50 protein-coding genes, 1 pseudogene and 1 riboswitch (1 of these 52 cut by a window edge) are annotated in these 56,940 nt (G+C 71.0%); of the genes and pseudogenes, 27 read left to right on the top strand and 24 right to left on the bottom strand.

Annotated features, from left to right (window positions below; translation table 11 throughout):
- Positions 1–833, bottom strand: partial view of a Pup--protein ligase gene (gene pafA, locus AB0A63_RS09105; protein WP_089955448.1) — the 5' portion only. It extends 526 nt beyond the left edge of the window; the window shows 833 of its 1,359 coding nt (coding positions 1–833); the start codon lies at positions 831–833; the stop codon falls past the left edge of the window.
- 116 nt (positions 834–949) lie between these two features.
- On the opposite strand from pafA, the gene AB0A63_RS09100 reads away from it, so the two are divergent.
- Genes AB0A63_RS09100 through AB0A63_RS09085 form a run of 4 tightly spaced genes read left to right on the top strand, consistent with a single transcriptional unit; the run spans position 950 to position 6,146 of the window.
- Positions 950–2,314, top strand: a complete 1,365-nt coding sequence (locus tag AB0A63_RS09100; protein WP_360388359.1) for a phosphatase PAP2 family protein — start codon at positions 950–952, stop codon at positions 2,312–2,314.
- Positions 2,315–2,354: 40 nt separating this feature from the next.
- Positions 2,355–3,110, top strand: a complete 756-nt coding sequence (locus AB0A63_RS09095) for an IclR family transcriptional regulator (RefSeq protein ID WP_360387339.1) — start codon at positions 2,355–2,357, stop codon at positions 3,108–3,110.
- Between the two features lie 53 nt (positions 3,111–3,163).
- Positions 3,164–4,633, top strand: a complete 1,470-nt coding sequence (glpK, locus tag AB0A63_RS09090; protein ID WP_360387337.1) for a glycerol kinase GlpK — start codon at positions 3,164–3,166, stop codon at positions 4,631–4,633.
- On the top strand, positions 4,626–6,146 hold the full coding sequence (locus AB0A63_RS09085) for a glycerol-3-phosphate dehydrogenase/oxidase (protein WP_360387334.1): 1,521 nt from the start codon (positions 4,626–4,628) through the stop codon (positions 6,144–6,146). The genes glpK and AB0A63_RS09085 overlap by 8 nt, the downstream gene beginning before the upstream one ends.
- 55 nt (positions 6,147–6,201) lie before the next feature.
- Here the strand turns inward: AB0A63_RS09085 and AB0A63_RS09080 are convergent, their stop codons facing one another.
- Positions 6,202–6,744: a GNAT family N-acetyltransferase gene (locus AB0A63_RS09080; protein ID WP_360387331.1), complete on the bottom strand. Its 543-nt coding sequence runs from the start codon at positions 6,742–6,744 to the stop codon at positions 6,202–6,204.
- A gap of 137 nt (positions 6,745–6,881) precedes the next feature.
- On the opposite strand from AB0A63_RS09080, the gene AB0A63_RS09075 reads away from it, so the two are divergent.
- Together AB0A63_RS09075 and AB0A63_RS09070 are read left to right on the top strand one after the other, a co-directional pair.
- The gene (locus AB0A63_RS09075) at positions 6,882–7,427 is read left to right on the top strand and encodes a PadR family transcriptional regulator (RefSeq protein ID WP_360387328.1); all 546 of its coding nucleotides are present in this window, start codon (positions 6,882–6,884) and stop codon (positions 7,425–7,427) included.
- Positions 7,424–7,582 carry a hypothetical protein gene (locus tag AB0A63_RS09070; RefSeq protein WP_360387326.1) on the top strand — a complete coding sequence of 53 codons (159 nt, stop codon included), beginning with the start codon at positions 7,424–7,426 and terminating at the stop codon, positions 7,580–7,582. Before AB0A63_RS09075 ends, AB0A63_RS09070 begins: the two co-directional genes overlap by 4 nt.
- A gap of 228 nt (positions 7,583–7,810) precedes the next feature.
- Here AB0A63_RS09070 and prcA read toward each other — a convergent pair whose 3' ends face one another.
- The 5 genes from prcA to AB0A63_RS09045 form a co-directional block, all read right to left on the bottom strand.
- On the bottom strand, positions 7,811–8,578 hold the full coding sequence (gene prcA, locus AB0A63_RS09065; protein ID WP_360387324.1) for a proteasome subunit alpha: 768 nt from the start codon (positions 8,576–8,578) through the stop codon (positions 7,811–7,813).
- A 34-nt stretch (positions 8,579–8,612) separates the two neighbouring features.
- Entirely contained in the window at positions 8,613–9,461 is an 849-nt protein-coding gene (gene prcB / locus AB0A63_RS09060; RefSeq protein WP_360387321.1) for a proteasome subunit beta, read from the bottom strand.
- Positions 9,462–9,509: 48 nt separating this feature from the next.
- On the bottom strand, positions 9,510–9,704 hold the full coding sequence (locus tag AB0A63_RS09055; protein ID WP_360387319.1) for a ubiquitin-like protein Pup: 195 nt from the start codon (positions 9,702–9,704) through the stop codon (positions 9,510–9,512).
- 79 nt (positions 9,705–9,783) lie between these two features.
- Positions 9,784–11,277, bottom strand: a complete 1,494-nt coding sequence (gene dop / locus AB0A63_RS09050; RefSeq protein ID WP_360387317.1) for a depupylase/deamidase Dop — start codon at positions 11,275–11,277, stop codon at positions 9,784–9,786.
- Positions 11,278–11,350: 73 nt separating this feature from the next.
- Entirely contained in the window at positions 11,351–13,756 is a 2,406-nt protein-coding gene (locus AB0A63_RS09045) for an FtsX-like permease family protein (RefSeq protein ID WP_360387314.1), read from the bottom strand.
- Positions 13,757–13,863: 107 nt separating this feature from the next.
- On the opposite strand from AB0A63_RS09045, the gene AB0A63_RS09040 reads away from it, so the two are divergent.
- Complete coding sequence (locus AB0A63_RS09040) at positions 13,864–14,370, top strand: NUDIX domain-containing protein (protein WP_360387311.1); 507 nt, start codon at positions 13,864–13,866, stop codon at positions 14,368–14,370.
- Here the strand turns inward: AB0A63_RS09040 and AB0A63_RS09035 are convergent.
- The 4 genes and pseudogenes from AB0A63_RS09035 to AB0A63_RS09020 all read right to left on the bottom strand — a co-directional run.
- Complete coding sequence (locus tag AB0A63_RS09035; protein WP_360387309.1) at positions 14,350–15,228, bottom strand: aldo/keto reductase; 879 nt, start codon at positions 15,226–15,228, stop codon at positions 14,350–14,352. The genes AB0A63_RS09040 and AB0A63_RS09035 overlap by 21 nt on opposite strands.
- Before the next feature lie 94 nt (positions 15,229–15,322).
- A complete protein-coding gene (locus AB0A63_RS09030; RefSeq protein WP_360387307.1) occupies positions 15,323–16,366 on the bottom strand; it encodes a glycoside hydrolase family 5 protein in 1,044 nt (347 codons plus the stop codon).
- A 93-nt stretch (positions 16,367–16,459) separates the two neighbouring features.
- Positions 16,460–17,215 (bottom strand): ABC transporter permease, encoded by a 756-nt coding sequence (locus tag AB0A63_RS09025; RefSeq protein ID WP_360387305.1) that lies wholly within the window; start codon positions 17,213–17,215, stop codon positions 16,460–16,462.
- Between the two features lie 65 nt (positions 17,216–17,280).
- Positions 17,281–17,913, bottom strand: a pseudogene (locus AB0A63_RS09020) (ATP-binding cassette domain-containing protein); the annotation flags it as partial.
- 114 nt (positions 17,914–18,027) lie between these two features.
- Here AB0A63_RS09020 and AB0A63_RS09015 point away from each other — a divergent pair.
- Complete coding sequence (locus AB0A63_RS09015; RefSeq protein WP_360388356.1) at positions 18,028–19,095, top strand: histidine kinase; 1,068 nt, start codon at positions 18,028–18,030, stop codon at positions 19,093–19,095.
- On the top strand, positions 19,092–19,721 hold the full coding sequence (locus AB0A63_RS09010) for a response regulator transcription factor (RefSeq protein WP_360387302.1): 630 nt from the start codon (positions 19,092–19,094) through the stop codon (positions 19,719–19,721). Before AB0A63_RS09015 ends, AB0A63_RS09010 begins: the two co-directional genes overlap by 4 nt.
- A 180-nt stretch (positions 19,722–19,901) precedes the next feature.
- Here the strand turns inward: AB0A63_RS09010 and arc are convergent, their stop codons facing one another.
- A complete protein-coding gene (gene arc, locus AB0A63_RS09005; protein WP_360387299.1) occupies positions 19,902–21,698 on the bottom strand; it encodes a proteasome ATPase in 1,797 nt (598 codons plus the stop codon).
- A gap of 611 nt (positions 21,699–22,309) precedes the next feature.
- Here arc and AB0A63_RS09000 point away from each other — a divergent pair.
- Positions 22,310–22,582 carry a hypothetical protein gene (locus AB0A63_RS09000; protein ID WP_360387296.1) on the top strand — a complete coding sequence of 91 codons (273 nt, stop codon included), beginning with the start codon at positions 22,310–22,312 and terminating at the stop codon, positions 22,580–22,582.
- A gap of 58 nt (positions 22,583–22,640) precedes the next feature.
- Positions 22,641–23,486, top strand: a complete 846-nt coding sequence (locus AB0A63_RS08995) for a hypothetical protein (protein WP_360387294.1) — start codon at positions 22,641–22,643, stop codon at positions 23,484–23,486.
- A gap of 54 nt (positions 23,487–23,540) precedes the next feature.
- On the opposite strand, the gene AB0A63_RS08990 is transcribed toward AB0A63_RS08995, so the two are convergent.
- The gene (locus tag AB0A63_RS08990; RefSeq protein WP_360387292.1) at positions 23,541–24,368 is read right to left on the bottom strand and encodes a tRNA (adenine-N1)-methyltransferase; all 828 of its coding nucleotides are present in this window, start codon (positions 24,366–24,368) and stop codon (positions 23,541–23,543) included.
- 12 nt (positions 24,369–24,380) lie between these two features.
- Positions 24,381–25,499: a site-2 protease family protein gene (locus tag AB0A63_RS08985; protein WP_360387289.1), complete on the bottom strand. Its 1,119-nt coding sequence runs from the start codon at positions 25,497–25,499 to the stop codon at positions 24,381–24,383.
- Between the two features lie 106 nt (positions 25,500–25,605).
- Here AB0A63_RS08985 and AB0A63_RS08980 point away from each other — a divergent pair, with 106 nt between their 5' ends.
- The 3 genes from AB0A63_RS08980 (at position 25,606) to AB0A63_RS08970 (ending at position 28,102) form a co-directional block, all read left to right on the top strand.
- Positions 25,606–26,451: a PD-(D/E)XK nuclease family protein gene (locus tag AB0A63_RS08980; RefSeq protein ID WP_360387286.1), complete on the top strand. Its 846-nt coding sequence runs from the start codon at positions 25,606–25,608 to the stop codon at positions 26,449–26,451.
- Positions 26,448–27,212, top strand: coding sequence for a thioesterase family protein (locus AB0A63_RS08975; protein WP_360388354.1), 765 nt, complete (start codon positions 26,448–26,450; stop codon positions 27,210–27,212). The genes AB0A63_RS08980 and AB0A63_RS08975 overlap by 4 nt, the downstream gene beginning before the upstream one ends.
- A 260-nt stretch (positions 27,213–27,472) precedes the next feature.
- A complete protein-coding gene (locus AB0A63_RS08970) occupies positions 27,473–28,102 on the top strand; it encodes a phosphoribosyltransferase family protein (protein WP_360387283.1) in 630 nt (209 codons plus the stop codon).
- Here AB0A63_RS08970 and AB0A63_RS08965 read toward each other — a convergent pair.
- Genes AB0A63_RS08965 through AB0A63_RS08955 form a run of 3 tightly spaced genes read right to left on the bottom strand, consistent with a single transcriptional unit; the run spans position 28,058 to position 29,486 of the window.
- Complete coding sequence (locus AB0A63_RS08965; RefSeq protein WP_360387281.1) at positions 28,058–28,351, bottom strand: antibiotic biosynthesis monooxygenase; 294 nt, start codon at positions 28,349–28,351, stop codon at positions 28,058–28,060. The genes AB0A63_RS08970 and AB0A63_RS08965 overlap by 45 nt on opposite strands.
- Positions 28,348–29,208: an ATP phosphoribosyltransferase gene (gene hisG, locus AB0A63_RS08960; RefSeq protein ID WP_360387278.1), complete on the bottom strand. Its 861-nt coding sequence runs from the start codon at positions 29,206–29,208 to the stop codon at positions 28,348–28,350. Before hisG ends, AB0A63_RS08965 begins: the two co-directional genes overlap by 4 nt.
- Before the next feature lie 14 nt (positions 29,209–29,222).
- A complete protein-coding gene (locus AB0A63_RS08955) occupies positions 29,223–29,486 on the bottom strand; it encodes a phosphoribosyl-ATP diphosphatase (RefSeq protein ID WP_065920430.1) in 264 nt (87 codons plus the stop codon).
- A gap of 106 nt (positions 29,487–29,592) precedes the next feature.
- Here AB0A63_RS08955 and AB0A63_RS08950 point away from each other — a divergent pair, with 106 nt between their 5' ends.
- From AB0A63_RS08950 to AB0A63_RS08940, 3 genes are all read left to right on the top strand, one after another.
- On the top strand, positions 29,593–30,243 hold the full coding sequence (locus AB0A63_RS08950) for a (2Fe-2S)-binding protein (RefSeq protein ID WP_360387276.1): 651 nt from the start codon (positions 29,593–29,595) through the stop codon (positions 30,241–30,243).
- 34 nt (positions 30,244–30,277) lie between these two features.
- Positions 30,278–30,467, top strand: a riboswitch (cobalamin riboswitch).
- A gap of 31 nt (positions 30,468–30,498) precedes the next feature.
- Positions 30,499–30,687 carry a CbtB-domain containing protein gene (locus AB0A63_RS08945; RefSeq protein ID WP_089955709.1) on the top strand — a complete coding sequence of 63 codons (189 nt, stop codon included), beginning with the start codon at positions 30,499–30,501 and terminating at the stop codon, positions 30,685–30,687.
- A gap of 16 nt (positions 30,688–30,703) precedes the next feature.
- The gene (locus tag AB0A63_RS08940) at positions 30,704–31,450 is read left to right on the top strand and encodes a CbtA family protein (RefSeq protein ID WP_360387272.1); all 747 of its coding nucleotides are present in this window, start codon (positions 30,704–30,706) and stop codon (positions 31,448–31,450) included.
- Here AB0A63_RS08940 and AB0A63_RS08935 read toward each other — a convergent pair.
- Positions 31,447–32,103: an HAD family phosphatase gene (locus AB0A63_RS08935; RefSeq protein WP_360387270.1), complete on the bottom strand. Its 657-nt coding sequence runs from the start codon at positions 32,101–32,103 to the stop codon at positions 31,447–31,449. The genes AB0A63_RS08940 and AB0A63_RS08935 overlap by 4 nt on opposite strands.
- Complete coding sequence (metH, locus tag AB0A63_RS08930; protein WP_360387267.1) at positions 32,096–35,635, bottom strand: methionine synthase; 3,540 nt, start codon at positions 35,633–35,635, stop codon at positions 32,096–32,098. Before metH ends, AB0A63_RS08935 begins: the two co-directional genes overlap by 8 nt.
- A gap of 48 nt (positions 35,636–35,683) precedes the next feature.
- On the opposite strand from metH, the gene AB0A63_RS08925 reads away from it, so the two are divergent.
- Both AB0A63_RS08925 and AB0A63_RS08920 read left to right on the top strand, forming a co-directional pair.
- Positions 35,684–36,583: a PAC2 family protein gene (locus tag AB0A63_RS08925; RefSeq protein ID WP_360387265.1), complete on the top strand. Its 900-nt coding sequence runs from the start codon at positions 35,684–35,686 to the stop codon at positions 36,581–36,583.
- A 139-nt stretch (positions 36,584–36,722) separates the two neighbouring features.
- Positions 36,723–37,883, top strand: a complete 1,161-nt coding sequence (locus AB0A63_RS08920; protein WP_360387262.1) for an MFS transporter — start codon at positions 36,723–36,725, stop codon at positions 37,881–37,883.
- On the opposite strand, the gene AB0A63_RS08915 is transcribed toward AB0A63_RS08920, so the two are convergent.
- The gene (locus AB0A63_RS08915; RefSeq protein WP_360387260.1) at positions 37,813–39,396 is read right to left on the bottom strand and encodes an ABC transporter permease; all 1,584 of its coding nucleotides are present in this window, start codon (positions 39,394–39,396) and stop codon (positions 37,813–37,815) included. The genes AB0A63_RS08920 and AB0A63_RS08915 overlap by 71 nt on opposite strands.
- Positions 39,393–40,280 (bottom strand): ABC transporter ATP-binding protein, encoded by an 888-nt coding sequence (locus AB0A63_RS08910; protein WP_360387258.1) that lies wholly within the window; start codon positions 40,278–40,280, stop codon positions 39,393–39,395. The genes AB0A63_RS08915 and AB0A63_RS08910 overlap by 4 nt, the downstream gene beginning before the upstream one ends.
- 92 nt (positions 40,281–40,372) lie before the next feature.
- On the opposite strand from AB0A63_RS08910, the gene AB0A63_RS08905 reads away from it, so the two are divergent.
- A complete protein-coding gene (locus tag AB0A63_RS08905) occupies positions 40,373–40,861 on the top strand; it encodes a MarR family transcriptional regulator (RefSeq protein WP_360387255.1) in 489 nt (162 codons plus the stop codon).
- 57 nt (positions 40,862–40,918) lie between these two features.
- Here the strand turns inward: AB0A63_RS08905 and AB0A63_RS08900 are convergent, their stop codons facing one another.
- Entirely contained in the window at positions 40,919–42,019 is a 1,101-nt protein-coding gene (locus AB0A63_RS08900; protein ID WP_360387252.1) for a S1 family peptidase, read from the bottom strand.
- Between the two features lie 413 nt (positions 42,020–42,432).
- Here AB0A63_RS08900 and AB0A63_RS08895 point away from each other — a divergent pair, with 413 nt between their 5' ends.
- From AB0A63_RS08895 to AB0A63_RS08885, 3 genes are all read left to right on the top strand, one after another.
- A complete protein-coding gene (locus tag AB0A63_RS08895) occupies positions 42,433–44,229 on the top strand; it encodes a S8 family serine peptidase (protein ID WP_360387249.1) in 1,797 nt (598 codons plus the stop codon).
- Between the two features lie 602 nt (positions 44,230–44,831).
- Positions 44,832–44,972 carry a hypothetical protein gene (locus AB0A63_RS08890; RefSeq protein WP_360387246.1) on the top strand — a complete coding sequence of 47 codons (141 nt, stop codon included), beginning with the start codon at positions 44,832–44,834 and terminating at the stop codon, positions 44,970–44,972.
- A complete protein-coding gene (locus tag AB0A63_RS08885) occupies positions 44,973–46,523 on the top strand; it encodes a helix-turn-helix transcriptional regulator (protein WP_360387244.1) in 1,551 nt (516 codons plus the stop codon).
- Positions 46,524–46,610: 87 nt separating this feature from the next.
- Here the strand turns inward: AB0A63_RS08885 and mshC are convergent, their stop codons facing one another.
- On the bottom strand, positions 46,611–47,849 hold the full coding sequence (gene mshC / locus AB0A63_RS08880) for a cysteine--1-D-myo-inosityl 2-amino-2-deoxy-alpha-D-glucopyranoside ligase (RefSeq protein WP_360387242.1): 1,239 nt from the start codon (positions 47,847–47,849) through the stop codon (positions 46,611–46,613).
- A gap of 163 nt (positions 47,850–48,012) precedes the next feature.
- Here mshC and AB0A63_RS08875 point away from each other — a divergent pair, with 163 nt between their 5' ends.
- Genes AB0A63_RS08875 through ctaD form a run of 4 tightly spaced genes read left to right on the top strand, consistent with a single transcriptional unit; the run spans position 48,013 to position 55,890 of the window.
- Positions 48,013–48,795, top strand: a complete 783-nt coding sequence (locus AB0A63_RS08875; RefSeq protein ID WP_360387239.1) for a slipin family protein — start codon at positions 48,013–48,015, stop codon at positions 48,793–48,795.
- Between the two features lie 58 nt (positions 48,796–48,853).
- A complete protein-coding gene (locus AB0A63_RS08870) occupies positions 48,854–52,768 on the top strand; it encodes a tetratricopeptide repeat protein (RefSeq protein ID WP_360387237.1) in 3,915 nt (1,304 codons plus the stop codon).
- Positions 52,765–54,090, top strand: coding sequence for a hypothetical protein (locus tag AB0A63_RS08865; RefSeq protein WP_360387235.1), 1,326 nt, complete (start codon positions 52,765–52,767; stop codon positions 54,088–54,090). Before AB0A63_RS08870 ends, AB0A63_RS08865 begins: the two co-directional genes overlap by 4 nt.
- 36 nt (positions 54,091–54,126) lie before the next feature.
- Positions 54,127–55,890: a cytochrome c oxidase subunit I gene (gene ctaD, locus AB0A63_RS08860; RefSeq protein ID WP_360387233.1), complete on the top strand. Its 1,764-nt coding sequence runs from the start codon at positions 54,127–54,129 to the stop codon at positions 55,888–55,890.
- On the opposite strand, the gene AB0A63_RS08855 is transcribed toward ctaD, so the two are convergent.
- On the bottom strand, positions 55,891–56,703 hold the full coding sequence (locus tag AB0A63_RS08855; RefSeq protein ID WP_360387230.1) for a hypothetical protein: 813 nt from the start codon (positions 56,701–56,703) through the stop codon (positions 55,891–55,893).
- Positions 56,704–56,940 lie beyond the last annotated feature (237 nt).

The following is a 56,940-nucleotide window of genomic DNA, read 5'->3' as shown; positions in this document are numbered from 1 at the left end:
ATGTCGAGCGCGGAGGCCTCCTTGCCGCCGGCCAGGCGGACGGTGCGGCGGCCGGTCAGGTCGTGGGAGATCTCGCGGATGGCGCGGATCGGGTTGTCCAGGGAGAAGTCGCGGAACTGGACGCCCTGCTCGATCATCTCCAGCACCAGGTTGGCGCTGCCGACCTTGAGCAGCGTGGTGACCTCGGACATGTTCGAGTCGCCGACGATGACGTGCAGGCGCCGGTAGCGCTCGGCGTCGGCGTGCGGCTCGTCGCGGGTGTTGATGATCGGGCGGGACCGCGTGGTCGCGGACGACACGCCCTCCCAGATGTGCTCGGCGCGCTGCGAGAGGCAGTACACGGCGCCGCGCGGGGTCTGCAGGACCTTGCCGGCGCCGCAGATCAGCTGGCGGGTGACCAGGAACGGCAGCAGCACGTCCGCGATGCGGGAGAACTCGCCGGCCCGTGCGACCAGGTAGTTCTCGTGGCAGCCGTAGGAGTTGCCCGCCGAGTCGGTGTTGTTCTTGAACAGGAAGATGTCGCCGCCGATGCCCTCGTCGGCGAGCCTGCGCTCGGCGTCGACGAGCAGGTCCTCGAGGATCCGCTCCCCCGCCTTGTCGTGCGTGACGAGCTGGGCCAGGTCGTCGCACTCGGCCGTGGCGTACTCGGGGTGCGAGCCGACGTCGAGGTAGAGCCGGGAGCCGTTGCGCAGGAAGACGTTGGACGAACGCCCCCAGGACACGACCCGGCGGAACAAGTACCGCGCGACCTCGTCCGGGGACAGTCGACGCTGCCCGTGGAAGGTGCAGGTCACCCCGAACTCTGTCTCAATGCCGAAGATCCGCCGCTGCATCCCTCAACAGTAGGCGACGCGCAGGCGGAGGTGGGTGATCCGTTCGGGCGGCACGCCGGTTGCGGTTTAGTGTCAACAGCGTGTGGAAACGGGTCAGCGCTCTCGACAAGAAGCTCATGAGCTCCTCGGCCGGACTGCCTCCGAGCAGGCTCGACAGGGGTTTGAAGAGGCTTTCCAAAGCCGCGAACCACAGCCTGCTGTGGTTCGTCGTCGCGGGGATCCTGGCCACGGGCAAAGGGCCGCTCCGGCGTGGCGCGTTGCGCGGTCTCGCGGCCATCGCCGGCGCCTCTGCCAGCGCGAACTTGGTCGGGAAGTCACTTTTTCCGCGTCGCAGGCCCGCCGCTGACCTGATCTCGTTCGAACGCCGCCTGGCCAAACGGCCGACGTCGTCGTCCTTTCCTTCCGGGCACTCCGCGTCGGCGGCCGCTTTCGCCACCGCGGTGGCCCTGGAATCGCCCAAAGCAGGCGCGGTGGTGGCTCCGATCGCGGCGGCCGTGGCCTATTCACGCGTCCACACCGGCGTGCATTGGCCGACCGACGTCGTGGCCGGTGCGGCGGTCGGCGTGGGGGCCGCGTACCTGACGCGCCGCTGGTGGCCGCTCGGGATGAACGAGCCCGCGTCGGCCTACGAGCACGCCGACCTGACGTCGTTGCAGGAGGGCGACGGGCTGGTCGTCGTGGTCAACCCGCACTCGGGGGTCGGCCCCGACCCGACGCCGCAGATCACGGAGGAGTGGCCGAAGGCGCGGATCGTGGCGGTCGAGGAGCTCGACGACCTGCCGGACGCCAAGGCGCTGGGCGTGGCCGGGGGCGACGGGACGGTGGCCGCCGTGGCCGCGGTCGCCGCCGAGCGCGACCTGCCGATGGTGCTCATCCCCTCCGGCACGCTCAACCACTTCGCCCGCGACGTGGGCATCACCGGGCTGCACGACACGGCGCAGGCGGTGGCCGACGGCGTGGGCGTGCGGGTCGACCTGGCGCAGGTCAACGGCCAGTGGTTCGTGAACACGGCCTCGCTGGGTGGCTACCCGGACATGGTGCGGATCCGCGAGAAGACGGAGAGGCGCTGGGGCAAGTGGCCCGCGGCGGGCATGGCGCTGTTCCGCGTGCTGCAACGGGCCAAGCCGCTCGACATCACCATCAACGGCGAGGACCACCTCGTCTGGCTGCTGTTCGTGGGCAACGGCCCGTACCGGCCGAAGGGCTTCGCGCCCACGATGCGCCCGCGGCTGGACGACGGGCTGCTCGACGTCCGCTACGTCCGCGCGGACCGGAAGTACTCGCGGACCAGGTTCTTCCTGGGCGCCCTGCTCGGGGCGTTGGAGCACTCGCGCGTGTACAAGCACTTCGAGGTGGCGTCGTTGACCGTCGAGGTGCACGGCGCGCCCATCTCGATCGCGACGGACGGCGAGGTGCGCGAGCGGGCCAACCACTTCGAGTTCCGCTCACGTCCGGCCGCACTGGGCATCTACCGCCCCTGATGTTCGACATTGTCGAACGCCCGCAGGTAGAGTGGGGTGCGTGCCCGGACCCATCCAGTCCATCCAGCGCGCGGCGGAGGTCCTCAAGCTGCTCGCCCACGGCGGCGCGCACCAGCTGAGCGTCGCCGAGATCTCGCGCGCGCTGGACCTCGCGAAACCGACGGTGCACGGCATCCTGCGGACGTTGCACGAGGTCGGGTTCGTCGAGCAGGAGGTCGAGGGCGGCAAGTACCGCCTGGGGGCCGCGCTGTTCCAGATCGGCACCTCCTACCTCGACGGCAACGAGCTGCGCGCCAAGGCGCTGAACTGGTCGGACACGCTGGCGATGCGAGCGCGCGAGGCGGTGCGCATCGGCGTGCCGCACGGCAGGCACGTGCTGGTCGTGCACCACGTGTTCCGCCCGGACAACAGCCGGCAGGCGCTCGACACCGGTGCGTTGCTGCCGTGGCACGCGACGGCGCTGGGCAAGGCGCTGGTGGCCTTCGGCGAGCGGCCGGAGGGCGAGCTGCAGCGGTTCACCCGGCACACGCTGGACGAGGAGGCGCTGTCCGCGGCCCTGGAGCTGGTCCGCGACCGCGACTGGGCCTACGACCTGCACGAACTGGTCGAGGGCGAGGCGTCCGTGGCGGCCCCGATCCGCGACCGGCGCGGGGTGGTCGTCGGCGCGATCGGCGTGTCGGGACCGGTGGAGCGGCTGTGCGAGTCGCCTGACCAGCCACCCCGCCTGGAGCTCGTGTCCTACGTACGTGAGGCAGCTCGCAGCGTGTCCAGGGAGCTGGGTGGCCTCTCCTGGTAGTACTGTGGAAGCGTTCGACAATGTCGAATGGTTCACACAGAGGAGTGTGCAACGTGGCTCACATCGCGGCGATCGACCAGGGCACGACGTCGTCCCGGTGCATCGTGTTCGACCAGTCCGGCGGGATCGTGTCGGTCGCCCAGCGCGAGCACCGGCAGATCTTCCCCAGGCCGGGCTGGGTGGAGCACGACGCGGCCGAGATCTGGGCGAACGTGCAGGCCGTCGTCCGCGACGCCCTCGCGCAGGCCTCCCTCACGCACTCCGACATCGTCGCCTTCGGCATCACGAACCAGCGCGAGACCACGGTCGTCTGGGACAGGGCGACCGGCGAGCCCGTGCACAACGCCGTCGTCTGGCAGGACACCCGCACGGACGCGCTGGTCAAGCGCCTCGGCGACCACGACCGGTTCCGCGAGCGCTCCGGTCTGCCGCCGGCCACCTACTTCTCCGGGCCGAAGCTGCGCTGGCTGCTCGACAACGTCGACGGCCTGCGCGGGAGGGCCGAGCGGGGCGAGGTCCTGTTCGGCACCATGGACACCTGGCTGATCTGGAACCTGACCGGCCACCACGTCACCGACGTGACGAACGCGTCGCGCACCATGCTGATGAACCTGGAGACCCTCGACTGGGACCCGGAGCTCGTCGCCGCGATGGACGTCCCGCGCGCGATGCTCCCGGAGATCCGGTCCTCCTCCGAGGTCTACGGCACCTACGAGGGCGTGCCCGTCGCGTCCGCGCTCGGCGACCAGCAGGCGGCGTTGTTCGGCCAGACCTGCTTCGCGCCCGGCGAGGGCAAGTGCACGTACGGCACGGGCGCGTTCCTGCTGCTCAACACCGGTGACGAGCCGGTGCGCAGCCAGAACGGCCTGCTGACCACGGTCGGCTACAAGATCGGCGCCGAACCGGCCGTGTACGCGCTGGAGGGCGCGGTCGCGGTGACCGGCGCGCTGGTGCAGTGGTTCCGCGACAAGGTCGGGCTGATCTCGTCGGCGGCGGAGATCGAGACGCTGGCGCGCACGGTGGACGACAACGGCGGCGCGTACTTCGTGCCCGCGTTCTCCGGGCTGTTCGCGCCGCACTGGCGTTCCGACGCGCGCGGTGTCATCGCCGGGCTGACGGGCTACATCTCGCGCGGGCACCTCGCACGCGCCGTGCTCGAAGCCTCGGCGTGGCAGACCCGCGAGGTCGTGGACGCGATGAACGCCGACTCCGGCGTGGACCTCACGACGTTGCGGGTCGACGGCGGCATGACGGCGAACAACCTGCTCATGCAGTTCCTCTCGGACGTGCTCGACGTGCCGGTGGTGCGCCCGATCGTCGCGGAGACGACGTGCCTGGGCGCGGCGTACGCGGCCGGTCTGGCCGTCGGCTACTGGAACAGCACCGACGAGCTGAGGGCCAACTGGCACAAGGCGGCCGAATGGGAGCCGTCGATGGAACCGGCGGCGCGGGACCGCGGCTACCGGAAGTGGAAGAAGGCGGTCGAGCGGACCGTCGGGTGGATGGACGAGGACGATGACTGACTCAACACAGCGGGCACGCGCCCGCGAAGAGCTGCAGCACGGCAAGTTCGACGTCGTCGTGATCGGCGGCGGCATCCTGGGCATCGCCACGACGTGGGCCGCGGCCCGCTCCGGCCTGCGCGTCGCCCTGGTGGAGAGCGGCGACTTCGCCGGCGCCACCTCGTCGGCTTCCTCCAAGCTCGTGCACGGCGGCCTGCGCTACCTCGCGATGGGCCCGTCGGCCGTGCCGATGGTGCACGAGAACCACAGGGAACGGCGTGCGCTGGGCGACCACCTCGCCCCGCACCTGGTGCGCCCGCTGCCGTTCCTCGTCCCCGTCTACAAGGGCGGCCCGCACAGCCGGTTCGTGCTGGGTGCGGGCGTCACGCTGTACTCCGCGCTGTCGGGCTTCGGCGACGGCATGGGGAAGGTGCTGTCGGCGCGCAGGGCAGCTGAGTGGGTGCCTGACCTGCGCGCCGACGGTCTGCGCGGCGCGGCGATGTACTACGACCACCAGATGAACGACAGCCGCGTGGCGATCACCGCCGCGCGCGCCGCCGCCGAGGCCGGTGCCGTGCTGCTCAACCACATCTCGGTCGTGGGCCTGCGCAAGACCGGCGCGAAGGTCACCGGTGTGGACCTGCGCGACCCGCTCGGTGAGTTCGGGGTGGACGCGAAGGTCGTCGTGAACGCGACCGGCCCGTGGCTCGACGTGCTGCGGCGCATGGAGGACCCCTCCGCCGACCCGTCGATCCGCCTGTCCAAGGGCTCGCACCTGGTGCTGAGGCAGACGTCGGAGTGGAAGGCCGCGCTGACGATCCCGGTCGACGACGTGCGCGTGTCGTTCGCGATCCCGTGGGAGGGCCACCTCCTGCTCGGCACGACCGACGAGGCCTACGAGGGCGACCCGGCGGCGGTCGCGTGCACCGACGCCGACGTCGACCAGATCCTCGGCGAGGCGGGCACCGCGGTCACGGGCCTGGACCGCTCGCGGATCGCGTACACGTTCGCGGGCCTGCGGGTCCTGCCCGGCGGTCCGGGCGACACCTCGCACGCCAAGCGCGAGACCGTGATCACCGCGGGGTCCGGCGGCATGATCAGCGTGGCCGGCGGCAAGTGGACGACGTTCCGCAAGATCGGCGCGACGGTCCTGGCCCGCGTGAACTCCGAGCTGGGCCGCACCTTCGACGGCCCGCTGGACGGCGTGGCGCTGCCCGGTTCGGCATCACCGGAGACCGTCGGCTCGGTGCTGAACCACGCGTTCGACGCACTGCCCGACGACGTGGTCCGCCACCTCGCCACGCACTACGGCACGACGTCGCACGAGGTCGTCGCGCTCGGCTTGGAGAACCCGGCGCTGCTGGAGCGCGTGCACCCGGACGGCCCGGACATCTGGGCCCAGGTCGAGCACGCCCGCCGCACCGAGTGGGCGACCGAGGTCGACGACGTGCTGCGCCGCCGCACCACCGTGATGGTCCGCGGGCTCGACTCGCCGGAGGTCCGCACGCGGGTGTCGGAGCTGCTCGCCTCCTGAAGTCGCCACGGCGCGTTCCACCCGGCCGTTCGAGTGCCGGGTGGAACGGCCGGCATCACGGCTTGAGCGCGCGCACCACTCTGCGGCAGACGTGGACGCGCTCGAACCGCTGCCGCAGCTCGGCCTCCCGTTCGATCCGGGCGTGCAGGAACGCCCCGGCCGGCACCAGGCCGTGCCGCGCGGTCACCACCGTGCCGACCTCGTCCGCCGACACGTGCACGTGCAGGTACCGGCTCGTCTCGGTGAAACCGTTGCGCGCGAACCACCTCAGCGCGGGTTCGTCCGACCGCGTCCACGCGTCCACCTCGGTGGCACCGCAGCGCACCAGCCGGCGCACCGCCTCGTCGAGCAGCGCGGTCGCGATGCCGCGGCCCCGGTGGTCCGGGTGCACCACGACCAGGTCGATCGTCGCCTCCGCGCCCTGCACCGACACGTCCAGCGCGCCGATGACGACGTTGTCGGAGCACACGACGAGCTCCAGGTCGGCACGTCTGCGCGCCGGCCACACGTCGTCGTAGTAGCTCGTGTCCAGCAGCCCCAGCACACGGCAGCGCAACCACGACGCCTCATCGGCGGGCTCGTAGTCCCGAACGCGCACACCTGGCTTAGTCGCGGGCTTGATAGGCGCCCCCAGCAACCTCACCGCCCCAGGATTCCGGATGCGCGACCCGCGCGCACGTGAGTTTCGAGGTCACCGTTTGCCAGGGACATACCCGGTATGCACACTCGGTACGCATGTCGGTGAAACACGGTCTGCTGGCGTTGCTCGAACGCGGGCCCATGTACGGCTACCAGCTCCGGGCGGCGTTCGACTCCGCCACCGGTGGCACGTGGCCCCTGAACATCGGGCAGGTCTACACGACGTTGTCCCGCCTGGAACGCGACGACCTGGTCGCCGCGCTGCCCGAGAACGACGGCCAGCGGCCGTACGAGCTCACCGCACAGGGCCGCGACGAGGTGCGGCGGTGGTTCAGCGCGCCGGTGCGGCGGGGTGACCGGCCGCGCGACGAGATGGCGATCAAGCTCGCGCTCGCGATCACCACGCCCGGCGTCGACGTGGCCGCGGTCGTCACGACCCAGCGCACCGCGACCACGCGCACGCTGCAGGAGTACACGCGGCTCAAGACGGGGCCGGGCGAGCTGCCGTGGCTGCTGGTGCTCGACGCGATGATCTTCCAGGCCGAAGCGGAGCTGCGCTGGCTCGACCACTGCGAGGCGAGCCTGCTCCGCTACCGGCCCCGGCCCGTGGCCGAGCCGGCGGACGTCGAGGTGCCACGATGAGCGTCCTCGAACTGCGTGACGTCCACCGCGTCCACGGCAGCGGCGAGGCGGCCGTGAACGCGCTCCAGGGCGTGTCGCTCACCGTCGGGCCCGGCGAGCTGGTCGCCGTGACGGGGCCCTCCGGCTCGGGTTGGCCGGGTTGCTGGTGGAGCTGAGCGAGGCTTCGACCGCCTGACAACGAGGGTGTCGGCGACGCAACGCTCGGCTCCAACCCTCGGTAGCACCGCGACGAGCAACGCACGCACCCCGATCTGGGCGCCGTCGCCACTGCACCGCCAGCAGGCGCCACCGCCACCGTCAACCGCGCCCGCACACCCCGCCACACAGCGAGAAGGCCCCCGGCGTCACCGCCGGAGGCCTTCCACACCAAGCGAACCGCGGGGCTACTTCGGCTCGTCGTCCGACGAGGGCAGCTCCACGTCCGTCACGTCCTTGCCGTCCTTGGTCGGCGCCGGCATCAGCTGGTCCAGGGCCGGGCCCGCGATGCGGCGGAAGGCGCGGCGGGGGCGGGCGCGTTCCAGCACCGCCACCTCCAGCTTGGCCGCGGGGAGGACCTCGGCGGCGCCGTTGCCGGTGGACGAGGAGCCCGCCGACAGGGCCTTCACCGCCACGGGGACGGCTTCGGCCAGGGTCAGGCCGTCGGCGAACGACTCCTTCAGCGCCGTGTTGGCGGCGTCGACCGTGCCGCCCATCACGATGTACTGCGGCTCGTCCACGATCGAACCGTCGTAGGTCAACCGGTACAGCGTGTCGGAGTCGGCGGAGTCGCCCACCTCCGCCACGCAGATCTCCACCTCGAAGGGCTTGATCTGCTCGGTGAAGTAGGTGCCGAGGGTCGTCGCGTAGACGTTCGCGAGGGACCGGGACGTCACGTCCCGCGGGTCGTTCTGGTACCCGCGCACGTCAGCGAACCGGATGCCCGCCTGGCGGAGGTTCTCGAACTCGCTGTACCGCCCGACGGCCGCGAAACCGATGCGGTCGTAGATCTCCGAGACCTTGTGCAGCGTGCTGGAGGGGTTCTCCGCGACGAACAGAATGCCGTCCGCGTACTTCAGCACGATGACGCTGCGACCCCTGGCGATGCCCTTGCGGGCGTACTCGGAGCGGTCGCGCATCACCTGCTCTGCCGATGCGTACAGCGGCATCGTCATGGGTGGTGCTCCTGACGTCGAACCTGATGGGGACTCAGCCTGCTGGGCGGGACCGGCGGCCTTCGACGACCGCGTCGGCGATCGTCTGGACCTGCGACTCCGGCACCTCGACGGCACCGTCGACACCGTTGATCGTGACCACGACCGGGTAGAGGCGGCGGACCGGGTCGGGGCCGCCGGTGGCCGAGTCGTCGTCGGCCGCGTCGTAGAGCGCCTCGATGACCACGCGGACAGCGCCGTCGACGTCCGCGTCCGGGTCGTAGAGCTTCTTCAGCGACGACTTCGCGAACAGCGAGCCGGAACCGACCGCCTGGTAGCCCTGCGACTCCTCGTAGCGGCCGCCGGTGACGTCGTAGGACACGATCCGGCCCGCGCGGTCGAGGTCGGTCGACGAGGTGTCGTACCCGGCGAACAGGGGCACCACGGCGAGGCCGGCCATGGCCGCGTCGAGGTTGCCCCTGATCATCGCCGAGAGGCGGTTCGCCTTGCCGTCGAGCGACAGCGGAACGCCTTCGATCTTCTCGTAGTGCCGCAGCTCGACCGTGTACAGCCGCACGATCTCGATCGCGATGCCCGCCGTGCCGGCGATGCCGACGGCGGAGTGGTCGTCGGTGACGAAGACCTTCTTCATGTCGCGCTGGGCGATCACGTTGCCCATCGTCGCGCGCCGGTCACCGGCGATCACGACGCCACCCTTGTAGGTGACGGCGACGATCGTCGTCCCGTGCGGGGCCTGGACGGTCCCCTCCGGGAGCTTCCTGGCGGAAGGCAGCATGTCCGGTGCCTGCGCCCGCAGGAAGTCCGTGAACGACGACGAGCCCGGCGTCAGGTACGCCGAAGGCAGCGCCGCGGCCGGGTAACGCCCGGTCGAGCTGTGGTCCATGTGTTGGTTGTTCTCCCGTCCCCGAGGTGGTCAACAGGCCACGACGGCCTACTGACCGCCCTTCTGCACGTATGCGCGGACGAAGTCCTCCGCGTTCTCCTCCAGCACGTCGTCGATCTCGTCGAGGATCGCGTCCACGTCCTCGCCGAGCTTCTCGCGACGCTCCTGGCCGGCTCCTGCGGCGTCACCGGCGCCGTCGTCGCCGTCGCCACCGCCCTGGCGCTGCTTCTGTTCCTGGGACATCTCGGCCTCCCACTGACTCGCCTGACAAGAACACTACCCAGCGGCACCGACAAAAACTCTCAGCCACTCGGGTAGACGATCACCCGCGGGTCAGTGCATCGACCAGCTGCTCGGCGGTGTCCGAGGCCTCCAGGAGGGCTCCGACGTGCGCTTTCGTCCCGCGCAGCGGTTCGAGCGTCGGAATCCGCACGAGTGATTCGCGACCGAGGTCGAAGATCACCGAGTCCCACGACGCGGCCGCGACCGAGGTCGGGTAGCGCTCCAGGCACCGGCCGCGGAAGTACGCACGCGTGTCCTCCGGCGGCGTCGTGATGGCCGCGCGCACCTCCTCCTCGCTGACCAGGCGCTTCATCGAGCCGCGCGCGACCAGGCGGTTGTAGAGGCCCTTGTCCAGGCGCACGTCCGAGTACTGCAGGTCGACGAGGTTCAGCCGCGCGGAGCCCCAGGCGAGGCCGTCGCGCTGCCGGTAGCCCTCGAGCAGCCGCAGCTTGGCCACCCAGTCGAGCCGGTCCGCGCACAGCGACGGGTCCTTGGCCAGGTCGTTGAGGACCTCGCCCCAGATCCGCAGGACGTCGCGGTCGCCGGTGCCCTCCTTCTCGACGAACGCCGTCGCGCGCTCGAGGTAGGCGAACTGCAGGTCCAGGCCGGTGACCTTGCGGCCGCCGGTCAGCTCGACCTTCGTCTTGAGCGTCGGGTCGTGGCTGATCTGGTGCACCGCGCGCACCGGGTCGACCAGGCGCAGGTCGTCGAACCGCTGCCCGGCCTCGATCATGTCGAGCACCAGCGAGGTGGTGCCGCACTTGAGGTACGTGGAGTACTCGGCGAGGTTCGCGTCGCCGATGATGACGTGCAGGCGCCGGTACTTGTCCGCGTCGGCGTGCGGCTCGTCGCGGGTGTTGATGATGCCGCGCTTGAGCGTGGTCTCCAGGCCGACCTCGACCTCGATGTAGTCGGCGCGCTGGGAGAGCTGGTAGCCGGCCTCCTCGCCGGCGGCACCGATGCCGACGCGCCCGGACCCGGTCACGACCTGGCGCGACACGAAGAACGGCGTGAGGCCCGCGATGACGGCCGTGAACGGCGTCGAGCGCTGCATCAGGTAGTTCTCGTGCGTGCCGTACGACGCGCCCTTGCCGTCGACGTTGTTCTTGTACAGCTGCAGGCGGGGTTGGCCGGGCACGGAGGCGGCCTTGATCGCGGCCTCCTCCATCACCCGCTCTCCCGCCTTGTCCCAGATCACCGCGTCGCGCGCGTTGGTGACCTCGGGCGCGGAGTACTCGGGGTGCGCGTGGTCTACGTAGAGCCGCGCACCGTTGGTGAGGATGACGTTCGCCGCGCCCAGGTCCTCGACGTCGGAGTCGGCCGGGTGGCCGCCCGGCGAGCCCAGGTCGAACCCGCGGGCGTCGCGCAGCGGCGACTCCACCTCGTAGTCCCAGCGCGCGCGCCTGGACCGCGGTATGTCCGCCGCCGCCGCGTACGCGAGCACCACCTGTGTCGAAGTGAGCACCGGGTTCGCGGTCGCGTCTCCCGGCACCGCGATGCCGTACTCGACCTCGGTTCCCATGATCCGCCGCATGCGCAACACCTTATGACCTGATCCCCGGCAACAGCGTGAGGGGAGCTTCGCGTTGAAGCTCCCCCCAGCCTATTCACCCGGACGCCAATCCGGCGGCAGGCCGGATCCGCGAAGCGCCCCTGGACGGTCCGAACGCGGCCACGACGGCGAGCACGACTACCGCCAGCGCGCCGATGACCAGCGGCAACACCACGGACGCGGTCGGCAGGACGAGGGGAATCCCGATGGCCAGGATCGCGATCACCGCGTACCCGAACCCGAGCACACCCCCTCCGACGACTCCGACGAGGGCCAGCACGACCGCTTCGGCGATCACCCCGCCCTGCAGTCCGCCGCGAGTGACGCCCAAGGCGCGCCGCAGTGCGAGCTCCTTGCGGCGCTCCTGGACGGAGATCGTGAGCGCGGTGCCGATGCCCGTCACGGCGACCGCCACGGACAGCCCGAGCAGCACCATCATCAGCACCGTGCCGAGGTGCATGTACCGGTCGGCCTCCGCGCGCTCGTCGGCGTCGGTCTGCACGATGACGGTCGGGTGGTCCGGCAGCGCGGCCTGCAGACCCGCCCGGAACTGCGCGGGGTCGGTGCCCGGCCGCAGCGCGACCAGCACCTTCTCCGCCGGTCCCGAGGTCAGGCCGCCGAGGACGGGCGTGTACCCGGTGAGCGTGCCGGGAACGGTCCCGACCACCTCGTAGCGCTTGCCGCCGGACTCGACGAACGGCCGGTCCTCCCAGTGCGGCGGCACGATCGCGGTGCCCGCGGTGAACCGCTCGGCACCGGGCACGTTCTGCGCCTTCAGCCACGCCTTGAACTCCTCCGGGTCGGCGCCGGACCCGTTCTCGGCCTTGTGCAGCACGACGTCGGCGGCCACGCCGTCCTGCGCGGGGATCGCCGGCAGCGGCCGCTCCCCCGCGTCGACCACGGTGGCGTCCGGCCGTTCCTCGTTGGCGAACGAGTAGGTCATCTCCTGCGCGGTGCCCAGCAGGACCAGGAAGAACGTCACCATCGAACTGGCCAGCAGCAACGGCAGCGCCACCGACGCCGACCGCTGCGGCATCCTGCGCACCTCGGCCCCGGCGAGCTTCCACTGCGTCCACCGCGCACCGCCGGCCTTGCCGAACAGTCGCGCGATGAACGGCACCGTGACCGGCCCGAGGATCCAGAACAGGCCCGTCACCGCGGCGATCGCGGAGAACGTGACGGCGAGGGGCGCCGCGGCCGTGCCCTTGGCCGCGATGGCCGCCAGCGCGAGGAACGCGGCACCACCGGTGAACAGAAGACCGAACACGAGCCGAAGCCGGCGCACGGACCGTGTCGGCATCTCGTTGTCGGCGTCGCGCAACGCGGCGAGGGGCGACACGCGGGCGGCGTTGATCGCGGGGCGGACGGCGGCGGCGACCGAGAGCACGGCGGCGACGACGACCCCGAGGACCACGTACCCGAGCGACGGCAGCAGCTCCGGGCTGAGCTCGACCGCGCCGAACAGCACGGAGATGCCGGTGACGTCGAACGTCCGCGCGAGCACCCACGCCATCGGCCCGCCCAGCAGCGCACCGCCGATGCCGGCCACCGCACCCGTCAGCAGCGCCTCGACCAGGCTCCTGCGCACCAGTGGCCCGCGCTGGGCGCCGATGCACCGCAGCAACGCCGTCTGCCGCTGGCGTTGCGCGTAGACCGCGCGGAACGTGGCGGCGGCGACGAACACGGCCGTCGCGAGGGCCAGGACGCTGAACGGCAGCAGGATGAACGTCAGGTCGTTGCCGATCTTGTCGGCGTCGGGTTCCGGGTCCCACACGGCGTAGGAGGCTCCGGCGGCGGTCTTGACCGCGTCGCGCGCCCCGCCGATGACCCACACCTGCTTGGTCAACGGCTGCGGGTCGAGCTCGCGCGCGAGGTCGGGACCAGCGACCAGGACGGGCCGCGCGTCGATCCCGCCCTTCTTCAGGACACCGCTGACGGTGACCTGCAGCGGTGTGCCGTCGGCGGCGGCCAGCGAGACCTCGTCACCGGGCTTCAGACCGCGCTCGTAGGCGGTGATCTTGTCGACGGCGACCTCGCCGCCGGCGGCGGGCTGCCTCCCCTCCGCCAGCGGCCAGCGCACCAGGTCCGGTTGCTGGACGTGCACCTCGGCGCGGTGCTGCCCGGCGCGGCCGTTCGCGTCCAGCAGGTCGGCCTGCGCCACCTGCACGGGGACCGCCCTGCCGACGGCGGAGAGCTTGGTCAGCAGGGCGTCGTCGAGCTTCGGGCGGTCCGCCTCGGCGACCGGGGTGGCGTCGTAGGGCTGCTGCCTGACCTCGACCACGTGCCCTACCGAGGACGGTGTGCCGGGTGCCCCCTCGTCGACCGACCTGGTGAGCGCGTCGCTCAGCACCAGGGCGGCCAGCAGGCAGGCCACGCCGACGACGAGCGCGACTCCGGGCAGCAGCGCGCGGCCCGGCCGGGCGCGGAACTCGGCGACGCCGAGCCGCAGGGAAGTGGACACGGATCCTCCTCGGTGACGTCTGACGGTCACGAAGGTAGGAAGGGGGCCGATCAGCGGGCGTCGGACTGCGGTAGCAAGCTGGCGTACGACCACAGGAGGACACGGGGATGATCACCCTCTACGACGAGGACGCCAACCCGGTCGGGGAGGTCTCCCGCGCGCGGATGCGGGCGGAGAACCTCTGGCACGGCTGCGTCCTGATCTTCGTCCGCTCGCTCGACGGCTCCCGCGTGTACGTGCACCGCCGCACCGACACCAAGGACATCTTCCCCGGCCTGTACGACTGCTCGGCCGGCGGCGTGATCGACGCGGGCGAGGCGCCCGGCCCGGCCGCGGAACGCGAGCTCGCCGAGGAGCTCGGCGTCTCCGGCGTGCCGCTGAAGGAGCTCTTCCGCACCCGGTACGTCGACGACCGGACGCGCTACCACGCGTGGGTGTACGAGGTGAGCACCGACGGGCCGTTCACCCACCAGCCGGAGGAGGTGGCGTCGGGCGGGTGGATGGACCTCGGCGAGCTGCGCCGCAGGATCGACGACCCGGACTGGCCGCTGGTGCCCGACGCGCGGGCGATCAGCCGGGAGTGGCTGCGGACGCTAGTGCCAGGGGAGGGCTGAGCGGGTCGCCCAGTACTGCTCGGCCGGTTCGGACAGGTCGGGCAGCACGACCTCCACGGACATGGCCCTGGCGTTGGAGCGCAGCTGCTCGGGGCTCGCCGCGCCGGACAGCACCACGTCCACCCACGGCTGCTGGGCGACCGCGGCCAGCGCTACGGCGTCCGTGCCGATGCCGAGCTCCTTCGCCTGCGCGACAACGGGTCCGGGTGCCTGCACGGCGAGCCGGCCGTTGGCCATGCCCTCCTTGATGACGACCTTGAGCCCGGCGGCGTGCGCTTCGCCCAGAGCGGCCGCCGCCGAGGTCTCCAGCACGTTCCAGGTGGACTGGACGGACGTGAAGATGCCGAGGTCGAGCGCTTTGCGGATGGCCTCGGCCTGGTTCGGTCCCGACGTGGAGAACCCGAGCGGGACACCGGTCGCGACCATCGCCTCCTGCAACGCCCGGTCGTCGAACAACGGGCTGTCGGCGGTCAGCGAGTGCACCTGGTAGAGGTCCACACGCGACAGCAGCGCGCGGGTCTCCTGCCACTGCTGGGAGAAGCGGGCGAGCGAGTGCTCCTTGACCTCGTGCACCTCGGCGTCGGCCCGCCAGTCCGCGGTGTAGGCATAGCCCCACTTGCTGGAGACGGTCACGTCGTCGTGGCCGGGCAGCCACTCGCTCAGGAACTGCTCGGACAGGCCGTAGGAGCGGGCCGCGTCGACCCACCTGATGCCGATCTCGTACGCCGCGTCGAGCACGAGGTGGCACTGCGCTCGCATGGCGTCCACGTCCCGCACCCGCGGCAGAGCGTCCTCACGACCGATGTTGATGTAGGCGGGACGACCGAGGGACGCGAGACCGAGTGCCAGCTGTGCCATGCCGACTACCGTAAAACGACCCCTGTCACGGCGAACGGCGGCCCCTGGGGACCGCCGTTCACCTGACCCGCCGGGGTCGGTCGAGCTCCGCCGATCAGAAGTCGTCGGCCGTGCGGAGGTGGTTGCGCACCCACTTGCCGGAGTCCTTCAGCGGCCCCTCACCGGAGAAGCCGCTGCCCGAGCACGTGCCGCTCTTGAACACCGCGCCCGTGCGGTGGTCGTCGGAGAAGTTCCAGTTCGTCCAGGAGATCTTGGCCTCCTTCATGAACGCGATGAACTTGTTCGCCATGGTGAAGTCGTTGGGACCGTCACCGGAGGCCTCCTGCGAACCGAACTCGGTGACGAAGACCGGCACCTGGCTCGAGACCGTGCGCAACGCGTTGAGGTACGAGTCGCGGTGGTCCTTCGCGTAGAAGTGGAAGGTGTACATCAGGTTCGAGGCGTTGACCTTGTTGCGGCTGACCTCGTTGACGTCGCGGCCGTCGGACAGGCCGAACGTCGACCAGCCGTGCGTGCCCACGAGCACGAGGCTGTCCGGGTCCTCCGCGCGGATCGTCGGGATGACGGCCTCCGCGTAGGACTTCACCCGCGACCACGTGACGCCGTTCGGCTCGTTCGCGATGTCGTAGATGATGTTCGTCTTGTCCTTGTGGCGCTGGGCGATCTCCTTGAAGAACGTCTTGGCGCGCGCGGTGTTGTGGTTCGGGTCGCCCGGCGAGAGCTGGTGCCAGTCGACCAGCGCGTAGAGGCCGCGCTTGGTGGCCTCCTCGATGTAGCCGTGCACCAGGTCGGTGAACTTCCGGGGGTTCGACTCGTAGCCGCCCTCCTGGACGTACATCGAGATGCGGAGGACGTCGGCCTTCCAGTCGTTGGCGAGCGCGTCCAGCGACGCGGTCTTGACGCACTGGGAGTACCACTGGATGCCGTGCGTGCTCATGCCGCGCAACTGGATCTGCTTGCCGTTCTTGTTGCACAGCTTGACGCCGCACACCTTCAGCTGGCCGTTGACCGCCGCGGGCGACCCCGCGGGCAGCGCGGCGGCGGAAACGTCGGCGGCGGCCGAACTGCCCGCCGTCACACCGGTCAGGGGGAGCACGACTGCCGCGGCGAGCGCCACCACAGACTTCTGCCAAGCCATTCAGCGTCTCCTCTCGGACGGGCGGCGATTAGTTAGGTAAGTTTCCTTACCGATTAAAGGTATAGATGACCTTAAAGCCGCCCCAAGAGTGCGTCAAGCATCTTGTCGCAGAAGAGTCACAGTTCCGGTACCGAGAGTCACCAGTGCGTAAAGCACCAAAACTGCGACGGCGGCCGGCGCACTCAGCGGCGCGTCCTCGACGACACCCGCCACCTCCCACACCAGGTACGGCACCATCACCGCCGAGGCGTCGACGTTCCACGGCGGCGGCAGCATCGGCGTGATCGCGGGAATGCCCCAGAGCAGCACGCCGACGACCACGACCGCGACGGCCGTGGACCGCACGGCGAGTCCCAGACCGAGGCCGACCAGCCCCGTGACCAGGATCGACAGCACCGCCGCGCCCGTCCACGGCAGCACGTCGCCGAGGTCCTCCCACGGCGCGATCGGCGGCGGCCGGTCCCCCATGAACAACCGGCTGCTGCCGATGCTCAGCGCGAGCGCCGCGGTGCCGAGGACCACGGCCGCGGTGGCGACGAGGGCGGTCTTGGCGGCCAGCAGGCGCTTCCGGTCCGGCACGGCGGTCAGCGCGGTGAGCCGCGGGTCGGACGTCGCGACCAGGGCGCCGAGCGCGGCGACCAGGAACTGCGCGACCGGCGTGATCACCACGCTGCTGTCGGCGGAGGCGAACTTCGCCTGTTCCACGGCCGGCGAGGCGTCGTAGTCCTGCACGATCAGCCACGACAGCACCGCCCCCGCGGCCAGCACCAGACCGAGCGCGATGACCAGCCCGTGCGACGACCTGACCGTCCGGAGCTTGATCCACTCGGCGGCGAACGCGTTCCTCACAGGCCCCTCCCGGAGGTGAGGTCGAGGTAGGCGTCCTCCAGCGAACCGTTGCGGGTCAACGCCTCCATCGGTGTCTCCGCGACCAGCCGTCCTCGTGCGACGATCACGACGTGGTCGGCGGTCAGCGCCATCTCGCTCATCAGGTGGCTGGAGACGAAGACCGTGCGGCCCTGCTCCGCGAGCGACCGCATGAGCTCGCGGATCCACCGCACGCCCTCGGGGTCGAGGCCGTTGACCGGCTCGTCGAACATCAGGACCTGCGGGTCGCCCAGCAACGCCGCCGCGACGCCGAGCCGTTGCTTCATGCCGAGCGACAGCGCCCGGATCCGCCTGTGCCGCACGCCGCCAAGGCCGACCTGCTCGACCAGCTCCTCGGCGCGGCGGTGGGGAATGCCGTTGCTCGCGGCGATCCAGCGCAGGTGGTCGAGCGCCCTGCGGCCGTGGTGGACCGCGGCCGGGTCGAGCAGCACGCCGACGTGCCGCAGCGGCTGGTCCAGCTCCGCGTACCTCCTGCCGCAGACCAGCGCCTCGCCCCTCGTGGGCCGGTCCAGGCCGACGACCATGCGCATGGCCGTGGACTTGCCGGCGCCGTTCGGGCCGAGGAAGCCCGTCACCAGTCCCGGCCGGACGGTGAACGACAGGTCGTCGACCGCCGTGGTGCCGCCGTATCTCTTCGTCAGGTTCCGCACCTCGATCATGCGGAGAAGAGTCGGCGGTCGCGCGCTCCACCGGATCGGACCGTGCTCCGATCTCCCGAATCGGACCGTGGTCCGAGGCGTGCGGTCCCGCGGGTCGTTACCTTCGGTCCCGTGATGGCGAAGCTGCACCTCTACCTGGTCGACGCGGCGGCCGCGCTGGTGATCTGGGTCCTCGTCGCCTACGCGATCCTCGAACCGCACCAGCACCCGTCGCCGTGGGTCGCGGTACCGGTGGCCGGGCTGGTCGCCGCTCCGGTGGCCGTGCGCCGGTGGTGGCCGGAGCTGTCACTGGCGGTGAGCACCGCGGCGATGGTGTTCTCGGTCATCAGCCAGGTGCTGCCGATCCCGGCGCTCGGCGCGCCGCTGGGCGCTGTCTGCTTTTGCCTCTACACGATGGCGGTCGACCGTGACCGGGTCTGGTCGCTGGGCGCGTTCCTGGTGGCGATCACCGCCACCGCCGTCGTCTCCGGCGGTGAACCCGAGAACGTCCTGGTCGCGTTCGCCGCCCTGGGCGCGGTGTGGGCAATTGGCTACACCACCCGCCTGCGGCGTTCGATGATCGAGCGGGAGGCGTCCCGGCAGGCCGAGCAGGCACTCGCCGACGAACGCCTGCGCATCGCCCGCGAGCTGCACGACGTGGTGGCGCACAACCTCTCGCTGATCGCCGTGCAGGCCGGCAACGCCGCACACGTGCGTTCACCCGAGCACGCGTACAGCGCGTTGCAGGTCATCTCCGAGACGAGCCGTGCGGCCCTGACCGAGATGCGGGGGCTGCTGGGCGTGCTGCGCTCCGACGCCGACCTGGCGCCCTCCCCCGGCCTCGACGGGCTGGCCGACCTCGCCGACCGTGCGTCGCTCGCCGGGGTGCGCGTCGCGCTGGAGGTGACGGGCGGGACGGTCGTGCCGGAGGGGATCGCGCTGTCGGCGTACCGGATCGTGCAGGAGGCGCTGACCAACGTGGTGAAGCACGCGGCACCCGCGGCGTGCACGGTGCTGGTGCGGATCACGGCGGAGGCCGTGGTGGTCGACGTCACCGACGACGGTCCCGGGGTGCGGGAGCTGGGGACAGGGCACGGGTTGGTCGGGATGAGGGAACGCGTGGCGGTGTACGGCGGGACGTTCAGCGCGGGACAACGCGAGGGTGGCGGGTTCCGGGTCCACGCGGAGCTGCCGATCCGATGACCAGCGTGCTGATCGTCGACGACCAGGCGTTGCTGCGCGCGAGCTTCCGGCTGCTCGTCGACAACGAACCCGGCCTGACCGCGGTGGGCGAGGCCGGCACCGGAGCCGAGGCCGTGGCGCTGGCCGCGTCCCTGCGACCGGACGTGGTGCTGATGGACATCCGCATGCCGGAGATGGACGGCATCGAGGCCACGCGGCTGCTGGACGGCCCGCGCGTGCTGGTGCTGACCACGTTCGACCTCGACGAGTACGTGTTCGGCGCCCTGCGCGCCGGTGCCTCGGGTTTCCTGCTGAAGGACACACCACCGGCCGAGCTGCTGGCAGCGATCCGCGTGGTGGCCTCCGGCGAGGCGCTGCTGTCGCCGTCTGTCACCCGGCAGCTGATCTCCGAGTTCGTGCGGCGGCCCTCGGCGCCACCGGTGCGCGGGCTGGAGGTGCTGACCGAACGCGAGAAGGAGGTGCTGCGGCTGATCGCGCGCGGGCTGTCGAACGCGGAGATCATGGCCGAGCTGCACGTCAGCACCGGCACGGTGAAGACGCACATCGGAAACCTGCTGGCGAAGCTGCACGCGCGGGACCGCGCGCAGCTGGTGATCGCGGCCTACGAGTCCGGCCTGGCCCGCTGACCCCTGCGGTCCCTGGCCTGGTTCGACTGGCGGCGAACAGGTTGGTGGTGGTCAACGGCGATTCGATCATGTGTTGGTGGTACTTGCAGATGCCTGAGCAGACAAGCGGGGAGGGGGTACCGGCACGTGGAAACGCCCCGGTCGCGAGGAGCGACCGGGGCGGTTCGGTTCGAAGCGGTGTTACAGGTACGTGCCGGTGTTCGTGGCCGTGTCGATCGCGCGGCCGGCGTCCTGGTTCTTCCCGGTGACGAGCGTGCGGATGTAGACGATCCGCTCGCCCTTCTTGCCCGAGATGCGCGCCCAGTCGTCCGGGTTCGTCGTGTTCGGCAGGTCCTCGTTCTCGGCGAACTCGTCGAGGATGGCGGCCTGCAGGTGCCGGACGGAGAGCCCGGGCTGCTTGGTGTCCAGCAGCGACTTGATCGCCGCCTTCTTCGCCCTGTCGACGATGTTCTGGATCATGGCGCCGGAGTTGAAGTCCCGGAAGTACAGGACCTCCTTGTCACCGTTGGCGTAGGTGACCTCCAGGAACCGGTTGTCCTCTGACTCCTCGTACATGCGCTCCACGGTGTGCTGCACCATGCCCTCGATGCAGGCCTTCGGGTCCCCGCCGAACTCGGCGAGGTCGTCGGCGTGCAGCGGGAGGTTCGGCGTCAGGTACTTGTTGAAGATGTCCTTCGCGCCCTCGGCGTCCGGTCGCTCGATCTTGATCTTCACGTCGAGGCGGCCGGGGCGGAGGATCGCCGGGTCGATCATGTCCTCGCGGTTGGAGGCGCCGATGACGATGACGTTCTCCAGGCCCTCGACGCCGTCGATCTCGGCGAGGAGCTGGGGCACGATCGTCGTCTCGACGTCGGACGACACACCGGAACCGCGGGTGCGGAAGATCGAGTCCATCTCGTCGAAGAACACGATCACCGGGGTGCCGTCGGAGGCCTTCTCCCGAGCCCGCTGGAAGATCAGGCGGATGTGCCGCTCGGTCTCACCGACGAACTTGTTGAGGAGCTCCGGGCCCTTGATGTTGAGGAAGTACGACTTCGCCTGCTTGTCGGTCTCCCCGCGGATCTCGCGCACCTTCTTGGCGAGCGAGTTCGCGACGGCCTTGGCGATGAGCGTCTTGCCGCAGCCGGGAGGGCCGTAGAGCAGCACGCCCTTGGGCGGGCGCAGCTCGTACTCGCGGAACAGGTCGGCGTGCAGGAACGGCAGCTCCACCGCGTCGCGGATCTGCTCGATCTGCCGCGACAGACCGCCGATGTCGCTGTAGTCGATGTCCGGGACCTCTTCGAGCACGAGGTCCTCGACCTCGGCCTTGGGCACCCGCTCGTAGGCGAAGCCCGCCTTCGAGTCGACGAGCAGCGAGTCGCCGGGCTTGAGCGGCGCGTCGAGCAGCGGCTGGGCGAGCCAGACCACCCTCTCCTCGTCCGCGTGCCCCACGACCAGCGCCCGTGCGATCTGGTCCTCCCCGTCCTCGGAGAGCACCTCCCGCAGCGCGCAGACCTCACCCGACCGCTCGAACCCGCCGGCCTCGACGACCGTGAGCGCCTCGTTGAGGCGCACCGACTGGCCGAAGGAGAGCTTCTCCGGCTCGACCGCCGGGGACACGGCGACCCGCATCCGGCGGCCGGACGTGAAGACGTCCACCGTCCCGTCGTCGAACCGCGCCATGAAGACGCCGTACCCGCTGGGCGGTTGCGCCAGCCGGTCGACCTCCTCACGCAGCGCGAGCAGTTGGCTTCGTGCTTCGCGGAGGGTGTCTATGAGCTTCGTGTTTCGCTCGGTCAGTTGGCTGACGCGTTCGGTCGCCTCCGCCAGCCGCTGCTCCAGCAGCCGCGCGTGGCGGGGGGACTCGGTCAGCTTGCGGCGCAACGACGCGATCTCGTCCTCGAGGAACCTGATCTGCGCGTTCAGCTCAGCAGAGTTGTTGCCATGGTTCAGCTCGCCACCCTCATCGGGTTGGCTGCCGGGATGACCGTGCTGCATGTCGGCACCCTCCTCCCGTGTACGTACCGATTACGGTACCGGCGATCACCGACAAAATGGGGTACTCACAACATCATCTTCGCTCGTGTGACGCAACGGTCCCGCCTCCAACAGAGGTCAACTGCTCCATCCCGGTGCCCGGTTCGCCCGGCTTCCCGCTACCGTGCGTCCCGAAAACCAGCACCGGCCTTTCGTGTCGCGACACGCCCGCCGACCTGCGAGAAGTCCGACGGGGGGATGATCGGGACACCGACTCGGCTGCCCCATCCCCACGATGCGCGACCACCCTCAGACATTCGCAGGCACGCTTGGTACGGTTCACAGTTCGGCGACGAGCACGAACGTGTCGCGATCCCACCAGGTGGACCACGACGTGCCCCGTTCGGCGGTCACGCACCGCTACCCACCTCGTTCCCGTTCGTCGGAGGACCCGCTCGAGCAGGGCTCCGGTGCGTTCAGCGGGCCTGCGGCCAACCGGGTGGTCTTGCCGGCGCAACCGGCGCACCACCCGACAGCGCAGTGCATCGCACTCGATTCCCGCCGGAGTGCCGCAATCGTTATCAGCCAGGACCTCCGCGTCACCCCGTCGCAACAGCGAGTGGCAGGGCTCCATGACGACGGACCGGTTCGCCGACGTGGCCTGTCCCGGCTTCCTCAAGGAGGGCGAGGGCGCGAGGCAACCCGCTCAGACCGCGCCCGGGGTGACCGTCGGCGAGGTGGCCGTGTCGGGTGAGACGGGTACCTTCGACCTGCGCATGGACGACCTGGTGAACGCCGAGGGTGAGAAGGGCTTCATCCTGTACGGCATGACGCTGCAGAAGAAGGACTCCGGCTGGCTCGTGTGCGGCGGGTCCGCGGTGGAGGAAAGCCGCTCCACCGGCTGACGCGTCGAACCCAGATTTCCACCTCAGCACCACATCATCCAGTTCGGGGGAGTTTCCGATGACCTACCCGCCGCAGCAGCCCGGTCCGCACGGGCAGCAGCCGCAGCCCGGTGGTCCGTACGGGCAGCAGCCGCCGCAGCAGCCGGGTTACGGCCAGCAGCCGCAGCCCGGATACGGCCAGCCCCAGCCCGGCTACGGCCAGCAGCCCCCTCAGCCGGGCTACGGCGCGCCGCAGCCCGGTTACGGCCAGCCGCAGCAGGACCCGTTCGGCCCGCCCAGCGGCGGTTTCCAGCAGAGCCCCTACGGCCAGCAGCCCGGCCCGTACGGGCAGCAGCCCCAGCCCGGTTTCGGTGGCCCCGGCTACGGCGGCCCGCCGCCCAAGAAGAGCAAGACCGGCCTGATCATCGGCGTGGTCGCCGCGGTCGTCGTCGTGCTCGGCGGTGGCATCACGGCCGCCGTCCTGCTCTCCGGCAACGACTCGGACAACAACGCCAGCAGCACGTCCGAACCCGGCAGCAGCGACGGCAAGTCCGGTGACGACGACGCCGACGTCAAGAAGGTCGCCGAGGAGTACATCGCCGCGGCCAGCACCCGCAACGAGAGCAAGGCCAAGTCCTTGACCTGCAAGGCGGTGCTCGACGAGGCGGCGGCGCTGGAGAAGAACCTCACCGAGGAGCAGAAGAAGCTCGCGGAGGAGCTCAAGAAGCTGCCGGTGCCCAAGCTCACCTACAAGGGCGCCGACGTGTCCGGCGACACCGCGAAGGTGAAGATCAACAGCGTCTCGTCGTACAGCGGCCAGACGCAGGACCTGGACATCGACTACACGTTCAAGAAGGAGTCTGGCAAGTGGAAGTACTGCCAGCTCGTCAAGGACCTGAAGCTCCCCACGGCGCCGACCAAGTGACGTCGTGAGCGAAAGGGGGTCCCTCCGGCCGGAGGGACCCCCTTTCCGCTGTTCTCAGCCCTTGCTGGGGCGGCGCTGCGGCTTCGGCGCGGTCACGCCCTCCGCGAGCCGGCGGGTGGTCAGCAGGAACGCGGTGTGCGCGATCATCCGGTGCTCGGGGCGCACGGCAAGGCCCACGACGTGCCACGGGCGCACGAGCGTCTCCCACGCGTGCGGCTCGGTCCAGCACGTCATCTCGCGCAGCGCCTCGGTGATCACGGACAGCTGCGTCGTCGTCGCCACGTAGACGACCAGGACACCGCCCGGGATGAGGTTCTTCGCGATCGTGGGCAGGACCTCCCACGGCGACAGCATGTCGAGGATGACCCGGTCGACCTCACCCTCGTGGTTCTTCACGTCGTCAACGGTGATCGACCAGTTGCCGGGCCGTTCGCCGAAGAACGTCTCCACGTTGCGGATGGCGTGGACCGCGTGGTCGTCGCGCACCTCGTAGGACTGAACGCTGCCCTTCTCCCCCACCGCGCGCAGCAGCGAGCACGACAGCGCGCCGGAACCCGCGCCCGCCTCCAGCACGCGCGCGCCCGGGAAGATGTCGCCGTACATGCAGATCTGCGCGGCGTCCTTCGGGTAGATGACCTGCGCCCCGCGCGGCATCGACAGCACGTAGTCCGGCAGCAGCGGGCGCAGCGCCAGGAAGTTCGTGCCGCCCACGGACTGCACGACCGACCCCTCCGGCTGCCCGATGAGCAGGTCGTGCGGGATGGCGCCGCGGTGGGTGTGGTACTCCTTGCCGGGTTCGAGGACGACCGTGTAGTGCCGCCCCTTGGGGTCGGTCAGCTGAACCCGGTCACCCGGCTGGAACGGTCCACTTGCGCTAATCACCGCGCAATGGTGTCAAACGCCCTTCTCAATGGCCGCACGCAGGTCCTCCCTGCGCAGCACACCGGCCGGACGGCCCTCCAGGTCGACGACGAGGAACTGCCACGCTGCGGTGCCCTGGACGCGTTCCACGATCTCCTCGCCGGGCTCGTCGGCCAGCAGCACCGTCTCCGGCAGGATCGGCTCCGCCGCCTGCTCCGCGGGGGCGAACGGGCTCGCGGCGGCCAGCTTGCGCGCGGCCTCCGCGTCGAGCAGCCCGGCCGCGACGCCGTCGGCCCGCACCAGCACCACGCCCCGTCCTGCGCTGGTGCTCAGCGCGTCCGCCACCGGGCTCTCGGCCGGCAGCTGCAGCACCGGCAGGATCAGGTCGTCGAGGGTGACGCCGGCGGGCCAGGTGCGGCGCCGTTCGCCGGCGAGCTCGCTGCGTGCGCCGGCGACGACGACCCACGCCGTGAGCGCGCACACTCCGAAGCGCAGCCACCGGTCCTCCGCGCCTTCCGCGATGCCGTAGACCGCCCACAGGACGAGCGCGAACGCCACGACGAAACCGCCGACGACGGCGACCCGCGTGCCCGTCGCGCGTTGACCGGTCACGGCCCACACGCCCGCCCGCACGATCCGGCCGCCGTCGAGCGGGAGCCCCGGCAGGAGGTTGAACACGGCCACCGCGACGTTGGCGGCGGCGATCTGGGCCACCAGCAGCCAGATGACGTTGCTGGGCTCCATGACGAACGCGCCGATGCCGAAGAGCACGGCCAGCACGACCGACACGGCCGGGCCCGCCCCCGCGACAATGCCCTCGTGGCCGGGTTTGCCGGGGCTGCGCATGATCTCCGACAACCCGCCCAGCAGGTACAGCCGCAGCCTCCTGACGGGCAGGCCCAGTCGCAGTGCCGCGACGCAGTGGCCCAGCTCGTGTGCGAGCACGCTGAGGCCGAGGAAGATCGCGAAGAGCGTGGCGAGCAGCAGCCCGACCGCCGGGGGCGTGCCGGGGGCGAGGTCGTCCACGAGCGGCGCGTAGAACGCCACCACGATCGCCGAGCCGACCCACCACGACGGCGCGAGCAGCACCGGGATGCCCGCCACCCGGAACAGCAGCAGGCCGCCCTCCTTCTCGCTGATCCGCGCGGCCACGAGTGCACTGTAGAGGCAGCGGTGTGATCTCGCGGTGTACCGCGCCGGGGGGCGGCTGACCAGGGGGTGCCCGGAATTGTCAGACCCCTGTCCTAGGGTCAGGACCATGAGCACCACGTTGCGCAGGCCCGCGTTGTCGCCGTCGCGGGCAGGGGACTTCAAGCAGTGCCCGCTGCTCTACCGCTTCCGCGCGGTCGACCGCCTGCCGGAGCGGCCGACCAAGGCGCAGGTGCGCGGCACGGTCGTGCACGCGGTGCTGGAGGACCTGTTCGCACTGCCCGCCGCCGAGCGGGTGCCCGACCGCGCGCGGTCGATGATCGCGCCGGCGTGGGACCGGGTGAAGGCCGAGCGGCCCGAGTTCGCCACGCTCTTCGAGGTCCCCGGTGGTGAGGAGGAGGTGGAGTGGCTGGCGTCGGCCACGAAGCTGCTGGACGGCTACTTCGGCCTGGAGGACCCGCGCCGCCTGGAGCCGGAGTCGCGCGAGCTGCTGGTCGAGTCCGAGCTGCCCTCCGGCGTGCTGCTGCGCGGGTACATCGACCGGGTGGACGTGGCGCCGACGGGCGAGATCCGGGTGGTGGACTACAAGACCGGCGCAGCGCCGCGCGAGATCGGCGAGGCCAAGGCGTTGTTCCAGATGAAGTTCTACGCCCTGGTGCTGTGGCGGTTGCGCGGTGTGGTTCCCCGCCAGCTGCGCCTGATGTACCTCGCCGACCGCCAGGCCCTGGCCTACACGCCGGACGAGTCGGAGCTGGCCCGCTTCGAACGCACGCTGGAAGCCATCTGGCAGGCCATCATGCGCGCTGCGCCGACCGGCGACTTCCGCCCGTCGCCGAGCCGCCTGTGCGACTACTGCGACCACAAGGCGTTCTGCCCCGCGTTCGACGGCACCCCGCCGCCCTACCCCGGCTGGCCGGAGCCCGACGACACCGAACCCCTCCAGGACCGCGACTGATGCCCGCCTTCTACCTCCCGCTGGACGAGCACACCTACCGCTCGACCCCGCACACGGTCGGCCCGTGGGGCCCGGACAGCCAGCACCTCGGCCCGCCCTCCGCACTGCTCGTGCGGTCCCTGTCGGACACCGACCGGCTGCTGGCCCGCGTGACGTTCGAGGTTCTCGGCCCGGTCCCGGTGGCCGACCTCACCGTCACCACGGCGGTCGAGCGGCCCGGCCGCTCCGTGGAGCTGGCCTCCGCCACCCTGTCCCACAACGGCCGCGCGGCCCTCGTCGCCCGCGCCTGGCGCATCTCGACCTCCGACACCACCCCGGTGGCCGGCGGTTCCGGCGTCCCGCTGCCCCCGCCGTCGGCAGCGGTGCCGATGGAGGTCCCCGAGCACTGGGGCGGCGGCTACCTCTCCGCCGTCGAGTGGCTCTCCCTGTCCGGCGGCATCTTCACCCCCGGCGACGCCCTGGTGTGGGCCCGCCCCCTGGTCGACGTGGTCGAGGGCTCCCCCATCACCCCGCTGGAACGGCTGTTCGCCGTCGTCGACTCCTCCAGCGGTGTCTCGTCCCGCGTGGACATCCGCAAGTGGTACGCCATCAACACCGACCTGACCGTGCACCTGCACCGCCGTCCCGTCGGCGAGTGGGTCGGCCTGGACGCGCGCACCACCATCGGGCCGGACGGCGTCGGGGTGGCGACGAGCACCGTGCACGACGTTGAAGGGCCGGTGGGGGCGACAGCGCAGGCCCTGTTCGTGCGCGAACGCTGACTCGGCACGCAGTCTGCTGTGGACATCCCGAGGACGTTGCTCTCGATGCCCAGTGCGCGGGTCTGCGTCTCACTGGTGAGGGCCGGCACGAGCGCGACCAGGACGAGTGCGGCCGCCTTTCCCAGGTGGCGCAGACCAGAAGGCGCTCAGAAGTCGTCCCAACACACCGCGCCGTTGCACCGGGCGAAGTAGCTGCCAGCGGCTTTACGCCGTTCGTGCGTGCCGCGGGAACGGGGACGGGGCGTAGCGTCGGCGGGACTGTGAAGAGGTTCGCGAACCGGCGGGAGGCGGGCCGCGCCCTGGCCGCGCAGCTTGCGGAGCACACCTGGCACGACCCGCTCGTGCTGGGGCTGCCGCGCGGCGGTGTGCCGGTGGCGGCGGAGGTCGCGGAGGTCCTCGGGGCTGAGCTGGACGTCGTGGTAGCGCGCAAGATCGGCGCGCCGGGGCACCCCGAGTACGGGGTCGGCGCGGTCGCGGTGGACAGCGCGCCGATCTACGACGCCGCGGTGCTCAGAGCGCTCGGGCTCACCGAGGAGCAGCTGGCCGCGGGCTGCGACCGCGAACGGGCCGAGGCCGCGCGCAGGACCGCGCTGTACCGGCGGGACCGGCCGCCGCTCGTGGTCGAGGGGCGGGACGTGGTCGTGGTCGACGACGGGCTGGCCACCGGTGTCACCGCGCGGGCCGCCCTGCACTGGCTGGAGCGACGAGGGCCGAACCGCCTGGTGCTGGCCGTGCCGGTCGCCGCGAGGCAGTCGGTGCGCACGTTCAGCACGCCCGTGGTGGCGGTGCTCCTGCCGCGGCACCTCGGTGCGGTGAGCCGGTGGTACGACCGCTTCGAGCAGACCTCAGACGCCGAGGTCCTCGAAGTGCTGGACCACCGGGAACGGTGAGTAGAACCGGTGCAGCAGCTCCGACCACCGGGCGTAGGACGGGCCCTGGCGGAACCCGACCGTGTGCGCCTCGACCGACTCCCACTGCACCAGCAGCAGGTACCGGTTCGGGTCCTCCAGGCACCGCGACAGCCGCAGGCCGAGGAAGCCCGGCGAGGCGGAGATCAGCTCCCGCGCCTCGCCGAAGACCTCCTCGAACTCCGCCGCACGTCCGGGCAGGACGTCCAGCACGGCGTGCTCCAGGATCACAGGCGGCAGAACCGGATGTCCGAGGCCAGGATCGCCTTGGCGCCGATCGCGGCCAGCTCGTCCATGACCCGGTTCGCGTCGCGGCGGCGGACCATCGCCCGCACCGCGACCCAGTTCTCGTCGGCCAGCGGCGCGACCGTCGGCGACTCCAGGCCCGGCGTGAGGCTGATCGCCTCGTCCAGCAGCGTGCGCGGGCAGTCGTAGTCCAGCATCAGGTACTGCTGGGCGAACACGACGCCCTGCAGGCGGGCCTGCAGCTGCTTCTTGGCCGGCGACAGCTCCGAGCCCGCGCGGTGCACGAGGACCGCCTCCGACTCGCAGATCGGCTCGCCGAACGCCACCAGGTCGTGCTGGCGCAGCGTGCGGCCGGAGCCCACGACGTCGGCGATCAGGTCGGCCACGCCGAGCTGGATGGAGATCTCGACCGCGCCGTCGAGGCGGATCACCGTGGCGTTGATGCCGCGGCGTTTGAGGTCGCGGCCGACCAGCTTCGGGTAGGCGGTGGCGAGCCGCTTGCCCTCCAGGTCCTCGACCGTCCAGTCGGTGCCCCGCGGGCCCGCGTAGCGGAAGGTGGACCCGCCGAAGCCCAGCGCCAGCAGCTCCTCGACGGAGGAACCGTTGTCGTCGGCACCCGAGTCGGCGGCCAGGTCGCGGCCGGTGATGCCCAGGTCGAGGTCACCGGACGCCACGTAGATCGCGATGTCCTTGGGGCGCAAGAAGAAGAACTCGACCTCGTTGTTCGGGTCGAGCACGGTCAGGTCGCGCGGCTCGTGCCGCTGCCGGTAACCGGCCTCGGTCAGCATCGCGGAGGCGCGTTCGGCGAGCGCGCCCTTGTTCGGGACTGCTACGCGCAGCATCGGTCAGCTCTCCGTCAGAGGTACTTGTAGACGTCGTCGAGGGTCAGGCCGCGGCCCAGCATGATCACCTGGAGGCGGTACAGCAGCTGCGAGATCTCTTCCGCGAGCTTCTCGTCGGACTCGTACTCGGCGGCGATCCAGACCTCGCCCGCTTCCTCCAGGACCTTCTTGCCCTGCGCATGGACGCCGGCCTCAAGCGCAGCCACGGTGCCGGAACCCTCCGGCTTGGTGCGGGCTCGTTCGGTCAGTTCGGCGAACAGCGAGTCGAAGGTCTTCACGGGGGCACATCCTCCCACCTCCGGACGGGTGGTCCACACCGCGGTCACCTCTGTTCCAGCCCGTGGACGTGATCTGTCCTGCATGGACACCCAGTAGCGTGAATCTGTGTCGGAGTTCGCCGAAGTCCTCGCAGCGCTGCGCCAGGTGCGCGGCATCAACCCGTTCTTCGCGCTGGACGTGGGCCGTCCGGACGACTCGTGGCTGCCGGGGACGGCACTGCTCGAAGGCCCCGCCCTCAGGGAGACCATCGACGCGATCGCGGCCCGCTACAACGCCGCCGAGCCCCGCGTCGCCGCCAGCCTGTTCTTCCTCAGCTACACCGCGCGGCTGCTCAGCCCGCTCACCGCGACGGACCTGCCGATCGACGTGCGCCCGGAGAACCTGTGGTGGCAGCACCACCGCCGCAACGGCCTGAGCGTCCGCATCGACACCCCGCGGCTCGGCCCGCGCCCGGCGGAGGCGCTCGCACCGGTCGTGGAGGCGGTCCACGCGGTCGTGCCCGTGGCACGCGGTCTGCTGTGGGGCAACGCGATGTCGAACATCGCGGGCGCGCTGAAAATGGTGGTGCGAGCGGGTGCGCTGAGTGCGGAGGAAGCGGAGGAACGCGGCAACCGGCTCATGGCAGCGCCACCGTTCGAAGGTGCCGGGGAATTCGTCACCCTGCCCGGCGAGGTCGCGTTCCTGCGCCGGTCGTGCTGCCTTTACTACCGCGTTGCCGCAGGTGGGAAGTGCGGGGACTGCCCTCTTGTGAAGTGATGAAGACGACAACTCTTATGGCCGGTTGTGCGTGAACCGCCGTTCACCTTACGGTGCACGCGCCGCAGTGACGGGAAGCCGGTGGAAATCCGGCGCGGTCCTCGCCACTGTGACCGGGAAGCGATCCCCGCCGAGCACGTCACTGGTCCCGCGAGGGGCTGGGAAGACGCGGGGGCAGCGTTGATCCGGGAGTCAGGAGACCGGCTGCGGCGCCGTAAGGAGTTTCACCTTCCACGAGGTATGGAGGAGCCCGTCATGACGAGCCCCGCAGCAAGCCTGTCCGCCGTCCGCGTGCCCAAGTGGGCCTTCGCCGTCTCACTGCTCGGCCTGATCGTCACCTACCTGGTCCTGCAGGAGAACGGCCTCGCTCTCGGTGCGAGCTCGGAGCTGCTGCACGAGTTCTTCCACGACGGCCGCCACGCCCTCGGCGTTCCCTGCCACTGATCCGCTGATCACGCAGATGACGACGTACAAGTCGATCGCACTGCGCGGACTCGCGGCCGGCGCCATCGCCGGTACCGCCTCCGCGCTCGTGCAGCTCCTGGTCACCGAGATCCCCATCCGCGCAGCACTGGCGGTCGAGGAGGCCCGCGCCCCCGCCGGTGACGGCCACTCCCACTCGCACGGCGAGGAGGGGCTGGTCAGCCGCGGCGTCCAGATCGCGGGCGGCATGCTCGGCGTGGTGATCGTCGGCATCGCCGTCGGCCTGGTGTTCGCCACGGCCTACGCGCTGTCGAAGCGCTGGTTCGCCGACCGCACGCCGTTCACCCGCAGCACCGCGTTCGGAGTCGCCGTGTTCGGTGCGGTGGCGCTGCTGCCGTGGCTGAAGTACCCGGCGAACCCGCCCGCGGTGGGCGACCCGGACACGGTGAACTACCGCACCGCGCTGTACCTGGGCGTGGTGGTGGCCGGTCTGGCGATCGTCTGGGGAGCGAGCTGGCTCGCCTCGGCGCTGGCCGCGCAGCCGCACCCGGTCCGCGTGACCGCGGTGCTGCTCGCGGTCGTGGCGGCGGTGGCGGTGGTGCTGGTGGCGTTCCCCACGCCGCCGGACACGATCCCGGCGGACATGCCGGTGGCCGTGCTGTGGCAGTTCCGCCTCAGCTCGCTCGCCCAGCTGGCCACGCTCCACATCGGTCTCGGCGTGGTGTTCGGCCTGCTGGTCGATCCGGCGACACGCCGGGCGAAGGCACCCGTCGCGGCTCTCTAAAGAGCGCGCAGCACTTCGAGGTCGACGCCGACGAGGGAGTCGCGGAACACCCGCCGCTCCCCCGCCGGCACCTCGACGTCACACGGCACGACCAACACGGTGCACCCGGCCGCCACCGCCGAGGCGACACCGGTCGGCGAGTCCTCGACCGCCATGCACCGCGCCGCGTCCACGCCGAGCAACCGCGCCGCCTTCAGGTACGGCTCCGGCAGCGGCTTGTTCAGACCGTCCACCTCGTCGCCGCACACCGTCACGTCGAACAGGTCACGGCCGATGGTGTCGAGCGCGACCTCGGTCAGCGACCGTTCGGTGGAGGTCACCAGCGCCATCGGCACGCCGGACGACCGCACCGCGCGCAGCGCCTCGGCAGCGCCCGGACGCCACGGCAGACCGGTGCGGAAGACCTCCTCGGTGCGGCGGGAGATCCACGCGGCGCCGTCGGCCATGTCGGCGTCGGTCGGTTCGATGCCGACGTCGGCGAACAGCAGGCGCATCGTCGTGGGGACGTTGCTGCCGACCATGCGTTCGCGGGTCTCCACCGACAGGACCCCGCCGAGCTTCTCGGCGTACTCGTAGAGCGGGATGTCCCACAGCTTCTCGGAGTCCAGCAGCGTGCCGTCCATGTCCCACAGGACAGCTTGCGGGTCAGACATTGAAGTACTTCGCCTCCGGGTGGTGCGCCACGAAGGCGTCGGTGGACTGTTCCGGGTGGAGCTGGAGTTCCTCGGACAGCGTGACGCCGATGCGGGCCGGGTCGAGCAGGTCGACGACGCGCCGGCGGTCTTCCATCTCGGGGCAGGCGCCGTAGCCGAACGAGTACCGCGCGCCGCGGTAGCCGAGCTTGAAGTACTCCTCGACGGCGGCGGGGTCTTCCTGGGCCACTGACCCGCCCGCCGGCCACACGAGCTCCTCGCGCACGCGCTTGTGCCAGTACTCGGCCAGCGCTTCGGTGAGCTGGACCCCCAGTCCGTGGACCTCCAGGTACTCACGATACGCGTTCTTGCCGAACAGCTCGTTGGCGTAGTCGGCGATCGGCTGGCCCATCGTCACGAGGTGGAACGCGATGACGTCGACCTCACCCGACGAGCGGGCGCGCCAGAAGTCGGCCAGGCAGAGGCGCCGATCCTTCTTCTGGCGCGGAAAGCGGAACCGGAAGCGCTCCGGCGCGTCCGGGGAGGGCTCGGTCAGGATGACCAGGTCGTTGCCCTCGGACACGCACGGGAAGTAGCCGTAGACGACCGCGGCGTGGGCAAGAACACCTTCTGTCGCAAGGCGTTCCATCCAGTACCGCAGCCGTGGCCTGCCCTCGGTCTCGACGAGCTCCTCGTAGGTCGGGCCGCCGCCGCGCGTGCCTTTGAGGCCCCACTGGCCCATGAACGTCGCGCGCTCGTCCAGCAGCGCGCTGTAGTCCGCGACGGGAATGCCCTTCACCACGCGGCTGCCCCAGAACGGCGGCACCGGCACCGGGTTGTCGGTGGCCACGTCGGAACGACCGGTTCCCGCTTCTTCCTCTCCTGCCGCGGCTTTGCGGGCCGCGGCGATGCGCAGCGCACGTTCGCGGCGGGCCTTGCGCTCGGCGGCCTTCGCCTGGGCCTCCGGGTCGACCAGAGGGGTCTCTCCGCGTTTCGCCGCCATGATCGCGTCCATCAGGCGCAGGCCCTCGAACGCGTCGCGGGCGTAGCGGACGTCGCCCAGGTACATCTCGGTCAGGTCGTTCTCGACGTAGGCCCGGGTCAGGGCGGCGCCGCCGAGCAGCACCGGCCAGCGGGCCGCGACGCCCCTGGAGTTCATCTCCTCCAGGTTCTCCTTCATGACCACGGTCGACTTGACCAGCAGGCCGGACATGCCGATCGCGTCCGCGCGGTGCTGCTGCGCGGCCTCCAGGATGGCGTTGATCGGCTGCTTGATGCCGATGTTCACGACCTCGTAGCCGTTGTTGGACAGGATGATGTCGACGAGGTTCTTGCCGATGTCGTGCACGTCGCCCTTGACCGTGGCGAGCACGATGCGGCCCTTGCCGCCGTCGTCGGACCGTTCCATGTGCGGTTCGAGGTGCGCGACGGCGGTCTTCATGACCTCGGCGGACTGCAGCACGAACGGCAGCTGCATCTGGCCGGAGCCGAACAGCTCGCCGACGGTTTTCATGCCCGCCAGCAGCGTGTCGTTGATGATCTGCAACGCCGGGCGTTCGTCCAGTGCGAGGTCCAGGTCCGCTTCCAGGCCGTTGCGCTCGCCGTCGACGATCCGGCGCTCCAGCCGTTCGAACAACGGCAGCGCGGCCAGCTCCTCGGCGCGCGACGCGGAGTTCGACTTGGTGGTGACGCCCTCGAACAGCTCCATCAGCTTCTGCAGCGGGTCGTAGCCCTCGCGGCGGCGGTCGTGGACCAGGTCCAGCGCCACCGCGCGCTGCTCGTCGGGGATGCGCGCCATCGGCACGATCTTCGACGCGTGCACGATCGCCGTGTCGAGGCCCGCCTGCACGCACTCGTGCAGGAACACCGAGTTCAGCACCTGGCGCGCGGCCGGGTTGAGTCCGAAGGAGACGTTCGACAGGCCCAGCGTCGTCTGCACGTCCGGGTAGCGGCGCTTGAGCTCGCGGATCGCCTCGATCGTCTCGACCGCGTCGCGGCGGACCTCCTCCTGGCCGGTGGAGATCGGGAACGTCAGGCAGTCGACGATGATGTCGGAGCGGCGCAGGCCCCAGTTCTCGGTCAGGTCCTCGATCAACCGGGTGGCGACGCGGACCTTCCAGTCCCTGGTGCGCGCCTGGCCCTCCTCGTCGATGCACAGCGCCACGACCGCGGCACCGTGCTCGGACACCAGCCGCATGATCTTCTGGAACCGCGAGTCGGGCCCGTCGCCGTCCTCGTAGTTCACCGAGTTCACCGCGCACCGGCCGCCCAGGCACTCCAGGCCCGCTCGCAGCACGTCCGGCTCGGTGGAGTCGAGCACGACCGGCAACGTCGACGCGGTGGCCAGGCGGGACGCGAGCGCCCGCATGTCCGCCTCGCCGTCGCGGCCGACGTAGTCGACGCACAGGTCGATGAGGTGCGCGCCCTCGCGGGTCTGATCCCGCGCGATCTCGATGCAGTCGTCCCACTTCTGGGCGAGCATCGCCTCCCGGAACGCCTTGGAGCCGTTGGCGTTCGTGCGCTCGCCGATCATCAGCACCGAGGCGTCCTGCTTGAACGGGACGGACTGGTACAGGGAGGACACCCCGGGCTCGGGACGCGGCCGGCGCGCGGGCGGGCCGAGGTCGCGCACGGCGGCGGCGACCTGGCGCAGGTGCTCCGCGGTCGTGCCGCAGCAGCCGCCCACGAGCCGGGTGCCGAACTCGGTGACGAACCCGGCCAGCGCACGGGCCAGCTCCTCCGGGGAGAGCGGGTAGACGGCGCCGTTCGGGCCGAGCTCGGGCAGGCCGGCGTTCGGCATCACCGACAGCGGGATGCGGGCGTGCTTGGCCAGCGTGCGCAGGTGCTCGCTCATCTCGGCGGGGCCGGTCGCGCAGTTGAGGCCGATCAGGTCGATGCCGAGCGGTTCCAGCGCGGTCAGCGCGGCACCGATCTCCGAGCCCAGCAGCATCGTGCCGGTCGTCTCGACGGTGACCTGGGCGATGATCGGGACCGTGCGGCCCTCCGCGGTCATCGCGCGCTTGGCGCCGACGACCGACGCCTTCGTCTGCAGCAGGTCCTGCGAGGTCTCGACGATGATCGCGTCCACGCCGCCGGCGAGCAGGCCGCGGCACTGCTCCACGTAGGCGTCGCGCAGCGTGGCGTACGGGGCGTGGCCCAGCGTCGGCAGCTTGGTGCCGGGGCCGACCGAGCCGAGCACGAACCGCGGCCGGTCGGGGGTGCTGAACTCGTCGGCCACCTCGCGGGCCAGTGCCGCGCCGCGTTCGGACAGGTGGTGGATCTGATCGGCGATGTCGTACTCGGCCAGGTTCGCGAGGTTCGCCCCGAACGTGTTGGTCTCGACGGCGTCCACGCCGACCTTGAGATAACCGCGGTGGACGGCCTTCACGACGTCCGGCCGGGTGACGTTCAAGATCTCGTTGCAGCCCTCGAGACCGGAGAAGTCGTCGAGCGAGAGGTCGGCGGCCTGGAGCATCGTGCCCATGGCGCCGTCGGCGACCACAACCCGGTTCACCAGCGCTTCGAGGAACGGCGAGGATCCACGATCAGGCATGGGCCAAGCCTACGATGACTTGGCTGGGGGAGGCCGTAGTCTGGCGCCGTGAACGATCCGTCCCAGGACTCCCCGACCCCCGCGAACCCGCGCGAACCGCTCACGAGCCCGATCATGGTCTGCGCTTTCGAGGGGTGGAACGACGCCGGCGATGCCGCGAGCACCGCCGTCGAGCACCTGCAACTCACCTGGGACGCCACCCCGCTCGCCGAGATCGACCCGGACGACTACTACGACTTCCAGGTGACGCGGCCCACGGTCCGCATGGTGGACGGTGTCACCCGAAGGGTCGACTGGCCGACGACGCGGCTCTCGGTGTGCCGGCCGCCCGGTTCCTCCGTCGACGTGGTCCTCGTGCACGGCATCGAGCCGAACATGAGGTGGCGCAAGTTCGCGGACGAGCTCCTCGGCCACATCGAGGTGCTCGGGGTGACGACCGTGGTGACGCTCGGCGCCCTGCTCATGGACACGCCGCACACCCGCCCCGTCCCGGTCACCGGAACCGCCTACGACGCGGACGCCGCCGAGAAGTTCGGCCTGGAGCACTCGAAGTACGAGGGCCCGACCGGCATCGTCGGCGTGTTCCAGGACGCGTGCGTGCGGGCCGGCATCCCGGCCATCTCGTTCTGGGCCGCCGTGCCGCACTACGTGTCGCAGCCGCCCTCCCCCAAGGCCACGCTCGCGCTGCTGCACCGGGTGGAGGAGGTCCTCGACATCGAGGTCCCGCTCGGCGCGCTGCCCGAACAGGCGGAGGAGTGGGAGCGGACCGTCTCCGAGATGGCCGACGAGGACGAGGACGTGCGCAACTACGTGCGTGCGCTGGAGGAGCGCGGCGACGCGGCCATGCAGATCACCGAGGCCTCCGGTGACGACATCGCGGCCGAGTTCGAGCGCTACCTGCGCCGTCGTGGCCGCGGTCCCGGCTGGCCGTCGACCGGTCCGCGCTGACCTTCCGGGCGTCTGCAAGTACCACCAACAGGGTGGTTGGTGGTACTTGCAGACGCCCTCAGCCGGGACGGCGGGGAAAGTTAGCACCCGGCAAGCATCTGTGCCGCCGGCCCGATTAGGGTGAACGGCGGAGGTGTCCGTGGGACGGTTGGCACGCGCCGGGTTGTACGCGGGCGCACTGATCGGGCCGTTCGGCGGCGCCGTCACCACGTCGGTCCTGCCCGAGATCGGCGGCAGCTTCGGCCGCTCGCCGGGTGCGGCGGCCTCGACGCTCACCTACTACCTCGTGCCGTTCGCGGTGCTGATGCTGGTGTCCGGCACGCTCGCGCAGCGCTGGGGACCGCAGCGCACGGTCCGGGTCGCGTACGTCGCCTACGCCGTCACGTCCCTGCTGGCCGCGAGCGCGTGGACGTTCGAGGTGCTGCTGGCCTCGCGGGCGTTGCAGGGTGCGGCGAACTCGTTCACCACGCCGGTGCTGCTGGCCGTGATCGCCGCCTCGACCCCCAAGGAGAAGCTCGGGCGCGCACTGGGGCTGTTCGGGTCGATGCAGGCGGCCGGGCAGACGTCGGCGCCGCTGGTGGGCGGGCTCAGCGCGGAGGTCGACTGGCGGCTGGCGTTCGTGGTGATCGCGGTCGTGGCGGCCGGGCTCGCGGTGCTGGGGGTGCCGCAGACCGACGCCGAACCGGAGCGGGACGCGAGCCTGCGCAGCGCGTTCGTGCCCAGCACGCTGCGGCCGGCGCTGATCGCGTTCATCGGCTGGGGTTGTCTGGGCGGGCTGTCGTTCCTCGTGGCGTTCCGGCTGGACGACGTGTTCGGGCTCGGTGCCGGTGAACGCGGGTTGTTGCTCACCGGGTTCGGCGTCGTCGGGTTCCTGACCGCCCGGCACATCGGCAGGGCGATCGACCGGTTCGGCGCGACCACCACCGTCGTCGTCGGCGCGACGCTCGGCGGTGGTCTCGTCGCCGCGGTCGGCACGGCCCCGCTGGCGGCGCTCGTGGTGGTCGCGTGGGCGCTGACCGGTGCGGCGGCGCAGGGCGTGCTGGTCAGCATCAACGCGCTGGTGCTGCAGAGCGACAACGCCAACAGGGGCGGCAGCGTCAGCGTCGTGCAGTCGCTGCGCTTCATGGGTGCCGCCGCGGCCCCGCTGGCGTTCGTGCCGCTCTACCAGGCCCACCCGCTCGCGGGCTTCCTCGTGCCCGCCGCGCTGCTGGTCGTCGTGCCCGCGGTCGTCACGTGGTCAGGTCGCGGCGCCGGAAGCCGGCGAAGCCCGCGGCCAGGAGCACCACCGCGACCGCGGTGAGCCACCCGAGCGGCTCGAAGGTGATGTCCGGGTACTTCGGGACGTGCGTGAACGGCGCGAGGTCGACCACCCACTGGTCGAGCCGCAGGGCCGGGCCGAGCAGCGTGAGCACCAGCGACACCGACACCACCGCCCAGCTCACGCCGGTGAGCTGCGGGAACACCCCGAACAGCGCCAGCGCCACGCCCGCGACCACCCAGGCCGCCGGGAGCTGGACCAGCGCGGTGCCGACCATGCGCGGCAGCACACCGCCCAGGTCGTCGGTCTGCACTCCGTAGACCAGGCCAAGCCCCAGGCCCGCCGCCACCAGCACGACCGCGCCGCCCACCAGGGCGAACACCGCGTGCGAGGCGACCCAGCCCGAGCGCGACACCGGGGTGGCGAGCAGTGGCTCCGCCCGGAGCGAGGTCTCCTCCGACCGCAGCCGCAGCACCGCCTGGACCAGGTAGATCGACGTGATCAGGCCCAGCAGCTGCGTGACGGTCGCGAAGAACGCGTCCACCATCGCGTCGGCACCGCCGATCTGCTGCACGACCTGCCCGAGCGCGGGGTTGTCCTGCACCATCTGCCCGACCGCCTGCGCGACGCTGCCGTAGATCACGCCCACGCCGGACAACGCGATCGACCAGCCGATCAGCGAGCCCCTCTGCAGCCGCCAGGCCAGGCCGAACGGGCTGCCGATCGTGCCGTGCGCCGGGCCGGGCCGCGCGGCCAGCAGGCCGAGCCCGACGTCGCGGCGGGTCACGACGTAGCTCGACAGGCCCACGAGCAGGACGAACGCGGCCAGCGGGAGCAGCAGCACCCAGAACCGGTCGTCGCCGAACGACCGCACGTGCTCGGTCCAGCCGATCGGCGAGAGCCAGGTCAGCCACTGCGGGCCCGACTCCCCCGCGGCGTCGCCGGCCGCGCGGAACAGGTAGGTGACGCCGAGGAAGCCGCCCGCGACCGCGTTCGACACGCGCGAGTTCTCCGACAGCTGGGCGGTCAGGGCGCTGACGCCGGTGAACACGAGGCCCACCGAAGCCGTCGACAGGCCGAACGCGAACGAGCCGGCCGCGTCGAGGTCCTTGCCGATCAGCGCGAGCGCTTGCAGGAGCCCGATCAGCAGGCTCGTGCCGCCCGCGACGACCACCGCGGCGGCCAGGGGCGCGTGCCGGCCGACGACCGTGGCGGCGATGAGCTCCGTGCGGCCTGCCTCTTCTTCTGCGCGCGTGTGGCGGGTGACGACCAGCATGGCCATGATCGCGACGAACAGGCCGGAGAACACGCCCCAGCGCCACACCACCAGGCCGCCCAGCGACGACCAGTCGTGCAACGGGCCGAGCATCGCGAGGAACGCGGAGTTGGCGTTCGCGGTGGCGCCGAGCAGCGCCCGCGACTCCTGCGAGGAGTACAGCTCCTCCAGCGCGGTGGTCGTCGAGTAGGTGACGCCGACCAGGAACAGCACCCAGACCGGCAGCAGCACCCGGTCGCGGCGCAACGCCAGCCGCACGAGCTGCCAGGTGCCGATCATTTGGCGTCCTCGTAGTGGCGCAGGAACAGCTCCTCCAGCGTGGGCGGCTGCGAGGTCAGGGTGCGCACGCCGGTGGACACCAGCTGCTTGAGGGCGAGGTCGAGCTTGTCCGAGTCGACCTCGAACCTCACCCGGTTGCCCTCGGCGACCAGGTCGTGCACGCCGTCGAGGTGCGCCAGGCCGTCGGGCGGGCCGGCGAGCTCCGCGGAGATCGAGGTGCGGGTCAGGTGCCGCAGGTCGGCGAGCGTGCCGGTCTCGACGACGTGCCCGTTGCGGATGATGCTCACCCGGTCGCACAGCGCCTCGACCTCGGCGAGGATGTGGCTCGACAGCAGCACGGTGCGGCCGCGCGCGCGTTCGTCGTTGATGCAGTCCTGGAAGACGGCCTCCATCAGCGGGTCGAGGCCCGAGGTCGGCTCGTCCAGGATCAGCAGCTCCACGTCGCTCGACAGCGCGGCGACCAGCGCGACCTTCTGCCGGTTGCCCTTGGAGTAGGTGCGGCCCTTCTTGCGCGGGTCCAGCTCGAAGCGCTCCAGCAGCTCGGCGCGGCGGGCGGGGTTCAGCCCGCCGCGCAGGCGTCCGAGCAGGTCGATGACCTCGCCGCCGGTCAGGTTGGGCCAGAGGTTCACGTCGCCGGGGACGTAGGCGAGGCGGCGGTGCAGGGACGCGGTGTCCTTCCACGGGTCGCCGCCGAGCAGCCGCGCGGTGCCGGAATCGGCCCGCAGCAGGCCGAGGAGGATCCGGATCGTCGTCGACTTGCCGGAACCGTTGGGTCCCAGGAAGCCGTGCACCTCACCGGTCCGGACGTCCAGGTTCAGATCGTCCAGTGCACGCGTCGGGCCGAAGGTCTTCACCAGGCCCGACACGGATATCGCAGATGTCATGGCCGGTAAGCTACGCTTGTTTCACAACTTCGTGAAGTCCGTAAATTTTGCCCGATCGGCTGACGGAAGGGGATGATGCCGCGGTGACCAGGGTGACCCAGCGTGACCAGCAGGCGGTGAGCCAGTTCGTCGAACGGTTCGGCGCAATCCTGTCGGACACGGGCATGGCCCGCATGCCCGCACGGATACTCGCGGCGTTGCTCACGACCGACTCCGGCAAGCTCACCTCGGCCGAGATCGCCGACCTGCTGCAGATCAGCCCGGCGGCGGTGTCGGGCGCGGTGCGCTACCTGACCCAGGTCCGGATCGTGAGCCGCGAACGGGAGCCCGGCTCGCGCCGGGACGTGTACCGGATGCGCGACGACGTCTGGTACGAGGCGACGTTCCGCAAGGACCAGATGCTCGGGATGATCGACGAGGTGCTGTCGGAGGGCGTCACGGCGCTGGGCACGCACACCGACGCCGGGGCGCGGCTGGACGAGACGCGCGAGTTCTTCCGGTTCTGCCACGGCGAGCTCGGGTCGATGATCGAGCGCTGGAAGGCGCACCGCGAGAAGTGGATCGCCGACCGCGAGTCGTGAACGCGGAACGCCCGCGGGGACAGGGACCCGCGGGCGTTCTCAGCCATGCGCCGGACGTCAGCCCGTGACCAGCGTCAGGTTGTACGCCGAGAGGATCTCGTTGACCGGCTGGAAGTAGGTCGTGCCGCCACTGGTGCAGTTGCCGGAGCCACCCGAGGTGACGCCCTGCGCCTGCGTGCCGCTGACCCACGAGCCACCCGAGTCACCGGGCTCCGCGCACACGTCGGTGCGCGTGAGGCCGCTGACCGAGCCCTCCTGGTAGTTCACCGTCTGGTTCTTGGCCGAGACCGTGCCGCAGTGCCAGCCCGTGGTGGAGCCGGAACGGCAGATCGACGCGCCGACCGCGGCCTCGGTGCTGCCGGAGACGACGACGTCGGCGCCGCCGTAGTGGTTCACCTTGGCCGTGGGCGTCCAGGACGAGTTGGCCTTGACCCACCCGTAGTCGTTGCCCGGGAAGGACGAGCCTTCGAACGCGCCGAGCGCGGTGCGGTCGGCACCGGCCACGGAGTCACCGGACGAGCCGCAGTGACCGGCGGTGACGAACCCGCCCTGCACCGCGAAGCCCACCGAGCAGCGACCGGCGTTGTTGATGTAGTACGCGTCACCGCCGCGGATGTCCTTGAGCAACCGCGGTGCCTCGTCGGTCTCGACGACCTTCGCGAGCGCGCCCGCCTTGGCCGCGAACGCCTGTGCGGCCTGCGCCTGGCCGCGCTTCGCGGTGACCGTGACGACGTTGGCCCTCGTGTCGACGAACCAGCCGGTGACCTCGGCCGGGGCCTTCTCCGCGTCCAGCTTCGCCTTGGCCGAGTCGAGGTCGCCGGCCGAGTTGGCCACCGTCCTCGGTTCGGCACCGAGCCGGCGCAGCCGCTGCGACTTGGCCTCGTCGGTCACGCCCACGACGAGCTTGCCGGTGGCCGCGTCGAACCACGCGCCACCGAAGTCGTCACCGGCGAGACCCCGTGCGACGTGCTGCAGGACCGCGGCCGCGCTCTCCTGGCGCAGCCGATCCGCCGCCTGCCCAGCGGTGAGGCCGAGGTCGCGCTGCATCGCGGCCAAGAGGTCCGCCGACGGTTCCGGCGCGGCGACAGCGGCAGGGGATGCCGTCGCCGCGAAGGCACCCGCCAGGACGGCGACCGCCGCGAAGGCAATGCGCTTCATAGGCACTTCTCCTCATCTTTCGATCTCGTGCAGGGCCGGGAGTAACACCGGACCGGGCAGCGGCGATGAGGGGGATGGCTGTGCTGCAACACAGCTCGCACGACACCGGATGCATGGCGTCCCCAGGCGGCGAACTGCCCGATCAGTTCGTTCCTCCGTCCGGGTGACGCTATGTCGTGCTGCCTACCGGTCGGTAGGGCCGATCGACGGGTTGGACTTCGGCGGTCGAGTTGGTATAGGGAATTCAAATGCGCTCTCTCGGTCTATTTCCGTGACTGCGGGTGAGCGATTCGTCCGTTGACATGCACACGCAAAAACGTCAACAGTTGCGTCGTACCGGTCTATCCCTCTGACCTGCGGGTTTGGTCTAGCGTGCAGGACACCCTGTTCCCTGCACGAGGGAGAACCCTGCAATGCGAAGAGTCTTGGGTGCGGGACTCGCCGCCGCCGCTGCCGCATGTCTGGCCGCCGCCGTGGTTCCCACCGCTTCAGCTCAGGAAATCACCGGCACGATTCTCGGCGCCGACCGCGCCGACGTCGTCCAGGACAGCTACATCGTCTCGCTGAAGGCCGGCACGGCGTCGAGGGCCGCCGCTCCGGACCTGGCCGGTCGCTACGGCGGCAAGGTGCGCGACGTCTGGCAGCACGCGCTCAACGGCTTCTCGGTGAACATGACCGCGAAGCAGGCGGCACGCCTGGCAGCCGACCCGCGCGTCGCCTACGTCCAGCAGGACGCCCAGGTGCACATGCTCGACGTCCAGCAGAACCCGCCGTCATGGGGTCTGGATCGCGTCGACCAGCGCGACCTGCCGCTGAGCAACAGCTACCAGTACGACACCACCGCGTCGAACGTGACGGCGTACGTCATCGACACCGGTGTCCGCACCACCCACGCCACGTTCGGCGGCCGTGCCACCTGGGGCACCAACACCTCCGGTGACGGCAACAACAGCGACTGCAACGGCCACGGCACGCACGTCGCCGGCACCATCGCGGGCTCGCAGTACGGCCTCGCGAAGGCCGCCAAGGTCGTCGCCGTGAAGGTGCTCAACTGCCAGGGCTCCGGCACCACCGCCGGTGTCGTCAGCGGCATCGACTGGGTGACGGCGAACGCGGTGAAGCCCGCGGTCGCGAACATGTCGCTCGGCGGCGGCGCCGACTCCACCCTGGACGCGGCCGTGCGCCGTTCCATCGCTTCCGGCGTGACCTACGCGATCGCGTCCGGCAACTCGAACACCGACGCCTGCAGCACCTCGCCCGCCCGCGTCACCGAGGCGATCACGGTCAACGCGTCGACCAACACCGACGCGCGCGCCTCGTTCTCGAACTACGGCTCCTGCACGGACATCTACGCGCCGGGCCAGAACATCGTGTCGTCGTGGAACACCAACGACACCGCCACGAACAACATCTCCGGCACCTCGATGGCCACCCCGCACGTCGCGGGCGCGGTGGCCCTGTGGCTCGCCACGCACCCGACCGACTCCCCCGCCGCCGTCTGGGCGGGCCTGGACGCGGCCTCGACCCCCAACAAGATCACCAACGTCGGCGCCAACACCCCGAACAAGCTGCTCTACACGCTGTGGGGCGGCGGCCAGCCCGGCAACCCGGCGGTGACCAACCCCGGTGCGCAGACCTCCACGGTCGGCACCCCGGTGTCGCTGCAGCTCTCGGCCTCCGGCGGCACCCCGCCGTACACCTGGTCCGTGACCGGTCTCCCGGCCGGCCTGTCGGCGTCCTCCTCCGGCGCCATCTCCGGCACGCCGACCACCGCGGGCACCTCCTCGGTCACCGCGACCGTGACCGACTCGACCGGCAAGACCGGCTCGGCCACCTTCTCCTGGACCGTCAACGCCGTGGGCGGCAGCTGTGACGCCCGCACCAACTCCACCCCGGCCGCGATCCCGGACCTCGGCACGGTGACCAGCACCATCGTGGTCTCCGGCTGCGCGGGCAACGCCTCGGCCGGCTCGACCATCAAGGTCGCCATCACCCACACCTACAAGGGCGACCTGGTCGTCGACCTGGTGGCGCCGGACGGCACCGTCGTGAACCTGCACAACCGCAGCGGCGGCTCGGCCGACAACATCAACGAGACCTACACCAAGGACCTGTCCGGTGAGGCCGCCAACGGCACCTGGACGCTGCGCGTGCGTGACGCGGCGTTCCTGGACACGGGCACGTTGACCAGCTGGACGCTCGACGTCTGAGCCTCGGCTGTGCGTTGAGGACCGCCTCCGGCATCCGTGCCGGGGGCGGTTCCTCGTTGCTGTGCCTTGCGCGAAGTCGGACGCTTCCGTGAAAGATGTGGGGTGCCCGTTCTCCGGGCACCCCACATCGCGTTGACGGCTCCCACAAGCGGCAGCAAGGGGGCTGTCGACCGAACTCGTCTGGACCGCAGCGAGACTCGGTGCCTTCGCCCGCGAAGGTGACCCCATCTTGACACCGCGCGACGCGCGAAGCGCAGTCGAGATCGTGGCCAAATCCGCGTCAAATCCTGGTCAGTCCGCCCACAGCTCGACCAGCGGGCTGATCAGTGCACATGGCGACGATCTGAGCGGTGGGCCCGGCCGGTGGGTCCAGAGCCGAAGAACACCGGGTCCCCGTGGGCTCCGCACCGAACATCGCCGCGCATCTTCGGTGAACAGCCCGAATGCCTTGCCGCGCGCTTCGGGCCAGCGGTACCAATCGAGCGGCATCCGGGAGACGGCAGCTCCCGGACGCCAGTTACGCCGATTCGTCCGGACCGCAACCCGAGAGAGTTGATTCGGTGATTCCCATCATCTGCGCGGTACCCCCGCCATTGCAGTCAGTGCTGCTCCGCGTCCGTCCCCCGGAGGTGCGGGACGCCGAGGCGGAAACGCGCCTCGTGCTCTCCCTGGCCCTCCTCGTCGCCATCACGGCCACGACCGCGATCTTCATCGAGAGGTCGTCGAAGGGCCGGGTGAGGTGAGTGGGCCAGAAGCGGCTGAAGCCGATCCGCGACGAGCACAGCCCGGCCGGCGTGGTGGCCGGGTTCCTGCGCGGCCTCTACACCGGCAACGCCGACCTGACGCTGACCCGGCTCGCGGCGGACACCGGCTACTCGCAGGCGTCGTTGTCCGAAGCCCTCAGCGGGAAGGTCATGCCCTCGCTCGATCTGGTCATCGCCTTCGTCGAGGGGTGCGGGCGGGACGACGCCGTGGTCGAGGCGGGGCACGTGTGGCGCCGGGAGAAGGCGCGCAGCCAGGGATCGACCCGGCCGCCGCGCCCGGAACGCGCCGACTCGTGGGAGAGCCTGCACGACGAGGTGGTGCTGCTGGCGCACGAGTCCGGCGTGTTCAGGGCCAAGGCGCTGTGCGACGCGGCAGCGGCGGCCGGGCACCCGATGACGCACACGTCCGCTCATCGCTGGCTGACGACGGCACGTCCACTCAGGCTGGACAGCCTGGACACGATCCTCAACGCCTGCAAGGTGCCGATGCGGCAGCGGGAACCGTGGGTGCGTGCGCACGACCGTGCCGCGGACAACGCGGGTGCGGTCCGGGCGTCCTTCCAGGGGACGGCCTGTCTTCCGACCGGCTCGCTCAGCCACGAGGCGCTGGCCGAGGAGTTGCGGAGGATGCGGCGCGGGGCCGGTGTGCACGCACCCGACTTGAAGGACGCGGTCGGCCCGGTGCTGCGCGAGCTCTGCGACCTCACCGACTTCGACGGTGCGGAAGTGGTGCGCCGCAAGGTCGGCGAGTGGGTCCACTCAGTGGCGGGTGGGCTACCGGCCGACGTCCGCGTCACCGTCCTCACCGCCCTCGGTCTCAACCCGGACGCCCCGCACCGGGTGTTCCGGGAACGGGTCGAGTGGCTCGCGGCGCAGCAGGACCGCAGCCCCGGGACGTCCCGGCGCAGGATCGACGAGGCGCTGACCCGGATGGCCGAGGCCGCGGTCGCGGCGCCCCGGCCGGCGCTGATGACCTCCCGCGAGCACGCCTGGCACGTGCGCGCGTTCGAGGCCGTGCTCAGCCTGGACGGCACCACTCCGCGCTGCACCGAGAGCAGGACGATCGTGGCCGACCGCGACGGGCTGGACCGGATCACCTGGTCGCTCACGCTGCCGCGCAACGGTGACGACAGCCCCGGGGAGCTGGACGTGACGGTGCTGCACGGGGCACAGCTGTTGTCGAAGGAGCGGCCGTCGCCGCGGCGGTTCGTGCTGGGGCTCGGTCTGCCCCGCCGGCTGCGGTCCGGCGAAGTGCACGACTTCGTGTTGCAGGTCAGCGTGCCGAACGGCCGGCTGAGCCCCAGGTACGTGTTCTGGCCGGAGCGGAGGTGCGAGCGCTTCCGGCTCGTATCGCGGTTCGGCAGCCGGAAGCCCGCGGCCGTGTGGCGGGTCGACCACGTGTTCCACCGGGACGCCGACGAGATCGAGACCGGGCGGGACTACGTCTCCGTGGACGACGGCGGCGAGGTGCGGGCCGCTTTCGCCGAGCTGCAGGCGGGCCACGGTTACGGCATCAGGTGGGCCTGGTGAGGTGAGGGAAGACCGCACCGGACCACGGCCGTGCGGAACGAGCCGGTCATCGACCCTGGAGCCCAGGGCCGTGACCGGCTCGTCCGGCTAGAGCTCCACGCCCAGCAACGCATCCACGGCGGTGCGGATCTGCGACGGTCCGTGTGAGTCCGACCCGCCAACGGACAGCGCCTCGTCGGCCCACGCGTCGATGGCGGCCAACGCGCGCGGGGTGTCGAGGTCGTTGCCCAGGTGGTCGCGCAACCGGGTCACGGTGTCCACAGCGGACGGACCGGAGGACAGCGACACCGCACGGCGCCACTTGTCGACGCGGGTCAGGGCCTCGTCGAGCAGTGCGGAGGTCCACGGGCGGTCGGCGCGGTAGTGGCCGGCGAGCAGGGCCAGCCGGATCGCGTTCGGGTCGACCTTCTCCGCGCGCAGCTTGGAGACGAAGACCAGGTTGCCGCGGGACTTCGACATCTTCTCGCCGTCGAGGCCGATCATGCCCGCGTGCACGTAGTGGCGGGCGAACGGGTGCTCGCCGGTCTGGGCCTCCGCGTGCGCGGCCGAGTACTCGTGGTGCGGGTAGATCAGGTCGGAGCCGCCGCCCTGCACGTCGATGCCCATGCCGAGGCGGTTGTGGGCGATGGCGCTGCACTCGATGTGCCAGCCGGGGCGGCCCTCGCCCAGCTCGGACGGCCAAGAGGGCTCGCCCTCGCGCTTCATCCGCCACAGCAGGGCGTCGAGGGGGTGCTTCTTGCCGGGGCGGTCCGGGTCGCCGCCGCGTTCGGCGAACAGCGCCCGCATCGTGTCCTCGGAGTAGTTCGACTCGTAGCCGAACCGGCCGGTGGCGTTGTGCTCGAAGTAGATGTCCGGGTACTCGTCGTCGTCCACGCGGTAGGCGTGGCCGTCGGCCACCAGCTTCGCGACGACCTCGACGATCTCCGGGATGGCTTCGACGATGCCGACGTAGTCCTGCGGCGGCAGGACGCGCAGGGCCTCCATGTCCTCGCGGAACAGGGCCGTCTCGCGCATGGCCAGGACGACCCAGTCGTCCTTGTCGCGCAGCGCGCGCTCCAGCAACGGGTCGTCGACGTCGGTGACGTTCTGGACGTAGTGCACGTTGTGGCCGTTGTCGAGCCAGATCCGGTGCACGAGGTCGAACGCCAGGTAGGTGGCGGCGTGGCCGAGGTGCGTCGCGTCGTACGGCGTGATGCCGCAGACGTACAACCTGGCGGTGTCTCCTGGCGCCGTCGGGCGCACTTCGCCCGTAGCCGTGTCGTACAGCCGCAGCGGGCGGGGGTCCCCCGGAACCCGCGGCACAGGAATGGATGACCAGGTTTGCATGCTTCCGACACTAACGCGTGCCGACGGGTGGAGTGCACTTTCCGGGTGTTGGGACGAGCACCCCGAACGGACCAGCACGGCCGGTCCGCCGCGACCGTGACCTGCGCGTAGGGGCGTACCGTGGGAGATCGGGGAATTCGCCGATGAGTGGAGGCGGGGTCTCATGGTCATCTTCGAAGTCCTCGGCGGACTCGTCACGCTCGGCGCCATCGGCCTCGCCATGAGCGCGCGCGTGATCAAGCAGTTCGAGCAGGGGCTCGTGTTCCGGTTCGGCCGGCTCCGGGAGGGCGTGCGCGGGCCGGGGCTGACGATGCTGGTGCCGGGCGTGGACCAGCTGCGCAAGGTCAACATGCAGATCGTCACGCTGCCCGTGCCCGCTCAGGACGGCATCACCCGCGACAACGTGACCGTGCGCGTGGACGCCGTCGTCTACTTCAAGGTGCAGGACCCGGCCAAGGCCGTCATCAACGTCGAGGACTACCGGTTCGCGATGCTGCAGGTCGCGCAGACGTCGCTGCGGTCGATCATCGGCAAGAGCGAGCTCGACGACCTGCTGTCCAACCGGGAGAACCTCAACCAGGGCCTGGAGCTGATGATCGACACGCCCGCGCTGTCGTGGGGCATCGACATCGACCGGGTCGAGATCAAGGACGTGGCGCTGCCGGAGAGCATGAAGCGCTCGATGTCGCGGCAGGCGGAGGCCGAACGCGAACGGCGGGCCCGCGTCATCACCGCGGACGGCGAGCTGCAGGCGTCGAAGAAGCTGTCCGAGGCCGCCGGCCGCATGCAGGAGACACCGGCGGCGCTCCAGCTGCGCCTGCTGCAGACCATCGTCGAGGTGGCCGCGGAGAAGAACTCCACGCTCGTGCTGCCGTTCCCCGTGGAGCTGCTGCGGTTCCTGGAGAAGAACACCGGCGAACCGCTCCCCCGCCGTTCGCCCGAGTGAGTTAACGGCGTAACGCCGCTGTCCCGCGAACGACGTCCGGGCAGGGGGTACGACCGACATGCGGGAGAAGGCCAGGGGCAGGTTCGTCGGCATCGGTGTCAGCTCCTACGAGCTGTTGCAGCCGTTGCAGCACGCCGTGAGCGACGTGCTGGAGCTGCGCGCGCTCCTGAAGGGCTACGAGGGCGAGCCGCTGGCGGACCCGACCGAGGCCGAGGTCCGCGCGCACATGCAGGCGGTGCGGCGCACCCCGCAGGACGGTGGCGCCCTGGTGGCGTTGTTCAGCGGCCACGCGGTGCCGGTCGCGGGCAAGCTCAGGCTGCTGGCCCGCGACAACGACGGCGGCGCCGACGGCATCGCGGTCGAGGACTTCGTGCTGTGGTGTGCGGCGTCGGGCGCGCACCAGGTGCTGGTGGTCGTCGACGCCTGCTACTCGGGCACCCAGCTGGACGAGGCGCTCGGCACGATCGCGGACATGCAGGAGCAGCTGCTCACCGGGCAGATGCACTGGGCGGGCGTGCTGGTGTCGTGCTCCGGCGTGGAGACGGCCCGCGACGGGCTGTTCGGCGGCCGGCTGCGCAGGCTGCTGCGCGGGGGCCCGAGCGCGGACTCCGACGTGTGGCGGTGGAGCGACCGCACGTCGCTCGTGGACGGCGGCACGGTGGGCACGGCGCTGCTGAACGCGTGGGACAGCGACGTGCAACGGCCGCGGTTCGTGCAGTACGGCTCGGCGCAGCCGATGCTCCCCAACCCCCTCTACGCGCCGAACACCGTGGTCAAGCACCTGCTGCTGGCCGCGCGCGGCGGTGACTCGGCCGACCACCGGTCGTGGTTCGCCGGCCGCACCGCCGAGGTCGACCGGGTCGTCGGCTGGGTCCGGTCGGGCGTGCCGGGGCTGCGGGTGGTCACCGGGTCGCCCGGCAGCGGCAAGTCGGCGGTCGTGGGCCGGGTCGTGAGCCTGTCCAACGCCGCCGAACGCGACCTGCTGCTCTCCGGCGGACCGCCGTTCCGGCACGCCGACCCCGGTCAGGACTCGATCGACGCCGCCGTGCACGCCCGCGCGATGGACGCGGACCGGGTCGCCGACCTGCTCAGCCGCCAACTGGTCGCCGCGGGCCTGGTCCCGGCGCCCGAGGGACCGCGGCGCGGTGCCGCCGAGCTGGTGGGCGTGGTCAGCGCGCTCCCGGAGCCGCCGGTGCTCGTCGTCGACGGCCTGGACGAGGCGCGCGGCGAGTCGTTCTCGATCGCCACGTCGCTGCTGACCAAGCTCGCGCAGCACGCCGTCGTGGTGGTGTCGACGCGGCAGGCGCACCGGGTCGTGGGCGGCGCGCCGCTGCTGACCGAGCTGTCACCGGTGGAGGTGCTGGACCTCGACGACGCCGGCAGCGCCGCGGACGTCCGCGAGTACGTGCTGGCCCGGCTCGGTCCCACCGCTCCGCAGTCCACCGTGGACGAGCTGGCGCGGCTCCCGTTCCTGACCGCGTGGATGATCACCGACCAGCTGCTGTCCGACGGCGGCGCTGACCTCAGGCTGTCGCTGGTCGCCGCGTTCGACCGCGAGCTCGCGAAGGTCCCCGCCGCACGGCCGCTGCTGACGGCGCTGACGTGGAGCTACGGTGCCGGGTTCCCCGAGGAGGAGTGGCGCGCGGTCGCGGAGGCGTTGTCGGGCGAGCGGTTCGGCCGCGACGACATCACCGCGGTGCTCACCGAGCTGGGCCGCCACATCGTGCAGGACGGCGAGGAGGGCACGGCCGTCTTCAAGCTCACGCACCAGACGTTCGCCGACCACCTGCGGCCGCAGTTCACCCCCGGCCACGACCGGGTGTTCGCGCCGGGGGCGGAGAAGGTGGCGTGCGCGCTGATCCGGTTGTACCGGCAGCGGCTGGAGGCGGGCGTGCCGCCGGACGTGCCCGGCTACCTGTGGAAGTACGCGTGGCGGCACTGCGGGCACGCCGGCAACGAGGCGTTGAGCGCACTGCGCGAGCTGGCGACTGCGAACCGGATGCTGTTGCCGGACATCGCACTCGCGGCGACGGCGGCGGCGAACGAGCTGGCGCACTGGGGCCGCGGCGACGAGGCGGTCGAACCGCTGGAGGAGGCCGCGGCGCACTTCCGCGCGCTCGTGCCGGCGGCGCGGATGTACCTGGCAGACCTGGCGTTCGTGCTGAACCGGCTCGGCACCCGGTTCCGCGAGGCCGGCCGGCTGCAACAGGCCGTGGCGCCCGCCGAGGAGGCCGTGGTGCGCTACCGGGAGCTGGTCGCGGCGACCCCGACCACCGCGGAGACCCTGACGCACAAACGCCTCGCGCAGCGCATCGCGAAGACGACACCCCATCCCGGCGAGAACCAGACGTACGCGGCGCACCTCAGCGGTGCGCTGGTCGACCTGAGCGAGGTCTACGCGATGCTCGGGCGCCGCCACGAGGCGCTGTCGACCGCGCGCGACGCCGTGGCGGCGGTGGACGCGGACGCCCCGCTGGCGCGCGCGATGGTGTGCCTCGCGGCGCGGTGCAGCGACACCGGGCGGCGCTACGAGGCGATGCAGCGCTCCCGGCAGGCCGTCGAGCTGTACTGCGCGCTGGCGCAGACGAACCCGCTGCACCTGGCGGACCTGATGACCGCGCTGGTGGAGCTGAGCCGCGACTACCTGTCGCTGGGCCGGCTGTCCGACGCCGACCGCACCACCCAGCAGGCGGCGGACATCAACGGCACGCTCGGCCGGCACGCGGCGTTCGAACCGCAGCTCGCCGACGCCGCGCTCGCGTTGAGCGTCGCCTACAGCATGGTCGGCCGCACCGAGGAGGCGCTGAGCTCGGCCCGCAAGGCCGCCGACCTCGCCGACGGGCTGCGCGTCCACGGCCAGGCCCTGCACAACCTGATGCGCCGCCAGCGCGACGCCGAGAAACCGCGCGAGGCGCTGGTGACCGGGCTGCGGACGGTCGAGGTGTGCCTGCTGCCCGAGCACGAGCACCGGCTGTCGACGCTCGCGGCGGCGCTGTTCACGCTCGACGTGGTCTGCGCGCGGCTGGGCCGGCCGGAGATCGTCGAGGAGGCCTGGGAACGGGTCGTGGCGCGGTTCACCGGACCGCACCTGGCGACGTTGCTGATGCTGCGCGCGGCGGCCACCACGGCGGGCGACCCGGCGGCGGCGACGTGGCTGTGCCAGGCGCTCACGCACGTCGGCCAGTCCCGGCAGGCGCTGCACGACGTGCACGACATCGCCCGCCGCCACCACGACTCCGCCCGCGCCTGCGGGCAGCCGTGGCCGTGGGACACGGCACCGGACTGGCTGACGGTGGACCGCGAGCTGCTCGCGACCGCCCGCCGGTGGGTGTTCGCGCGGTCGTACGCCGAGGAGCGCGCGGTCCTGCAGGCGCACCCCGAGCTGCTGTCGCCCGGCGCGGACGTCGCCGTCACCGAGGCGCTGTACGGCACCAGCCTGATCGAGGCGCAGGTCATCCAGTCGCGGCGGACGACCGCGCAGGCGCAGGGCGTGGCACCGGCGTACCGGCCGTGGCTGCTCGCGAGCCTCGCCGACGAGTTCACCGACGCCGGCCCTGCCCGCCGCCGCGAGCTGCTCGCGACCCGGCGCGACGAACTGCTCGACAAGGAGGTCCTGCGCACCGTGCGGGACAACCGGCCGGCGCACGCGTTGCTGCTGCTGGCGAGTGAGGACACCGAGGTGCTCGACCCCGTGCTGACCGCGCTGGAGGACCCGGCGCGGGTGGCGGAGGTCCTGCGCGGGCTGGCCGCGAGCGCGTCCCCGCAGGCGCTCACCCAGGCCGTCGTCGCGCTGGGGCCGCACCCGCTGGCCGCGCTCTACCGGGTGGTCGCGCGGGCCAGGGCCGGTGACGACCGGCTCGCGCTGCCGTCCCCGGACCGGCGCCTGGCGTGGATCCACGAGCTGACCTACCTGGTGCCCGCCGACCCGGCCCTGCTCACCCTCATCCGCAAGCTCGCCGAGGAGTCATCATGAGCGATCTCGTCGTCGTCCTGCCCGGCATCCTCGGCAGCACCCTGCGGGACGAGGACGGCATGGTCTGGGAGGTCTCCGGCAGGGCCGCGTTGCGCGCCGTGCTGTCGCTCGGCCGCAGCCTGCGGCGGCTGACGCTGCCGGAGGGGATCGGCGACGAGCACCCCGGCGACGGCGTGGAGCCGGTCGCGCTGATGGCCGACCTGCACGTCGTCCCCGGCATCTGGACGCCGTTGAAGGGCTACGACCGGCTCACGCGGCGCCTCGGCTCGCTCGGCTACACCGCCGAGAAGGGCACCCTGCTGCTCTTCGCCTACGACTGGCGGCTGTCGAACCGGTACAACGGCGCGCTGCTCGCCCGGCGCGTGGACGAGGCGCTGGACCGGCTCGGACCGGACGCGAAGGTCACCTTCGTGTGCCACTCGATGGGCGGGCTCGTCGCGCGGTGGTGCATCGAGCAGTGCGGCATGGCCGAGCGGACCGCGAAGCTGATCACCATCGGCACGCCCTACCGCGGCGCGGCGATGGCACTGGAACAGCTGGTCAACGGCGTGCGCAAGGGTCTCGGGCCGCTGGCGGCCGACCTGACCGGGTTCGCGCGGTCGTTGCCGTCGCTGCACCAGCTGCTGCCCGAGTACGCGTGCATCGAGTCGCCGGACGGCCTGCTCAAGACCACTGAGCTGACGTTGCCCGAGGTCGACACCAAGATGGTCGCGGACGCGATGGCGTTCCACGGCGCGTTGACCGACTCGTTCGCCGACAAGACGTACGCGATCCTCGGTGGCAAACAGCCCACGGCCACGACGGTGAAGATCGCCGACGGCAAGGTGACCTGCCTTCGGACCTATGAGGGCGAGGAGCTCTACGGCGACGCGACCGTGCCGATGGTCGGGGCCGCGCGCAAGGGGCTGGCGTTGTCGTCGAACACGCTGCACCGGGTGACCGAGCAGCACACGTCGTTGCAGGACAACGCGGCCGTGCTGGACATGGTGGAGTCGTTCCTGACCTCGAAGACGATCGTCCCCAGGACCGTCGTCGCCACCGAACCGCAGGTCAGCGTGCCCGACCTGGCATTGGTCGGCGAGGAGCTGGAGGTCACCGTCGAGCTGCACGACACGCCGGCCAGGGCGGTGAAGGTGGCGCTGCTGGACGAGAACGGCAAACAGGTCGAAGCACGCGTTCCGGCGATCTCCGAGACCATGACCGCGAAATTCGGTGAACTGGCCCCCGGCGCCTACTACGTGCAGGTCAGCGGCACCGCGGTGGGTGCTCCGGTGGTGCCGGTGACCTCGGCGGTGCTCGTCGCGGATTGCCGGGACGTCTGACCGGGAGGACGATTGTCCGGTCACGGAGGAGGCGCGATGACCACGATCAAGCCAACACCGGTAGTGCCCCATCCGGGTGCCGCGCGCGCCCGGCCGAAGGGGTCCTACTTCCTGTCGCTCTTCCGGACCACCGATCCCAAGCAGATCGGGATCATGTACCTGACCACGTCGTTCGTGTTCTTCCTGATCGGCGGCCTGATGGCGCTGCTGATGCGCGCCGAGCTGGGCCGGCCGGGACTGCAGTTCCTGTCGAACGAGCAGTACAACCAGCTGTTCACCATGCACGGCACGATCATGCTGCTGCTGTACGCGACGCCGATCCTGTTCGGGTTCGCGAACTTCATCCTGCCGCTGCAGATCGGCTCGCCGGACGTCGCGTTCCCGCGGCTGAACGCCTTCTCGTACTGGCTGTACCTGTTCGGCGGCATCATCGTGGTGCTCGGGTTCGTCACACCCGGTGGCGCGGCGGACTTCGGCTGGTTCGCCTACACGCCGCTGTCCTCGGCCGTGCACTCGCCGGGCGTCGGCGCTGACATGTGGATCATGGGTCTGGCGGTGTCCGGCCTGGGCACGATCCTCGGCGCGGTCAACATGACCACGACCGTGGTGTGCCTGCGGGCGCCGGGCATGACGATGTTCCGGATGCCGATCTTCACCTGGAACATCCTGGTGACGTCCGTGCTGATCCTGCTGGCGTTCCCGATCCTCACCGCGGCGCTGATGGGCCTGGCCGCCGACCGCCACCTCGGCGCGCACGTGTTCGACCCGGCCAACGGCGGCGTCATCCTGTGGCAGCACCTGTTCTGGTTCTTCGGCCACCCCGAGGTCTACATCGTCGCGCTGCCGTTCTTCGGGATCGTGACCGAGATCTTCCCGGTGTTCAGCCGCAAACCGCTGTTCGGCTACAAGGGCCTGGTGTTCGCGACGCTGGCCATCGCGATGCTGTCCGTGGCCGTGTGGGCGCACCACATGTACGCCACCGGTGCGGTGCTGCTGCCGTTCTTCGCGCTGATGACGTTCCTCATCGCGGTGCCGACCGGCATCAAGTTCTTCAACTGGGCGGGCACGATGTGGAAGGGGCAGCTGACGTTCGAGTCGCCGATGCTGTTCGGCATCGGGTTCCTCATCACGTTCCTGTTCGGCGGGCTGACCGGGGTGCTGCTGGCCTCACCGCCGATCGACTTCCACGTGTCCGACACGTACTTCGTGGTGGCGCACTTCCACTACGTGCTGTTCGGCACCATCGTGTTCGCCACCTACGCGGGCATCTACTTCTGGTTCCCGAAGATGACCGGGCGGATGCTCAACGAGTCGCTGGGCAAGCTGCACTTCTGGACGACGTTCCTCGGCTTCCACGGCACGTTCCTGGTGCAGCACTGGCTGGGCAACGAGGGCATGCCGCGCCGGTACGCCGACTACCTGCCGACCGACGGCTTCACGTTCCTCAACACGTTCTCGACCATCAGCTCGTTCGTGCTCGGCGCGTCCGTGCTGCCGTTCGTGTGGAACGTCTTCCGCTCCTACCGCTACGGCGACCCGGCCCCGCAGGACGACCCGTGGGGCTACGGCAACTCGCTGGAGTGGGCCACGACCTCACCGCCGCCGCGGCACAACTTCACGGAGCTGCCGCGCATCCGTTCGGAGCGGCCCGCGTTCGAGCTGCACTACCCGCACATGGTCGAGCGGATGCGGGAGGAGGCGCACTTCTCGCTGACCCACCCGGGAAAGCACCGGGTGGGCCAGGACGAGGTGACCGAGAAGACGCTCGCCTCCACCCACCGCGAGGACGAGACCGGCTGATCAGCGCCGGCCGGGCAGCAGACCGGCCTCCAGGACGGCCTTGCCCAGCGGTGCGCCGAGCTCGACGTACCGCTGCCGTTCCGCGTCACCGAGCACGTCGTAGGCGGGTGCGTTCATGCGGTCGGTGTTGTCCTCGACGCGCTGGCGCAGCTCACGCCCCGCGTCGGTGAGCGCCTGCTCGGCCGTGATGAGCCCGCGCTCCCGCAGGACCTCCGCGGTCTGCGCCCACTGCTCCTGCGACCAGCCGCGGGTCTTGCGCAACGCCTCCCCCGACACCTCCCCCGACGCCGCGTGCAGCACCAGCGCCTCCAGACCCGTGAGCCCCTCCTGCAGCAGCGCCGCGAGGTGCCCGTCACCGCGGAACTCGCGCAACAACGTCTGCGCGTGCCACAGCTGCAACAACGTGTCCTCCGGCCACGGCAGGCTCGCGTGCGCCGCGAACAACGTGCGCCCGAACGGCATCTCCGCCGACCGCTCGGCAGCCCGCCGGGCCAGCGCGGTGATCTCGGTGAGGTCCTCGGGCAGCACCGGCCGCAACGCCTCCTCCACGGCCTCCGTGCGCAGCTCGATCATCCGCGCCGGCGTGACCTTCTCCCACACCGCCGGGACGCAGGCCCGCACGAGCTCGGGGTTGAAGTTGTAGAAGGTGGCGATCACGACCTCGGCCGGCACGGGCCCGAGCGCCGCGGCCCGCGACGCGAAGTACCCGCCGGGCCGGTCGAGCCCGGCCTCGGTGTACCGCCGGGCCGCCTGGGGGGCGAAGTAGATCATCGCGTGCACGGCTTCGAGCGAGCGCCAGAGGTTCCTGATCATCCTCTCAACCTAGCCGCACGACGTGGAATTCCGGCGGGTGAGTTCGCGCTCACCGGGCGGGGGTGGACGTGGCCCAGTGGGGGCTGGGCCGGTCGGGGCGGGGCCGGTCGGGGCGGGGCCGGTCGAGGCGGGGCCGGTCGAGGCGGGGCCGGTCGAGGCGGGGCCGGTCGAGGCGGGGCCGGTCGAGGCGGGGCCGGTCGAGGCGGGGCCGGTCGAGGCGGGGCCGGTCGAGGCGGG

Source organism: Lentzea sp. NPDC042327 (assembly GCF_040647275.1).
GTDB lineage: Bacteria > Actinomycetota > Actinomycetes > Mycobacteriales > Pseudonocardiaceae > Lentzea.
This window is presented reverse-complemented; position numbering and strand designations above follow the sequence as displayed.

Bases quoted from the DNA above. Each gene is read 5' to 3' on its own strand.
- AB0A63_RS09100 (WP_360388359.1), top strand. From the start codon at position 950: ATGAGCTCCTCGGCCGGACTGCCTCCGAGCAGGCTCGACAGGGGTTTG.
- AB0A63_RS09085 (WP_360387334.1), top strand. From the start codon at position 4,626: ATGACTGACTCAACACAGCGGGCACGCGCCCGCGAAGAGCTGCAGCAC.
- AB0A63_RS09075 (WP_360387328.1), top strand. From the start codon at position 6,882: ATGTCGGTGAAACACGGTCTGCTGGCGTTGCTCGAACGCGGGCCCATG.
- AB0A63_RS09070 (WP_360387326.1), top strand. From the start codon at position 7,424: ATGAGCGTCCTCGAACTGCGTGACGTCCACCGCGTCCACGGCAGCGGC.
- prcA (WP_360387324.1), bottom strand. From the start codon at position 8,578: ATGACGATGCCGCTGTACGCATCGGCAGAGCAGGTGATGCGCGACCGC.
- prcB (WP_360387321.1), bottom strand. From the start codon at position 9,461: ATGGACCACAGCTCGACCGGGCGTTACCCGGCCGCGGCGCTGCCTTCG.
- AB0A63_RS09055 (WP_360387319.1), bottom strand. From the start codon at position 9,704: ATGTCCCAGGAACAGAAGCAGCGCCAGGGCGGTGGCGACGGCGACGAC.
- dop (WP_360387317.1), bottom strand. From the start codon at position 11,277: ATGCGGCGGATCATGGGAACCGAGGTCGAGTACGGCATCGCGGTGCCG.
- AB0A63_RS09040 (WP_360387311.1), top strand. From the start codon at position 13,864: ATGATCACCCTCTACGACGAGGACGCCAACCCGGTCGGGGAGGTCTCC.
- AB0A63_RS09035 (WP_360387309.1), bottom strand. From the start codon at position 15,228: ATGGCACAGCTGGCACTCGGTCTCGCGTCCCTCGGTCGTCCCGCCTAC.
- AB0A63_RS09030 (WP_360387307.1), bottom strand. From the start codon at position 16,366: ATGGCTTGGCAGAAGTCTGTGGTGGCGCTCGCCGCGGCAGTCGTGCTC.
- AB0A63_RS09015 (WP_360388356.1), top strand. From the start codon at position 18,028: ATGGCGAAGCTGCACCTCTACCTGGTCGACGCGGCGGCCGCGCTGGTG.
- AB0A63_RS09010 (WP_360387302.1), top strand. From the start codon at position 19,092: ATGACCAGCGTGCTGATCGTCGACGACCAGGCGTTGCTGCGCGCGAGC.
- arc (WP_360387299.1), bottom strand. From the start codon at position 21,698: ATGCAGCACGGTCATCCCGGCAGCCAACCCGATGAGGGTGGCGAGCTG.
- AB0A63_RS09000 (WP_360387296.1), top strand. From the start codon at position 22,310: ATGACGACGGACCGGTTCGCCGACGTGGCCTGTCCCGGCTTCCTCAAG.
- AB0A63_RS08995 (WP_360387294.1), top strand. From the start codon at position 22,641: ATGACCTACCCGCCGCAGCAGCCCGGTCCGCACGGGCAGCAGCCGCAG.
- AB0A63_RS08980 (WP_360387286.1), top strand. From the start codon at position 25,606: ATGAGCACCACGTTGCGCAGGCCCGCGTTGTCGCCGTCGCGGGCAGGG.
- hisG (WP_360387278.1), bottom strand. From the start codon at position 29,208: ATGCTGCGCGTAGCAGTCCCGAACAAGGGCGCGCTCGCCGAACGCGCC.
- AB0A63_RS08945 (WP_089955709.1), top strand. From the start codon at position 30,499: ATGACGAGCCCCGCAGCAAGCCTGTCCGCCGTCCGCGTGCCCAAGTGG.
- AB0A63_RS08940 (WP_360387272.1), top strand. From the start codon at position 30,704: ATGACGACGTACAAGTCGATCGCACTGCGCGGACTCGCGGCCGGCGCC.
- AB0A63_RS08935 (WP_360387270.1), bottom strand. From the start codon at position 32,103: ATGTCTGACCCGCAAGCTGTCCTGTGGGACATGGACGGCACGCTGCTG.
- metH (WP_360387267.1), bottom strand. From the start codon at position 35,635: ATGCCTGATCGTGGATCCTCGCCGTTCCTCGAAGCGCTGGTGAACCGG.
- AB0A63_RS08915 (WP_360387260.1), bottom strand. From the start codon at position 39,396: ATGATCGGCACCTGGCAGCTCGTGCGGCTGGCGTTGCGCCGCGACCGG.
- AB0A63_RS08910 (WP_360387258.1), bottom strand. From the start codon at position 40,280: ATGACATCTGCGATATCCGTGTCGGGCCTGGTGAAGACCTTCGGCCCG.
- AB0A63_RS08900 (WP_360387252.1), bottom strand. From the start codon at position 42,019: ATGAAGCGCATTGCCTTCGCGGCGGTCGCCGTCCTGGCGGGTGCCTTC.
- AB0A63_RS08895 (WP_360387249.1), top strand. From the start codon at position 42,433: ATGCGAAGAGTCTTGGGTGCGGGACTCGCCGCCGCCGCTGCCGCATGT.
- mshC (WP_360387242.1), bottom strand. From the start codon at position 47,849: ATGCAAACCTGGTCATCCATTCCTGTGCCGCGGGTTCCGGGGGACCCC.
- AB0A63_RS08875 (WP_360387239.1), top strand. From the start codon at position 48,013: ATGGTCATCTTCGAAGTCCTCGGCGGACTCGTCACGCTCGGCGCCATC.
- AB0A63_RS08870 (WP_360387237.1), top strand. From the start codon at position 48,854: ATGCGGGAGAAGGCCAGGGGCAGGTTCGTCGGCATCGGTGTCAGCTCC.
- AB0A63_RS08865 (WP_360387235.1), top strand. From the start codon at position 52,765: ATGAGCGATCTCGTCGTCGTCCTGCCCGGCATCCTCGGCAGCACCCTG.
- ctaD (WP_360387233.1), top strand. From the start codon at position 54,127: ATGACCACGATCAAGCCAACACCGGTAGTGCCCCATCCGGGTGCCGCG.
- AB0A63_RS08855 (WP_360387230.1), bottom strand. From the start codon at position 56,703: ATGATCAGGAACCTCTGGCGCTCGCTCGAAGCCGTGCACGCGATGATC.